Annotated in this window: 58 protein-coding genes and 1 pseudogene (2 of these 59 cut by a window edge); 43 read left to right on the forward strand and 16 right to left on the reverse strand. The window is 70.3% G+C overall.

The annotated features are described in order from the left end of the window. Positions 1-1,074, reverse strand: partial view of a hypothetical protein gene (locus BLT23_RS04760; protein ID WP_090046052.1) — the 5' portion only. It extends 33 nt beyond the left edge of the window; only the first 1,074 of its 1,107 coding nucleotides appear in the window; its start codon is at positions 1,072-1,074; its stop codon lies off the left edge, out of view. A 250-nt stretch (positions 1,075-1,324) separates the two neighbouring features. Here BLT23_RS04760 and BLT23_RS04765 point away from each other — a divergent pair, with 250 nt between their 5' ends. Continuing rightward, the gene (locus BLT23_RS04765) at positions 1,325-1,735 is read left to right on the forward strand and encodes a DUF3151 domain-containing protein (RefSeq protein ID WP_090046054.1); all 411 of its coding nucleotides are present in this window, start codon (positions 1,325-1,327) and stop codon (positions 1,733-1,735) included. Between the two features lie 5 nt (positions 1,736-1,740). After that, the gene (locus BLT23_RS04770) at positions 1,741-2,901 is read left to right on the forward strand and encodes an FUSC family protein (RefSeq protein ID WP_090046056.1); all 1,161 of its coding nucleotides are present in this window, start codon (positions 1,741-1,743) and stop codon (positions 2,899-2,901) included. Here the strand turns inward: BLT23_RS04770 and BLT23_RS04775 are convergent. The 3 genes from BLT23_RS04775 to BLT23_RS04785 all read right to left on the reverse strand — a co-directional run bounded on the left by BLT23_RS04775 (position 2,810) and on the right by BLT23_RS04785 (position 4,403). Continuing rightward, positions 2,810-3,061 carry a hypothetical protein gene (locus BLT23_RS04775; RefSeq protein ID WP_090046831.1) on the reverse strand — a complete coding sequence of 84 codons (252 nt, stop codon included), beginning with the start codon at positions 3,059-3,061 and terminating at the stop codon, positions 2,810-2,812. The two genes, BLT23_RS04770 and BLT23_RS04775, sit on opposite strands and share 92 nt — an antisense overlap. Next, positions 3,061-3,690: an HNH endonuclease family protein gene (locus BLT23_RS04780; protein ID WP_090046057.1), complete on the reverse strand. Its 630-nt coding sequence runs from the start codon at positions 3,688-3,690 to the stop codon at positions 3,061-3,063. The genes BLT23_RS04775 and BLT23_RS04780 overlap by 1 nt, the downstream gene beginning before the upstream one ends. Positions 3,691-3,794: 104 nt before the next feature. After that, on the reverse strand, positions 3,795-4,403 hold the full coding sequence (locus tag BLT23_RS04785) for a hypothetical protein (protein WP_090046059.1): 609 nt from the start codon (positions 4,401-4,403) through the stop codon (positions 3,795-3,797). A 110-nt stretch (positions 4,404-4,513) separates the two neighbouring features. Between BLT23_RS04785 and BLT23_RS04790 the strand changes: the two genes are divergently transcribed. The 5 genes from BLT23_RS04790 to BLT23_RS04810 all read left to right on the forward strand — a co-directional run bounded on the left by BLT23_RS04790 (position 4,514) and on the right by BLT23_RS04810 (position 9,413). Then, on the forward strand, positions 4,514-5,803 hold the full coding sequence (locus BLT23_RS04790; RefSeq protein ID WP_090046061.1) for an adenylosuccinate synthase: 1,290 nt from the start codon (positions 4,514-4,516) through the stop codon (positions 5,801-5,803). Between the two features lie 83 nt (positions 5,804-5,886). Beyond that, positions 5,887-6,654: an ABC transporter permease gene (locus BLT23_RS04795; protein WP_245743628.1), complete on the forward strand. Its 768-nt coding sequence runs from the start codon at positions 5,887-5,889 to the stop codon at positions 6,652-6,654. Continuing rightward, the gene (locus BLT23_RS04800; protein ID WP_090046062.1) at positions 6,639-7,340 is read left to right on the forward strand and encodes an ABC transporter ATP-binding protein; all 702 of its coding nucleotides are present in this window, start codon (positions 6,639-6,641) and stop codon (positions 7,338-7,340) included. Before BLT23_RS04795 ends, BLT23_RS04800 begins: the two co-directional genes overlap by 16 nt. Further along, entirely contained in the window at positions 7,324-8,292 is a 969-nt protein-coding gene (locus BLT23_RS04805) for an ABC transporter substrate-binding protein (RefSeq protein WP_425434344.1), read from the forward strand. Before BLT23_RS04800 ends, BLT23_RS04805 begins: the two co-directional genes overlap by 17 nt. Beyond that, on the forward strand, positions 8,289-9,413 hold the full coding sequence (locus BLT23_RS04810) for an LLM class flavin-dependent oxidoreductase (RefSeq protein ID WP_090046064.1): 1,125 nt from the start codon (positions 8,289-8,291) through the stop codon (positions 9,411-9,413). The genes BLT23_RS04805 and BLT23_RS04810 overlap by 4 nt, the downstream gene beginning before the upstream one ends. A 6-nt stretch (positions 9,414-9,419) precedes the next feature. Here BLT23_RS04810 and BLT23_RS04815 read toward each other — a convergent pair whose 3' ends face one another. Next, positions 9,420-10,502 carry a glycerophosphodiester phosphodiesterase gene (locus BLT23_RS04815; RefSeq protein ID WP_090046065.1) on the reverse strand — a complete coding sequence of 361 codons (1,083 nt, stop codon included), beginning with the start codon at positions 10,500-10,502 and terminating at the stop codon, positions 9,420-9,422. 264 nt (positions 10,503-10,766) lie between these two features. Between BLT23_RS04815 and BLT23_RS04820 the strand changes: the two genes are divergently transcribed. The 4 genes from BLT23_RS04820 to BLT23_RS04835 are packed head-to-tail and all read left to right on the forward strand — an operon-like array spanning position 10,767 to position 15,804. Further along, entirely contained in the window at positions 10,767-12,662 is a 1,896-nt protein-coding gene (locus tag BLT23_RS04820) for a TRAP transporter permease (RefSeq protein ID WP_090046839.1), read from the forward strand. Then, complete coding sequence (locus BLT23_RS04825; RefSeq protein WP_090046838.1) at positions 12,646-13,626, forward strand: TAXI family TRAP transporter solute-binding subunit; 981 nt, start codon at positions 12,646-12,648, stop codon at positions 13,624-13,626. Before BLT23_RS04820 ends, BLT23_RS04825 begins: the two co-directional genes overlap by 17 nt. 16 nt (positions 13,627-13,642) lie before the next feature. Continuing rightward, the gene (purD, locus tag BLT23_RS04830) at positions 13,643-14,899 is read left to right on the forward strand and encodes a phosphoribosylamine--glycine ligase (RefSeq protein ID WP_090046067.1); all 1,257 of its coding nucleotides are present in this window, start codon (positions 13,643-13,645) and stop codon (positions 14,897-14,899) included. Next, on the forward strand, positions 14,896-15,804 hold the full coding sequence (locus BLT23_RS04835; RefSeq protein WP_090046069.1) for an ADP-ribosylglycohydrolase family protein: 909 nt from the start codon (positions 14,896-14,898) through the stop codon (positions 15,802-15,804). The genes purD and BLT23_RS04835 overlap by 4 nt, the downstream gene beginning before the upstream one ends. Here the strand turns inward: BLT23_RS04835 and BLT23_RS04840 are convergent, their stop codons facing one another. Beyond that, positions 15,805-16,653 (reverse strand): AraC family transcriptional regulator, encoded by an 849-nt coding sequence (locus tag BLT23_RS04840; RefSeq protein ID WP_218133653.1) that lies wholly within the window; start codon positions 16,651-16,653, stop codon positions 15,805-15,807. Between the two features lie 178 nt (positions 16,654-16,831). Between BLT23_RS04840 and BLT23_RS04845 the strand changes: the two genes are divergently transcribed. From BLT23_RS04845 to BLT23_RS40555, 8 genes are all read left to right on the forward strand, one after another. Continuing rightward, positions 16,832-17,281 carry a hypothetical protein gene (locus BLT23_RS04845; RefSeq protein ID WP_090046073.1) on the forward strand — a complete coding sequence of 150 codons (450 nt, stop codon included), beginning with the start codon at positions 16,832-16,834 and terminating at the stop codon, positions 17,279-17,281. 2 nt (positions 17,282-17,283) lie between these two features. After that, positions 17,284-17,871: a DUF3558 domain-containing protein gene (locus BLT23_RS04850; RefSeq protein WP_143035820.1), complete on the forward strand. Its 588-nt coding sequence runs from the start codon at positions 17,284-17,286 to the stop codon at positions 17,869-17,871. 135 nt (positions 17,872-18,006) lie between these two features. After that, a complete protein-coding gene (locus BLT23_RS04855) occupies positions 18,007-19,167 on the forward strand; it encodes a hypothetical protein (protein ID WP_143035821.1) in 1,161 nt (386 codons plus the stop codon). A 39-nt stretch (positions 19,168-19,206) separates the two neighbouring features. After that, entirely contained in the window at positions 19,207-19,929 is a 723-nt protein-coding gene (locus tag BLT23_RS04860) for an ESX secretion-associated protein EspG (protein ID WP_245743629.1), read from the forward strand. 138 nt (positions 19,930-20,067) lie between these two features. Continuing rightward, entirely contained in the window at positions 20,068-20,373 is a 306-nt protein-coding gene (locus BLT23_RS39855) for a hypothetical protein (protein WP_143035822.1), read from the forward strand. A 1-nt stretch (position 20,374) separates the two neighbouring features. Beyond that, positions 20,375-21,538, forward strand: coding sequence for a transglycosylase SLT domain-containing protein (locus BLT23_RS04865; RefSeq protein ID WP_425434345.1), 1,164 nt, complete (start codon positions 20,375-20,377; stop codon positions 21,536-21,538). 309 nt (positions 21,539-21,847) lie between these two features. Further along, a complete protein-coding gene (locus BLT23_RS04870; protein WP_090046080.1) occupies positions 21,848-22,978 on the forward strand; it encodes a pyridoxal phosphate-dependent aminotransferase in 1,131 nt (376 codons plus the stop codon). A 55-nt stretch (positions 22,979-23,033) separates the two neighbouring features. After that, positions 23,034-23,183 (forward strand): hypothetical protein, encoded by a 150-nt coding sequence (locus BLT23_RS40555; protein WP_176946608.1) that lies wholly within the window; start codon positions 23,034-23,036, stop codon positions 23,181-23,183. Positions 23,184-23,434: 251 nt separating this feature from the next. Here the strand turns inward: BLT23_RS40555 and BLT23_RS04875 are convergent, their stop codons facing one another. Together BLT23_RS04875 and BLT23_RS04880 are read right to left on the reverse strand one after the other, a co-directional pair. Beyond that, positions 23,435-24,028 (reverse strand): HAD-IA family hydrolase, encoded by a 594-nt coding sequence (locus BLT23_RS04875; RefSeq protein WP_090046081.1) that lies wholly within the window; start codon positions 24,026-24,028, stop codon positions 23,435-23,437. Between the two features lies 1 nt (position 24,029). Beyond that, entirely contained in the window at positions 24,030-24,971 is a 942-nt protein-coding gene (locus BLT23_RS04880) for a threonine aldolase family protein (RefSeq protein ID WP_425434353.1), read from the reverse strand. 183 nt (positions 24,972-25,154) lie between these two features. Between BLT23_RS04880 and BLT23_RS04885 the strand changes: the two genes are divergently transcribed. From BLT23_RS04885 to BLT23_RS04915, 7 genes are read left to right on the forward strand one after another with little or no spacing between them, the layout of a single operon-like run. Beyond that, positions 25,155-25,673, forward strand: coding sequence for a SigE family RNA polymerase sigma factor (locus BLT23_RS04885; RefSeq protein WP_090046084.1), 519 nt, complete (start codon positions 25,155-25,157; stop codon positions 25,671-25,673). A 35-nt stretch (positions 25,674-25,708) separates the two neighbouring features. Next, positions 25,709-26,389, forward strand: a complete 681-nt coding sequence (locus BLT23_RS04890) for a hypothetical protein (protein ID WP_090046085.1) — start codon at positions 25,709-25,711, stop codon at positions 26,387-26,389. Between the two features lie 27 nt (positions 26,390-26,416). Further along, on the forward strand, positions 26,417-27,004 hold the full coding sequence (locus BLT23_RS04895) for a TetR/AcrR family transcriptional regulator (protein WP_090046087.1): 588 nt from the start codon (positions 26,417-26,419) through the stop codon (positions 27,002-27,004). A 57-nt stretch (positions 27,005-27,061) separates the two neighbouring features. After that, positions 27,062-27,595, forward strand: coding sequence for a SigE family RNA polymerase sigma factor (locus BLT23_RS04900; protein WP_090046088.1), 534 nt, complete (start codon positions 27,062-27,064; stop codon positions 27,593-27,595). Beyond that, the gene (locus BLT23_RS04905; RefSeq protein WP_090046090.1) at positions 27,592-28,341 is read left to right on the forward strand and encodes a hypothetical protein; all 750 of its coding nucleotides are present in this window, start codon (positions 27,592-27,594) and stop codon (positions 28,339-28,341) included. Before BLT23_RS04900 ends, BLT23_RS04905 begins: the two co-directional genes overlap by 4 nt. A gap of 25 nt (positions 28,342-28,366) precedes the next feature. Then, complete coding sequence (gene purB, locus BLT23_RS04910; protein ID WP_090046092.1) at positions 28,367-29,785, forward strand: adenylosuccinate lyase; 1,419 nt, start codon at positions 28,367-28,369, stop codon at positions 29,783-29,785. Positions 29,786-29,787: 2 nt separating this feature from the next. Beyond that, a complete protein-coding gene (locus tag BLT23_RS04915) occupies positions 29,788-30,579 on the forward strand; it encodes an MOSC domain-containing protein (RefSeq protein WP_090046845.1) in 792 nt (263 codons plus the stop codon). 6 nt (positions 30,580-30,585) lie between these two features. Here BLT23_RS04915 and BLT23_RS04920 read toward each other — a convergent pair whose 3' ends face one another. Continuing rightward, positions 30,586-31,029: a hypothetical protein gene (locus BLT23_RS04920; protein WP_090046093.1), complete on the reverse strand. Its 444-nt coding sequence runs from the start codon at positions 31,027-31,029 to the stop codon at positions 30,586-30,588. 88 nt (positions 31,030-31,117) lie between these two features. On the opposite strand from BLT23_RS04920, the gene BLT23_RS04925 reads away from it, so the two are divergent. Next, a complete protein-coding gene (locus BLT23_RS04925; RefSeq protein WP_090046095.1) occupies positions 31,118-31,993 on the forward strand; it encodes a phosphoribosylaminoimidazolesuccinocarboxamide synthase in 876 nt (291 codons plus the stop codon). A gap of 13 nt (positions 31,994-32,006) precedes the next feature. Here the strand turns inward: BLT23_RS04925 and BLT23_RS04930 are convergent, their stop codons facing one another. Beyond that, entirely contained in the window at positions 32,007-32,630 is a 624-nt protein-coding gene (locus tag BLT23_RS04930; RefSeq protein ID WP_090046096.1) for an MBL fold metallo-hydrolase, read from the reverse strand. 127 nt (positions 32,631-32,757) lie between these two features. After that, positions 32,758-33,732, reverse strand: coding sequence for an NAD-dependent epimerase/dehydratase family protein (locus BLT23_RS04935; RefSeq protein ID WP_090046098.1), 975 nt, complete (start codon positions 33,730-33,732; stop codon positions 32,758-32,760). On the opposite strand from BLT23_RS04935, the gene BLT23_RS04940 reads away from it, so the two are divergent. The 4 genes from BLT23_RS04940 (at position 33,731) to purL (ending at position 37,787) form a co-directional block, all read left to right on the forward strand. Beyond that, positions 33,731-34,390, forward strand: a complete 660-nt coding sequence (locus BLT23_RS04940; RefSeq protein ID WP_245743630.1) for a hypothetical protein — start codon at positions 33,731-33,733, stop codon at positions 34,388-34,390. The two genes, BLT23_RS04935 and BLT23_RS04940, sit on opposite strands and share 2 nt — an antisense overlap. Before the next feature lie 228 nt (positions 34,391-34,618). Next, complete coding sequence (gene purS, locus BLT23_RS04945) at positions 34,619-34,858, forward strand: phosphoribosylformylglycinamidine synthase subunit PurS (protein WP_030465889.1); 240 nt, start codon at positions 34,619-34,621, stop codon at positions 34,856-34,858. Continuing rightward, positions 34,855-35,526, forward strand: a complete 672-nt coding sequence (purQ, locus tag BLT23_RS04950; protein ID WP_176946609.1) for a phosphoribosylformylglycinamidine synthase subunit PurQ — start codon at positions 34,855-34,857, stop codon at positions 35,524-35,526. The genes purS and purQ overlap by 4 nt, the downstream gene beginning before the upstream one ends. Beyond that, positions 35,523-37,787: a phosphoribosylformylglycinamidine synthase subunit PurL gene (purL, locus tag BLT23_RS04955; RefSeq protein WP_090046101.1), complete on the forward strand. Its 2,265-nt coding sequence runs from the start codon at positions 35,523-35,525 to the stop codon at positions 37,785-37,787. The genes purQ and purL overlap by 4 nt, the downstream gene beginning before the upstream one ends. A gap of 81 nt (positions 37,788-37,868) precedes the next feature. Here purL and BLT23_RS04960 read toward each other — a convergent pair whose 3' ends face one another. Beyond that, positions 37,869-38,660, reverse strand: a complete 792-nt coding sequence (locus BLT23_RS04960) for a lysozyme (RefSeq protein WP_090046103.1) — start codon at positions 38,658-38,660, stop codon at positions 37,869-37,871. A 42-nt stretch (positions 38,661-38,702) separates the two neighbouring features. Then, complete coding sequence (locus tag BLT23_RS04965) at positions 38,703-39,542, reverse strand: aldo/keto reductase (RefSeq protein ID WP_090046848.1); 840 nt, start codon at positions 39,540-39,542, stop codon at positions 38,703-38,705. Between the two features lie 78 nt (positions 39,543-39,620). Between BLT23_RS04965 and BLT23_RS04970 the strand changes: the two genes are divergently transcribed. Beyond that, positions 39,621-40,514: a LysR family transcriptional regulator gene (locus BLT23_RS04970; RefSeq protein ID WP_090046105.1), complete on the forward strand. Its 894-nt coding sequence runs from the start codon at positions 39,621-39,623 to the stop codon at positions 40,512-40,514. Between the two features lie 150 nt (positions 40,515-40,664). Here the strand turns inward: BLT23_RS04970 and BLT23_RS42230 are convergent. Both BLT23_RS42230 and BLT23_RS04980 read right to left on the reverse strand, forming a co-directional pair. Beyond that, positions 40,665-41,300 (reverse strand): annotated as a pseudogene (locus BLT23_RS42230) (pentapeptide repeat-containing protein); the annotation flags it as partial. Positions 41,301-41,367: 67 nt separating this feature from the next. Then, positions 41,368-42,246 (reverse strand): hypothetical protein, encoded by an 879-nt coding sequence (locus BLT23_RS04980; protein ID WP_090046107.1) that lies wholly within the window; start codon positions 42,244-42,246, stop codon positions 41,368-41,370. Between the two features lie 72 nt (positions 42,247-42,318). Between BLT23_RS04980 and BLT23_RS04985 the strand changes: the two genes are divergently transcribed. From BLT23_RS04985 to BLT23_RS05035, 11 genes are all read left to right on the forward strand, one after another. Beyond that, a complete protein-coding gene (locus tag BLT23_RS04985; protein WP_090046108.1) occupies positions 42,319-43,140 on the forward strand; it encodes an SAM-dependent methyltransferase in 822 nt (273 codons plus the stop codon). A 54-nt stretch (positions 43,141-43,194) separates the two neighbouring features. After that, a complete protein-coding gene (locus BLT23_RS04990; protein ID WP_176946610.1) occupies positions 43,195-45,360 on the forward strand; it encodes a putative bifunctional diguanylate cyclase/phosphodiesterase in 2,166 nt (721 codons plus the stop codon). 20 nt (positions 45,361-45,380) lie between these two features. Continuing rightward, a complete protein-coding gene (locus tag BLT23_RS04995; protein ID WP_090046110.1) occupies positions 45,381-47,183 on the forward strand; it encodes a glycoside hydrolase family 15 protein in 1,803 nt (600 codons plus the stop codon). Between the two features lie 78 nt (positions 47,184-47,261). After that, positions 47,262-47,855 carry a DUF3558 domain-containing protein gene (locus BLT23_RS05000; RefSeq protein ID WP_090046111.1) on the forward strand — a complete coding sequence of 198 codons (594 nt, stop codon included), beginning with the start codon at positions 47,262-47,264 and terminating at the stop codon, positions 47,853-47,855. A 122-nt stretch (positions 47,856-47,977) separates the two neighbouring features. Next, complete coding sequence (locus tag BLT23_RS05005) at positions 47,978-48,349, forward strand: hypothetical protein (protein WP_090046113.1); 372 nt, start codon at positions 47,978-47,980, stop codon at positions 48,347-48,349. 17 nt (positions 48,350-48,366) lie between these two features. Further along, the gene (locus tag BLT23_RS42005; RefSeq protein WP_090046115.1) at positions 48,367-49,698 is read left to right on the forward strand and encodes a PPE domain-containing protein; all 1,332 of its coding nucleotides are present in this window, start codon (positions 48,367-48,369) and stop codon (positions 49,696-49,698) included. Between the two features lie 8 nt (positions 49,699-49,706). Beyond that, the gene (locus BLT23_RS05015) at positions 49,707-50,513 is read left to right on the forward strand and encodes an ESX secretion-associated protein EspG (protein ID WP_090046116.1); all 807 of its coding nucleotides are present in this window, start codon (positions 49,707-49,709) and stop codon (positions 50,511-50,513) included. 337 nt (positions 50,514-50,850) lie between these two features. Further along, on the forward strand, positions 50,851-51,468 hold the full coding sequence (locus BLT23_RS05020) for a M15 family metallopeptidase (protein ID WP_090046118.1): 618 nt from the start codon (positions 50,851-50,853) through the stop codon (positions 51,466-51,468). Further along, on the forward strand, positions 51,453-52,559 hold the full coding sequence (gene alr, locus BLT23_RS05025) for an alanine racemase (protein ID WP_245743632.1): 1,107 nt from the start codon (positions 51,453-51,455) through the stop codon (positions 52,557-52,559). Before BLT23_RS05020 ends, alr begins: the two co-directional genes overlap by 16 nt. Further along, positions 52,556-53,509, forward strand: coding sequence for a D-alanine--D-alanine ligase family protein (locus tag BLT23_RS05030; RefSeq protein ID WP_090046119.1), 954 nt, complete (start codon positions 52,556-52,558; stop codon positions 53,507-53,509). The genes alr and BLT23_RS05030 overlap by 4 nt, the downstream gene beginning before the upstream one ends. Then, positions 53,506-54,507 carry an acyltransferase family protein gene (locus BLT23_RS05035; RefSeq protein WP_143035824.1) on the forward strand — a complete coding sequence of 334 codons (1,002 nt, stop codon included), beginning with the start codon at positions 53,506-53,508 and terminating at the stop codon, positions 54,505-54,507. The genes BLT23_RS05030 and BLT23_RS05035 overlap by 4 nt, the downstream gene beginning before the upstream one ends. A 16-nt stretch (positions 54,508-54,523) precedes the next feature. Here the strand turns inward: BLT23_RS05035 and BLT23_RS05040 are convergent, their stop codons facing one another. Beyond that, positions 54,524-56,247, reverse strand: partial view of an FtsK/SpoIIIE domain-containing protein gene (locus tag BLT23_RS05040; RefSeq protein ID WP_090046121.1) — the 3' portion only. 454 nt of this gene lie beyond the right edge of the window; only the last 1,724 of its 2,178 coding nucleotides appear in the window; its start codon lies beyond the right edge, outside the window; its stop codon occupies positions 54,524-54,526.

A 56,247-nucleotide genomic window follows, 5' to 3' on the forward strand; every position in this document is an offset into this window, starting at 1 on the left:
CCGGTGCACGGCCGCGTCCCCGGCCGTCCACAGCAGCGCCAGCAGCACGGCCGTGACCGCCGCCGAGGAGAACGAGATCGGCGGGCCCCACAGGTACTCCTGCTGGAACCGGATGCCCGCGTAGCCGGCCGTCGTCACGGCGACGGCTCCGAGCGCGGCCGTGGCCGGCGTGGGCAGGTCCACCGCGTGCACCGCGTCGATCGCGAGGCCCACGAGCACGAGGAACAGCGGCACGGCGGACTTCGGGAAGTCGATGCCCGCGAGCAGCGGCCAGATCAGGCAGCGGTACGCGACGTAGGCGCCGACGACGGCGGTCGCCGTCCAGCGCCGTCCGATCATGCGCCGGGCGATCACCAGCACGAGCGCCGCCGCGACGAGGCCCCACACCGGGTAGACCCAGTCCGCGATCGGCAGCGCGAAGTGCACGACCGCCTCACGGCCCACCGGCAGGCCGAGCTGGTCGGCGGCGAACTGCAGCAGGATCGGCTCGGCTTCGGCCTGGCCGTCGTCGTACGCCTGCAACGCGCGCACGCCGTACTCCTGGTGCTGGTTGGGGAACCAGACGTTCTCCAGGAAGAAGAACCACAGCGCGACGAGTCCGAACGTCCGCCCGTTGCCCTCGGGGAAGTACCCGGCCCACCCGCGGATCGCACCGGCCAGCATGACCGCGGTGCCCAGGTAGAGCAGGGCGTGCGAGCCGCTCCACGACGTGATGTCGAGGCCGTTGACGCGGTGGTTGATGACGTCGATCGGCAGGGCGACCAGGAAGATCCCGCACCCGGTCTGCATCAGCCGCAACGCGAGCCGGTCGGCGCCGTAGCCGGTGAACGTGTGGAACAGCGTCAGCGCGACCACGATCACGGTGCCGACCGTGTTGATCAGGTGCGGGGGCGCCAGGTCGTCGCGCAGCCACTTGAAGTGCCATGAGACGTCCCAGGACGACCCGATCAGCTTGAGGAGCAGGCCGGCGAGCCACCACCGGTACAGCTGCCGTGCGAGCTCCGGCGGTGTCTCTCTGCCCGCGGCACCTCGCTCCCAGTACCGGTCCCGGAACCCCATTACCCCCTGAATCATTCGGACATCATGAGCCCGCACCTCCGGTTCAGGTAGGTGAAACGACCCTGGCTTTACCCTGATGTTTCCAATCCGCGTCCTCCGGCGGGTGAAGCGTGTTGATCTGAACGGCGCAGCCGGGGAACATGCACGGCCATGGGGAAGAAGTTCGTCGCGGCCGTGCTCGTCGTCGCCTTGTCGCTCGCCGTTGTGGCCACGGTCATGGGGGTCGTCCTCTCCTGAGTCCGCCGTCGTGCGGCACGATGGCCGCATGGTTGAGAACCTCCTCGGGCCCGAGCCGACCCGCCTGCCCGACCGTCCCGAGGCGCAGGCCGCCGCGGACGGCGGCACCGACCCCGGCAAGATCGTGCGGGCCTACCCCGACTTCTCCGAGGCGTGGGCTCTCCTGGCCGAACGGGCGCTGCACGCGGGCGACCCCGTCGCCGCCTACGCCTACGCGCGCACCGGCTACCACCGCGGCCTCGACCAGCTGCGCCGCTCCGGCTGGAAGGGCTTCGGCCCGGTGCCGTGGGACCACCGGCCGAACCAGGGCTTCCTGCGCGCGCTGGCGGCTCTTGCCCGTGCCGCGCGGGAGATCGGTGAGGACGAGGAGTGGGAGCGCTGCAGCACCTTCCTCGCCGACTCCGACCCGAAGGCGCCCGCCGCTCTCGGCCTGGTCTGACCCGCGTGGGTGCTGTCCGGGACGCCGTCGGGCGCGGACTGGCGCGGTGGCGCGGTGCCGCGCTGCCGATCGTCCACTGTGCACTGTCGGCGGGCCTCGCGTGGCTCGTGGCGAGCGTCGTCATCGGACACCAGCGCCCGTTCTTCGCACCGATCGCCGCCGTCGTCTGCCTCGGCGTCTCGCTGGGGCAGCGGCTGCGGCGCGTCGGTGAGCTCGTCGTCGGCGTGTCGGTCGGCGTCGGCGTGGGTGACGCGCTGATCGGCTGGATCGGCAGCGGCCCGTGGCAGATCGCGCTCGTCGTCGCGCTCGCGATGTCGGCGGCGGTGCTGCTCGACGGCGGCTCGGTCATCGCGTTGCAGGCGGGCAGCAGCGCCGTTCTCGTCGCCACCCTGCTGCCGCCCAGCGAGGGCGGCGGGTTCGACCGCATGATCGACGCGCTGACCGGCGGCCTGGTCGGGCTGGCGGTGGCGGCGCTGCTCCCGGCGAACCCGATCACGGTGGCCCAGCGGCAGCTCAAGGTGCTGACGAACACGCTCAGCTCGACGCTGCGCAACCTGGCGGAGGCGCTCGACGAGCGCGACGGCGTCAAGGCCGCCGGCGTGCTGGCCGAGCTGCGCACCAGCCAGACGACGATCGACGACTACCGGTCGGCGTTGCAGACCGGCACCGAGATCGCGCGGATCGCGCCGATCAGGTGGCGTTCCAAGGACCGGCTCGGCCGGTACCACACCGCGGCGGTGCCGGTGGACTACGCGATCCGCAACACGCGCGTGCTGGCCCGCCGGATCATGGCGGCGCTCAAGGCGGACGAGCGCATCCCGGACGGTGTGCCGGAGGTGCTGCGGAACTACGCGGACGCCGTGGACCGGTTGCGCGCCGAGCTGGAGAAGGGCAAGGACCCCGCGGGGACGCGGGAGGCCGTGCGGGACGCCGCGCGGCAGCTCACCGCACGGCGTCTCGCGGGGGACGGGCTCTCGTCGCAGGTCGTGCTGGGGCAGATCCGCAGCGTCGCCGTGGACCTGCTGCAGGCGACCGGGGTGAGCAGGAGCGAGGCCATGGAGGCGTTGCCGCCGCTCAGCCGTCCGGCCGGTGCAGAATCCCCAGCAGCAGGGAGTGCACCTGCTCGTGGTCCCGAGGATCAGCCAGGACGCACGAACCGCCCGTGACGGCGTACCACTCCTCCGCACCCTCGTAGCGGACCGCCGCGCTCAGCTTCCCGTCGTCGGACAGCTCGGTGCACAGCTCGAGGTCACCGGTGACGACGCCGACCTCGTCGGTCATCACGCCACCGGGGCCCGCCACGAAGAGCGAGGAGAGGGACGCCATCAGCACCTTCCGAGCATGCCCGCCAGTTCGGTCTTCTCCGCCGAGTTCACGCTGAGGCTCCAGCGGTACTTGGTGTGTACCCACATCTTGGCGTAGGTGCACCAGTAGGACGTCAGCGGCGGCTTCCACGTCGCCGGTGTCTGGTCGCCCTTCGACTGGTTCACGTTGTCGGTGACCGCGATCAGCTGGGGCCCGGACATGTCGTTGGCGAACGACTGGCGCTGCGCCGTGCTCCAGGACGACGCTCCGGACCTCCAGGCGGCCGCCAGAGGCACGATGTGGTCGATGTCCACGTCGGAGGCCGCGGTCCACGTCGCGCCGTCGTACGGGGAGAACCAGCGGCCCGAGGTGGCGGCGCACGACGAGTTGGTCACCACGTTGGTGCCGTCGCGCTTGAGAACGGCCTCCCGGGTGTTGCAGGTCCCCGACTGGGTGATCCAGTGGGGGAACTTGTCGCGCGAGTAGCCCGACATGGAGCCGTCGGCGCGCACGGTGAGCGCCGCCAGCTCCGACTTGGCGGTGGCGGCGCTGGGGATGTTCGGCGGTGTCGCGAGTGCAGGGGTGACGAGACCGAGGGTGAGGGCCGCCGCGGCGGCCAGGGCACCCACGGCTCGGGTAACTGTCGACATCGTCCCGACCTTCCTGGTTGGAAAGTGATCGGGACCACCCTTGGTCACGTTCTGGAATTAAGCAATGCCTTCGAGTGACACTCGATCGAACTACGAATGCATTCCTAGATCCCTCGAACGAGGCGCAGGTCCTCGGTGTGCCGGTACCAGGTCCACTTGTCCACCGGACGGGGGTGCTTGTGGCCGTCCAGCACCGCCGTGGTCGGCAGGCAGCCGAGCTGGAACGCGCGCGGGCGGCTCTCCTCGACCTTGGTCCCGAAGAGGCGCTTGTGCACGATCCGGATGACCAGCCCGAGCCCGCCCTCGGTGTCGGGCGTGCACTCGACGCGGGACGCCTGGCCGCGCAGCACGTTGTCCGCGTCGCTGTACCCGACCCCTCGAACGGGGGAAAGCACGCCGAGTCCCATGAGGACTCCGCCGACGTCGTCGCGCACGAGCGGAACGGGATCCACGTCACCGTTCAGGGCGACGTCCAACGCCCGTTCCGGCTTCGCCGGGAGCCCCCACAGGGCTGCCACCGCGGACTCGCCGGAAGGCACGTAGCCGAGCGTGACCGAACCGAGCTTCTCCTTGCGCAGCAAGCGAACCACGACCGCCGCCAGGTCCGCGTCCGTGCCCGCGACGACGAGGCGTTCCGCGTCCAGGTGGGGGTCGACGTGGTCCTTGCCGGGGCGGGACGGGACGACGTGGACGTCGTCACGTTGAGTGATCATTGGCGACTGCGTGTTTCCGCAGGCCAACACGATTCCGTGCACGGTCATCTCCTGGTCTACCCTCGCTTACCGGCGTTCGCTCGAACCAGTCCAAGCGCTTGGAGTTTCACATGCCGGCCGTCGTGCTGATCGGTGCCCAGTGGGGCGATGAGGGCAAGGGCAAGGCCACCGACATCCTCGGTGAGCGTGTCCAGTGGATCGTCCGCTACCAGGGCGGCAACAACGCGGGTCACACCGTGGTCCTCCCGGACGGCCAGAAGTTCGCCCTCCACCTCATCCCGTCCGGCATCCTCACACCCGGTGTGAAGAACGTCATCGGCAACGGTGTCGTGGTCGACCCCGGCGTGCTGCTCGAGGAGCTCGCGGGTCTCGAGGAGAAGAACGTCGACACCAGCAGCCTGCTGATCTCGTCCGACGCGCACTTGATCATGCCGTACCACGTGGCCATCGACAAGGTGACCGAGCGCTACCTGGGCAAGTCGAAGATCGGCACGACCGGCCGCGGCATCGGCCCGTGCTACCAGGACAAGCTCGCCCGCGTCGGCGTCCGCGCGCAGGACCTGCTGGACGAGAAGATCCTGCGGCAGAAGGTCGAGGCCGCTCTCGACCTGAAGAACCAGATGCTGGTCAAGATCTACAACCGCAAGGCGCTCGACCCCGACCAGGTCGTGGACCAGGTCCTGGAGCGCGGCCAGCACTTCGTGCACCGCATCGCGGACACCCGGCTGCTGCTCAACCAGGCGCTCGACCGCGGCGAGACGGTGCTGCTGGAGGGCTCGCAGGGCACCCTGCTCGACGTCGACCACGGCACCTACCCGTTCGTCACGTCGTCGAACCCGACGTCCGGTGGCGCGGCCGTGGGCTCCGGTGTCGGTCCGACGCGGATCACCACGGTGATCGGCATCCTGAAGGCGTACACGACCCGCGTGGGCTCCGGTCCGTTCCCGACGGAGCTGCACGACGACATGGGCGAGTTCCTGCGCAAGCAGGGCGGCGAGTTCGGTGTCACCACGGGCCGTTCGCGCCGCACCGGCTGGTTCGACGCCGTGATCGCCCGTTACGCCTCGCGCGTCAACGGCATCACCGACTACTTCCTCACCAAGCTGGACGTGCTGTCGGGCCTGGAGAAGGTGCCGGTCTGCGTCGGGTACGAAGTGGACGGTCGCCGGGTCGACGAGATGCCGATGACGCAGACCGACGTGCACCACGCCGTGCCGGTGTACGAGGAGCTGCCGGGCTGGTTCGAGGACATCTCGCACTGCCGCTCGTTCGAGGAGCTGCCCGCGAACGCCCGCTCCTACGTCGAGCACCTGGAGAGCATCAGCGGCGCGCGGATCTCCGCGATCGGCGTCGGCCCCGGCCGCGACCAGACGATCGTCCGCCACGACGTTCTCGGCTGACCCCGATTATCTCGAAGTACGACGCGTTTTCACGATTTGGGCGTCGTTGACGAAGGGCCACGGCTCGCCTGTAATTCAGCGCCGTGGCCCTTTCTCTTGCACGAAAACCCGTGCTGCAGGCGCGCTGGATCAGTCCGGTCGCGTTACTGCTGCTGTGGCAACTGGCCAGCTCAACGGGTGTTCTCCCGCCGGAGAAACTGGCCTCGCCGCTCACCGTGGCACAGTCCGCCGGTGAGCTGATCGCGGACGGCCAATTGGTCGACGCATTCCTCGTCTCGCTCGGTCGCGTCTTTTTCGGATTTCTCATCGGCGGCGTCGTCGGCGTCGCCTTCGGACTCGTTTCCGGGCTTTCCCGGTGGGGCGAGACGCTGCTCGACCCGCCGGTGCAGATGCTGCGGACGCTGCCGCACCTCGGCCTCATCCCGCTGTTCATCCTGTGGTTCGGCATCGGCGAGGAACCGAAGCTCGCCCTGGTCGCGGCCGGTGTCGCGTTCCCGCTCTACCTGAACCTGCACGCGGGCATCCGGCAGACCGACCCCGGTCTCGTCGAGGCCGCCCGCGCCCTCGGCTACAGCCGGTTCGAACGCGTCGTGCACGTCGTGCTGCCCTCCGCCGTGCCGCAGACCCTGGTCGGCCTGCGGATCGCGCTCGGCACCGCGTGGCTGTCGCTGATCGTCGGCGAGCAGATCAACGCCGACTCCGGCCTGGGCTACCTGATCAACAACGCCAGGGAGTTCCTCCGCACCGACGTCGTGGTCGTCGGCCTGGTGGTCTACGCGCTGCTCGGGCTCTCGACCGACGCCCTGGTGCGCCTTCTGGAGAGGAGAGTGCTGCGATGGCGGGCCCGGTGAGCGTGCGCGGACTGCGCAAGGCGTTCGGCGCGCGGACGGTGCTGGACGAGATCGACCTGGAGATCGCGCCGGGCGAGTTCGTCGCCCTGCTCGGCCGCAGCGGCTGCGGGAAGTCGACGCTGCTGCGCATCCTCGCGGGCCTGGACCGCGACGTCACCGGTGAGGCGGTGGTGTCCGGAACGGTGTCGATCGCGTTCCAGCAGCCGCGGCTGCTGCCGTGGCGCAAGGTCTGGCACAACATCGCGCTGGGCCTGCACCGCCCGGACGGCCGCGAGGTCGCGCTGAAGGCGCTGGAGGAGGTGCGGCTCGCCGGCCACGCCGACGCGTGGCCGCTGACGCTGTCCGGCGGTGAGGCGCAACGCGTCTCGCTCGCACGGGCGCTGGTGCGCGAACCGGACGTGCTGCTGCTCGACGAGCCGTTCGGCGCGCTCGACGCGTTGACCAGGCTCGCCATGCACCACCTGGTGGAAGACCTGTGGGCCAGGCACCGGCCCGCCGTGCTGCTCGTGACGCACGACGTCGACGAGGCGTTGCTGCTGGCCGACCGCATCCTCGTGCTCGACGGGGGCCGGATCGTCGCCACCCACCACGTCGACCTGCCCCGCCCGCGCCGCCGGGCCTCCGTTGTGGAGCAACGCACCCGCGTGCTCGCCGATCTGGGAGTGGACGTTGAAACGGCTGCATGACCGGAAGCTGCTCGCCCTGCTCGCCGCGATCCTGTTCACCACCGGATGTTCGGCCGCCGCGCAGGACACGCCCGCCGACCAGGTCGTGCTGAAGGTCGGCGACCAGAAGGGCGGTGCGAAGGCGCTGCTCACGGCCGCGGGTCTGCTGAACGACTTCCCGTACGAGATCGAGTGGTCGACGTTCACGTCCGGTCCGCCGCTGCTCGAAGCCGCCTCCGCCGGGGCGATCGACCTCGGCGGCGTCGGCAACACGCCGCCGATCTTCGCCGCCGCCGCGAACGCCAAGATCGCCGCCGTCGGTGCGTCCAAGGGCGAGGTCGAGGCAGACGCGATCCTCGTTCCGGAGAACTCGCCGCTCCAGAACGTCACGGACCTCAAGGGCAAGAACATCGCCGTCGCCAAGGGCAGCTCGGCGCATGGGCAGGTGCTGCTCACGTTGCGCGCCAACGGGTTGACGACCAAGGACGTGACGCTGAACTTCCTCCAGCCCTCCGACGCCTACGGGGCGTTCGCCCAGGGCAAGGTCGACGCGTGGGCGGTCTGGGACCCCTACACCGCGCAGGCGCAGCAGGAGGCCAAGGCGCGCGTGCTGACCGACGGCCGCGGCAAGGCCAACGGCTACGGGTTCCAGGTCGCGGGCCGCAAGGCGTTGGACGACAACGGGAAAGTCGCGGCGATCAAGGAATACCTGGTCCGCTACTACAAGGCGCAGAAGTGGGCCGACACGCACCGCGAGGAGTGGGCGAAGGCGTGGGCGGCGGAGACCGGGCTGAAGTACGAGGTCGCGCTGACCGCCGTGAACCGCAACGGCGACCTGCCGGTGAAGATCGACGACGAGCTCATCAAGTCCGAGCAGGAGCTGGCGGACGCGTTCACCGAGGACAAGACGCTGCCGGGCAAGGTCGACTTCGCGAAGTTCGTCGACACGAGGTTCCAGGGAGATCTGGCATGAGCATCACGCTGCACTGGTTCCTGCCGACCTCCGGCGACGGCCGCACGGTCGTGGAGCACTTCCACGCCAACCGCGCACCGGCCGCCGGGGCCCGGCGTGACCCGGACATCGACTACCTGGCGCAGATCGCGCGCACGGCAGAGCAGGTCGGGTTCACCGGCGTGCTCACCCCGACCGGCACGTGGTGCGAGGACGCGTGGCTGACCACGGCCGCGCTGATCGCGCAGACCAGGACGCTGAAGTTCCTCGTGGCGTTCCGGCCGGGCGTGCTGTCGCCGACCCTCGCGGCCCAGATGGCCTCCACGTACCAGCGGATCTCGCGTGGCCGGCTGCTGCTCAACGTCGTGACCGGCGGCGACAACGTGGAGCAGCGGCGGTTCGGCGACTGGCTCGACCACGACCAGCGCTACACGCGCACCGACGAGTTCCTCCAGGTCGTGCGCGGCATCTGGACCGGCGAGCCGTACACGTTCAACGGCAAGCACTATCAGGTGCGGGACGCGACGCTGCTGGCCCCGCCGGACCCGGTGCCGCCGATCTACTTCGGCGGCTCGTCCGACGCGGCGCTGCCGGTGGCGGCTGCCCGCGCGGACGTCTACCTGACCTGGGGAGAGCCGCCCGCCGACGTGGCGGAGAAGATCGCGCGGGTGCGGGCGCTGACGGACCGGCCGATCCGGTTCGGCGTCCGGCTGCACACGATCAGCCGGGACACCTCGGCGGAGGCGTGGGCCGTGGCGGCGAAGCTGCTCGACGCGCTCGACCAGGAGTCGGTGGCGAAGGCGCAGGCCCAGCTGGGCGCGTCGCAGTCCGTGGGACAGCAACGGATGGTGGCGCTGCACGGCGGTGACCTGAGCCGCGGCGTGCGCGGGCTGGAGATCCACCCGAACCTGTGGGCGGGCGTCGGGCTCGTCCGCGGCGGCGCGGGAACGGCGCTGGTCGGCTCGCACTCCGAGGTCGCGGACCTGGTCGAGGAGTACCACTCGGTGGGCATCGACGAGTTCGTGCTCTCCGGCTACCCGCACCTGGAGGAGGCGTACTGGTTCGGCGAGGGCGTGCGGCCCCTGCTGAAGCAGCGCGGGCTGCTCGACGGGGACCGCACGCTGTCGCTGGCGAACGCCTGACCTTGGCTAACGGTTGTTCTTGGCTTCCACCGCGGTGTCGGGGTTGTCCGCGAACACGCCGTCGATGCCCTGTGCGAAGAACAGGTCGTACTCCTCGAAGGCCCGGCCGTACGCGGCCGGGTCGTCCGAGGACCGGAAGTCCGCGGGCAGGAACGAGTTCTCGTTGCGGAACGTCCAGGCGTGCACGGTCAGGCCGACCCGGTGCGCGTCCTTGACGACGGTAGTCGGCGCTTGCAGGAAACCGTTGGCGTCACGGGGGATGATCACGTCCTTGGTGAGCCCGACGCCGTCCGCGTAGCTCCGGATCTCCCGCAGCCCGGCGGGCGTGATCATGTCCGCGTAGGTGCGCTTGTCGCCCGCCTTCACGAAGTCGTACGGCGCACCGGAACCGTTGACCAGCTGCACGATCGGCACGCGCAGCGACCGGTCGAGCTGCTTGAGGTTCGCGACCTCGAACGACTGCACGTACACCTTCGCGCCCGGCCGGTTGAGGCCGTTGCGGTTCAGCGCGTCGACGAGCTTCGGCTCCAGCGCCAGCCCGATCGACTGGAAGTACGTCGGGTGCTTGGTCTCCGGGTAGATGCCGATCTCGCGGCGCAGCTCGCGGGACAGCCGCTTCGACAGGTCGATGACCTCCTGGAAGGTCGGCACCTCGAAGCGGCCGTCGTAGAGGGTGTTGCGCGGCCGGATCGCCGGGATGCGTTCCTTGGCGCGCAACGTCTTCAGCTCGGCGAGCGTGAAGTCCTCGGTGAACCAGCCGGTGACAGGGGCGCCGTCGATCGTCTTCGTCTTCCTGCGGTCCGCGAACTCCGGCTTCGCGCCGACGTCGGTGGTGCCGCCGATCTCGTTCTCGTGCCGGGCGACGAGCTTGCCGTCCTTGGTCGGCACGAGGTCCGGCTCGATGAAGTCGGCGCCCATGCGCGCCGCGAGCTCGTAGGCCGCGAGCGTGTGCTCCGGCCGGTATGCCGACGCGCCGCGGTGCCCGATCACGACCGGGCCCTTCTCGTCGTGTGCCGACGCGGAGGGCAGGGATGCCACCACCGCGCCCGCGAACACGAGGACCACGGCGGCGAGACCACTCCGTTTCATCGTTCGACCTCCCGTTTCGGTTGGAAGCGCACCCAAGCATCGCAACACGAAATGCAGTTGAACGGTTGCTCAACGAACAGGGCGGTCTCGGAGCCGTCCGAGCCCCGATTCGGTGTCATGTGGACACATCCGGGCCCTGACCTCGGGGAAGAGTCTTTGCAGTCCCTTTGGATTGATCCGCTAGGGCTGTGATCGCCCCCACAGTACGGTGCGAACGTGGCCAACCCGGACCTCGCCCGCATCGTCGCGGAGCACGACGAGGAGATGCCGTCGCGCTCGCTCTCACCCCGGTGGGAGCGGGCGCTGTGGATCGCCGGTCTGCTGATCGGGCTCCTCGTGCTGAAGCAGGTGTTCTTCCCGTTCGCCAAGGGAAGCCAGTACTACCTGATCATCTTCCTGGCGGTGACCCTGCCGCTGGTGTTCCTCGCCTACGGCAAGGGACACGAGCCGCCCTGGTGGGACTGGCTGCTGGCGGCCGCCGCGTTCGCCGTCGGCTCCTACCCGCTGTTCGGCGGCTTCGACGAGTTCCTGAACCGGCAGGGCCAGCTCACGCCACTCGACGTCACGGCGGGCACGGTGCTGCTCGTGCTGATCCTGGAGGCATGCCGGCGCACGACGGGCTGGGTGCTCCCGATCGTCTGCGTGGCGTTCATCGGCTTCGCCTACTACGGCGGGTTCCTGCCGCAGACGTGGTCGATCGCGCACTCCGGCGTCGACTTCTCGCAGATCATCAACGGTTTCTTCAACGACGCCAGCGGGTTCTACGGCACGCCGCTCGACGTCGCCGCCACCTACATCGTGCTGTTCACGATCTACGGCGCGGTGCTGAACGCCTCCGGCGCGGGCAAGTTCTTCGTCGACGTCAGCTTCGCGGCGTTCCGCAAGTCGCGGACCGCGCCCGGACGCACGGCGGCGACCGCGGGCTTCCTGCTCGGCACCGTCTCCGGCTCCGGCACGGCGACGACCGTGTCGCTGGGCGCCGTGACGTGGCCGATGCTGCAGAAGGCCGGGTACCCCAAGGAGAACGCGGGCGGCCTGCTCGCCGCGTCCGGCATCGGCGCGATCCTCTCGCCGCCCACCCTGGGCGCGGCGGCGTTCATCATCGCCGAGTACCTCCAGGTCTCCTACCTCGAAGTGCTGATCTGGGCGGTCGTCCCGACGCTGCTCTACTACCTCGGCATCGCGCTCGCCGTCGAGGCCGACGCCCGCCGGTTCGGCGCCAAGCCCGTCGACATCGACGTGCCGCGGTTCTGGGACGTGTTCAAGCTCGGCTGGTACCACTTCCTGTCGCTCGGGATCATCATCGTGTTCCTGGCGCTGGACATCCCCGTCTACAAGGCCGTCGTCTACGCGACCGGTGTCGCCGCGCTGTTCGCGCTGCTCAACCACCGCCGCGACTGGCCGAAGATGATCGCCGACGCCCTGTCCACCGGCGTGCGCTCGGCGTTCCCGGTGATCGCGGTGTGCGCCGCCGCCGGTGTCGTGACCTCGACGATCACCAAGACCGGCCTGGGGCAAGCGCTTGCGGGCTCGCTGGTGGACCTGGCGTCCGCGCTCGCGCCGACCGAGACCGCGGTGTTGCTGCTGACGGCGGTGTTCGCGGCCGTCGCGGTGTCCGTGCTCGGCCTGGCCGTGCCGGTGACGGCGTCGTTCATCATCTCGTGGGTCGTGATCGGCCCCGCGCTGATCACGCTGGGCGTCGAGCCCGCCGAGACCGCGATGTTCATCTTCTACTACGCGGTGCTGTCCGAGGTGACGCCGCCGACGGCGCTCGCCGCCGTGGCCGCCGCCGCCCTGACCGGCGGCGACGTGATGAAGACCATGTGGCAGACGTGGAAGTACACGCTGCCCGCGTTCCTCGTGCCGCTGGCGTTCGTCCTCACGGACGCCGGGTCCGCGCTGCTGTTGCGCGGGTCGTTGCTCGACTCGGCGTGGGCGTTCGGAGCGTCCGCGCTGGGAGTCGCCGCCCTCGCCGTGCTGACGGGCGGCTGGTTGTTCGGCCCCGCGCGCTGGCCGGAGCGCCTGCTCTGCGTGCCGGCCGCGGTGTTCCTGCTCTACCTGCAGCCGTTGACGATCGCCATCGGGGCCGCGTTCCTCGTGGTGGCCGTGGCGGTCCACCTGGTCACCCGTGGGAGGGTTCGTGATGCAGCAGCTGCGTAAGTACGCGATCGGTGCGGTCGCACTGGCGCTCGTCGTGTCGGGATGTGGCGGCAAACGCACGCCCACCACGCCCGACGCGTCCGGCGGCACCGAGTCGTGCGAGGCGTCCGACGGCCGGATCACGATCGCCACCGGCAACTCCGGCGGCGTCTACTTCGTCGTCGGCGGCGGCCTGGCCAAGCTGATCAGCGACAACTCGAAGCTCAAGGCGTCGTCGGCGGAGACCGGCGCGTCCGTGCAGAACATCCAGCAGCTCGTCAGCGGCACCTACGACATCGCGTTCTCCCTGGCCGACACCGCCGCGGACGCGGTCAACGGCACCGGCGCGTTCGACAAGAAGGAGAAGGTCGCCGCGCTCGCCCGCATCTACCCGAACTACACGCAGGTGCTGGTCAGGGCCGACTCCGGGATCAACTCCGTCGCCGACATGAAGGGCAAGCGGATCTCCACCGGCTCGCCGAAGTCGGGCACCGAGGTCATCGCGGGCAGGCTCCTCAAGTCCGCCGGCCTCGACATCGACAGCGACGTCCAGGCGCAGCGCCTCGACCTCACCAAGACCGCCGACGGCATGAAGGACGGCAGCATCGACGGCCTCATCTGGTCCGGCGGCCTGCCCACCCCGCAGATCACCGACATCACCACGTCCATGAAGGACAGGGTGAAGCTCATCGACATCACCCCGCTGCTGCCGGAGATGAAGAAGATCAGCCCCGTCTACGACACGGCGCCGATCCCCGCCTCCACCTACGGCGTCGCCGAGGTGTCCACCATCGTGGTGCCCAACCTGCTGCTCGTGCGCGAGGACTTCGCGGCCAACAACGCCTGCGCCGTCACCAAGCTGATCTTCGACAAGAAGACCGACCTGGAGAAGGTGCACCCGGCCGTGAAGGACATCGCGAAGGACAAGGCCACCGCCACCGAGCCGGTTCCGCTGCACCCAGGGGCGAAGCAGGCGCTCGGCTGAACTACGCTGGGTCATCGTGCGCGTCCTGGTCATCGGGTCTGGAGCCCGTGAGCATGCCCTTGTCCTCGCGTTGTCACGCGACCCGCAGCTGACTGCCTTGGCGTGCGCGCCGGGCAACGCCGGGATCGCGGGACACGCCGAGATCTACGGTGTAGACGTCGCAGATGCCTCGGCGGTCGCCACCCTCGCGAAGGAGTGGAAGGCCGACCTCGTCGTCATCGGCCCCGAACAACCGCTGGTCGTCGGGGCCGCCGACGCCGTCCGCGCCCTCGGCATCCCGTGCTTCGGGCCGTCCAAGGCCGCGGCCTGCATCGAGGGGTCCAAGGCGTTCGCCAAGGACGTCATGAACGCGGCGGGGGTGCCCACGGCCCACAGCGAGGTCGTCGACAACCCGGCCCGCCTGGACGCCGCCCTCGCGCGGTTCGGCCCGACCTGGGTCGTGAAGGACGACGGTCTCGCGGCCGGCAAGGGCGTCGTCGTGACGTCCGACCTGGCCGCGGCCCGTGCCCACGCGATGACGCTGCTCGACGGCGGCCACCCCGTGCTGCTGGAGTCCTTCCTGGACGGACCGGAGGTGTCGCTGTTCTGCGTCACCGACGGCACGTCCGTCGTCCCGCTCATCCCGGCGCAGGACTTCAAGCGGGTGGCCGACGGCGACGCCGGCCCCAACACCGGCGGCATGGGCGCCTACGCGCCACTGCCGTGGGCCCCCGAGGGCCTCGTCGAGGAGATCGTGACGCGGTGCGTGCAGCCGGTGGTCGACGAGCTGCGCGCCCGTGAGACCCCGTTCGTCGGCCTGCTGTACGCGGGTCTGGCGCTCACGTCCACCGGCGTGCAGGTCATCGAGTTCAACTGCCGCTTCGGCGACCCGGAGACCCAGTCCGTGCTGGCGCTGCTGAAGTCGCCGATCTCCGCGCTGTTCCAGGCCGCGGCGACCGGGACGCTGTCCTCGCTGCCCGCGCTGGAGTGGGAGAAGGGCTACGCCGTGACCGTCGTCGTCGCGGCCGAGGGCTACCCGAACCGCCCGCGCACCGGTGACGTCATCACCGGCGCCGACGCCGAAGGCGTCCTGCACGCCGGCACGCGCCGCCGTGAGGACGGAGCCGTCGTGTCGGCCGGCGGGCGCGTGCTGTCCGTCGTGGGCACCGGCAAGTCGCTGGCCAAGGCTCGTGAGCGTGCCTACAAGCGGGTGGCCGACATCCACCTGACCGGCTCGCACCACCGTTCCGACATCGCCCTCAAGGCGGTCGACGGCAAGATCACGATCCCGTGAGCCTCCTCGGGAGCGTGCTGGGCGGCGCCGTCGGTGACGCCTTCGGCGCACCGGTCGAGTTCTCGACGATCGCCGACATCCGCCGCCTGCACGGCCCCGAGGGTGTCGTCGACCTCCCCGTGCTGGAGATCACCGACGACACCCAGATGGTCCTCTTCACCCTGGAGGGCCTCCTCCTGGCGCGGGAACGCGGCCTCGACCCGCTCGTGACCGTGCGGGCCGCCTACGCGCGCTGGCTGCACACGCAAGGCGGCCCGCCGGTCGAGGACGACGGCTGGCTCATGTCGGACCGGCGCCTGCACTCACGGCGCGCGCCGGGCCACACGTGCCTGACCGCGTTGAAGCACAACGAGAAGAACAACTCGAAGGGCTGCGGCGGCGTCATGCGCGCCGCCCCCGTCGCGGTGTGGTCGACCGACCTCCGCGAGGTCTTCGAGCTGGCCGTCGGCACGGCGAAGATGACGCACCACCACCCCAGCGGCTACCTGTCCGCGGGCGTACTGGCGGCGATCGTGCGAGCCCTCCTCGACGGAGCCGACCTCCCGTCCGCCGTGGCCGTCGCCAGGGCGGAGCTCGTCCGCTGGGACGGCCACGAGGAGCAGACCACCCTGCTGGACAAGGCGACGCGCCTCGGCCCCCTGACCCCCGAACAGGTCGAGTCCGAGCTGGGCGGCGGCTGGGTCGGCGAAGAGGCCCTGGCCATCGGCCTGCACGCCGCCCTGGTGGGCGACAGCTTCCCCGACGCCGTCCGCCGCGCCGTGAACCACTCCGGCGACAGCGACTCCACGGGGTCGATCTGCGGCAACATCCTCGGCGCCCGCGACGGCGTCGCCGTCATCCCCGAGTCGTGGCTGTCCGTCCTCGAACTGCGCGACCTGACCGAACGCCTCGCGCTGTCCTGGTGATCAGCTGGTCACCGGGATCCAGAGCTCGGCCCTGGCGTTGTCCCCGTCGATCTCCGTCCGCAACATCGACGGCCCCTCGACGCTCTGGTAGCTGTTCGACGGGAACCACTGCGTGTAGACGTCCCGCCACATGTACTGGATCGTCTCCGGATACGGACCCTCGGTCGTGAACACCGCCCACGTGTTCTTGGGCACCGTCATGACCTCCATGTCCTCCGGCGCGTCCCGGCTCGTCACCACCCCCTGGAAGTAGTCGAGCCGATCACCCTCCTCGACCCCCTCCTGGTTGAACGTGAGCGCCAGCAACCCGGCCGGCTCCCCGTCGCTCAGCTCCTTCATCCGCTCCAGCGTCGGCCTCCCGATCCCCTTCACGAACTCGACGATCGCGGGGTTCTGCCCGACGTGCACCAACGGCACCCGAGTCCCCCGCCCGACGACCCGGAGCTCGTCCTTCTCCACAATCCGGTACTCCATGCCCGCACTCCCTTCGACAACCAGCTTGAACGTGAGAACCTGCTGCGACCGCAACGGCTTCCGGCCGGCCCGGGCCTCCTGCGGCCCGACCCCGTGCATCGCCTTGAACGCCCTGGCGAACGCCTCGTTCGACCCGTAACCCCACCGCACAGCGATGTCCAGCAACGAGTCCTGTCCACTGAGGACCTCGGCGCCCGCCTTGGTGAGCCGCCGGCGCCGCACGTACTCACTCAGCGGAACCCCGGCCAACGCACTGAACAACCGGCGCAAGTGGTACTCACTGGTCCCCGCGATCCGCGCGAGCACCTTGACGTCGACCTCACCGTCGAGGTCCTCCTCGATGCGGGCCATTGCCTCGTTGAGTCGCTCCAGCACGACCCCAACGCTATGGGCCCACCAGCCCCCGCACCCGACATCCCGTGCCCGGTCCGGTCGCCTCCGCCGGGAACCACTAGCACGTGGAGTTCGTCCAACCACAGGTGTGCACCACGCGGGCGTTGGTAACCTGCGAAGTGGGACCGAACCGTTACCGACCGTACGGGGGTAGGACGTCGTGACACAGGAGAACGCGGGGGCGGATGCCGTTCTCGGTGCCGCCGCGGGACTGGCTGGCGGCGCGGTGGCAGGCGCGGTCAACGCCTTCGCGGCCGCCTCGGCGGTGATGGACAAGATCGCTGCCGCTTCGTCGACCCAGAAGTTCCACGTCGAGAAGGACACGGTCCTGCAGGCGGGCAAGGTCATCCACGACCAGTGGCTCATGCTCGACGAGCTCTACCTCGACCGGGTGGAGAAACTTCGCATCAAGTTCGTCGGTGACAAGGTGACGGGGGATGTAGTCGAGGCGTGGAACGACAGGCTCGTCTTCCACTCCGATTCGTATGCCAATCGGATCAAGGCGTACGTCGACAGCCTGAAGAGCCTTTCCGACCAGTTGAGGACTTCTGCGGAGCAGTACGGTTTCACCGACGAAGAGATCCAGACGACGTTCAGGCCGAAAGAGTGAAGATGCGCTTCTCAAAGCTGGCAACCGCGATGATCATCGCGGTTGCTGTGTCGGCCTGTACGACCACTGGAGAAACCGGGAAGCCGACACCGGCTCCGTCGGCGGATTCCACAGCGACGGATCCGACCGGAGGTCTGCCTGCGCGACCGGCCAGCCTGAAGGTCGACGCGGCAGACGCCTGCAAGTTGCTGACGGCTGATCAGATGAGCCAGATAGATCTGCGCGTCGCCGAGCCCAAGAAGATGGACCTGGTCGAAGGACAGGAATCTTCCGGGTGCCAGTACCGCGGCAACGGTGGATTCGGTTACACGGTCGGTGCTGTCACGCACAAGGGCGTTTCCTACTGGCTCGAAGGCGACGGAAACGTCGAGACGAAGGTTGTCAAGGTCGCTGACTACGGTGCTGTCGAGATCCAGCTCAAAGGTGGGTCCGGGTTCGACTGCTCCGTGGCCGTCGACGTGGCTGAGGGTCAGCAGCTCATGGTCAGCTACATCCCGACCACCACCACGGAAAAAGATCAGGCCACCTTGTGCGGAAAGGCCGAGAAGGCCGCCGGATTCGCGCTCGCGACGCTCAAGACATTGAAGTGAGGGGGAGCCATGTCGTCGTATCGGCAGCTCACTGACTGGAACTTCGACGGTTGGTCCAACCAGCAGCTCGCGAATGAGGTCCAGAAGCTCTCGAGCAGCACGATCGCATCCAGGTTCGGCGAAGCGTCCGCAGCGTTGCGTGAACTCGCCAGCGCGCTGGAGCACGTCGACTCCACGATCCGGACCCAGCTCAAGGACCTCAAGATCGACTGGGGCGGCGCCGCGGGCGAGAAGAGCCAGGAGAAGACGGAAGTGGTCGCTGTCGGCATCGACGACGGCAGCCAGGCGTCGGAACAGAACTCCCAGGCGATGACGCAGCAGGGCGAGAGCACGAGCACCGCCCGCTACAGCACCCCTCCTGCCCAGGACCTGCGCGGCGACACCGAACGCAACTTCGGCGACAAGGTCGCCGGCCTGATCGGCATCGAGACGGACCACGCCGCCGAGGTCCAGCAGACCAACCAGGCCCGCCAGCAGGCCATCGACAGCCTCAACGGCTACGTCTCCAACAGCCAGGGCTCTCTCGACGGCTTCCGCGCCCCCGACAAGGCCCCCGACATCATCGTCACCAGCGGCGCCGTCGCGCCGTCCGTCGGCACGCCGGTCGGGCAGCCCCAGGTCGGCACGCCCGGCTTCCCCGGCAGCGGACCGGCGTTCACCGGCACGCCCGGCAGCCCCGGCACGCCCGGCGGTGTCCCGCTCGCTCCGGCTCCCGGCCTCCCCGGCAACACCACCGGCATCCTCCCCGGCACCGGCACGCCCGGTCCGATCGCGACCGGTCCCGGCCTGCCCAAGCCGTTCGTCGGCCCGTCGATCGTCGGCACGGCCGCGACCGCCGCGGCGACCGGTCTCGCCGGTGCGACGACCGGTGCTCGCGGGCCGCAGGTCGTCGGTGGTGGACGTGGTCCCAGCCAGGCGCCCAAGACCCCCATCGCGCCCACCGGGCCGAAGGGTGCGCCCAGCACGATCGGCGGCAAGGCCGGCGGTGGCGCGGGCGGCGCAGGTGCCGGTGGCGCGGGTGCCTCCGGCCGCGTGCCCGGTGCCGCGGTGACGCCCGGTGGTGCGAGTGGCGTCGGGCCCGACGCCAACCGTTCCGGTGCGGCGGCCGGTGCCAAGGGCGGCCCGGCCGGTCGTGGTGGTGGCTCGCTCATGTCCCCCGCGGCCAGCGCGGCGAAGGGCGGAGGCGACGAGGACAGCGAGCACGTGCGCAAGTACGGTGTCGACTCCGACGAGATGTTCGGCGACGATCGCATGGTGGTCCAGTCCGTCATCGGCGAAGACCCGAAGGACAAGTAGAAACCGTTGAGCGCACCGAGTTCTGTGGTTCTGTCCACAGTGGAGTTCGCCGTGGTCTGGGAGGCGCAACGCCTCCCGGCCGCGCACGTCGCGCTGGACACGCGGATCCCGTCCATCACCCACACCGAGAAGGCCGAGGTGGTGAAGCGGGCCTGGGAGTCGCTCGAGTCGCGCGGCCTGGCCCGCAACGGCCGGGTCGTCCCCGAGCTCGCCGACGGGTTCGCGCTGCTCGGGAACCACCAGGTGGCGGTCGACCTGTGGATCTGGGCCGACCGGCAGATCAGCGGCCTTGCCGCCGCGATCGGCGACGAGGCGATCCTCGCCGTGCAGGACCGCGACGAGATGTGGCTGATCGAAGCCCGCGGCACGGCTCTCGCGGAGGCCGCGGTGTCGGTCGCTGGCGAGATGCCCGCCGGGTTCGGCCGCTCGATCAGCCTGCCCTACGACGACCTGGTGGCCGCGGCCAAGGACGTCGGGCTCGACGCCCAGCGCATGATCACCACGTTGGAACGTCAGGGAATGCGCCTCGGTGACGCTCAGGAGCTCGCCGGGATGCTCGACGGCATCTCCACCCGCGGCCAGTTCGGCGCGCAGCGGAACGGACGGCGCGCCGGCCGCGTGGTCTCGTTCCACGACACGCACAACGGCCGCTACCTGCGTCAGCTCAAGCCCAGCAGCGACGGCCGCAAGTGGTGCACCATCACCCCGGTCGACAACCACCGCCTCGCTTCCTCGATCTGGGAGCTGCTGCAAGAAGTCTGATCGCGGAACCCCCGGCCGTGCCCGCCCGTCGAATGTCGGCAGGCGGGCACAGTCGTCCCGATGGGGCGAATCGGCATCCCGCCCGCGGCGATTCGTTCTATGGTCGTCGGGAGAGGTTTCAAAAGGGGGTAGGCGCGCGTGGCGGGGGCCAAGTTCAACACCGAGGCAATGGAACAGTGCCGCACCACCGTGAGCAGTCAAGCCGGACAATTCGGCGCGATCGGTGACGGTTTTTCTACCCAATGCGGAAATCCGGACATATTCGGAAAACTGGGATCCTCCGGTGCGCTCTCCGGCGCGGTCGCCGCGATGGACCAGGCGGGCGCTCAGGAGTTCGACGCGGCCGAAAAGGTGCTGCGCAAGGTCGAGAGCGCACTGGACAAGATCCAGTCCAACGTCGACGACGTCGAGGAAGCCGCCAAGAACTCCTTCAGGACGGTGTGACGTGAGCGCGATGGACGAGGTCTCGGCACTCCCCGGCGGCGCGGAACTGGCCGCCCTCGCCGACAAGGTCGAGACCGCCCAACCCCAAGCCGTGCGCGACATCGCCGCCCGCTGGAAGCAGGCAGCCGGCAAGTGCGGCGACCAGACGGCGGTGGTCCAACGGTCCGCGGCCCAGCTCGACGACGCCTGGGAAGGCAGGTCCGCGGACGGCTTCGCCGCCTACATGGGCGACCTGACCAAGTGCGGCACCTCCATGTCCGACGCGCTCAACGCCGCCGCGACCGATCTCGAAACAGCCGCCACCGCCCTGGAGACGGCGAAGTCCTCGATGAGCCGCATCTGCGAGACCCTCCTGAGCCGCGCCCGCGAGGCCCGCCGACAACTCCACAACCAGCCACCGGAAGACGTCGACAGCGTCATCCGCGGCTACGTCGCCGAAGCCGTCGCCGACGCGACCCCCGTGATCTCCCAAGCGGAGTCGGCCCTGAACGCCGCCGCCGGCACCCTGAAGGCCCGCCCCGGCGCGCTGACGCCGAAGTTCTCGGCGCTGGAAGACCCGAACATCCAGCCCTTCACCCCCGCACCGGGCAAGCCGATCGACTGGGCCCCGACCCCACCCCCGGACGACTCGACCCACCAGTCCGCCGCGGAGACCCAGCCCAAGCCCGCTCCCGCCACCCCGGCCGACCACGGCTCCGGCTCCGGTGGTGGCGGTGGCGGTGGCGCTTCCGGCGGCGGTGGCGGAGGCGGTGGCGGCATGGGTGGCCTGGGTTCCAGCGGCGGCCCGCCGTCGGGCAGCCCGCCGCCCGGCAACGTCGAGGAGTGGATCCGCGAGGCCATCAAGATCCTCCAGGCCAACGGCATCCCGGTCACCGAGGAGAACATCGACGAGATCTGGAAGATCATCGAAAAGGAGTCGAGCGGCAACCCGCACGCCATCAACCTCTGGGACTCGAACGCCCAGAAGGGCACGCCGTCCAAGGGCCTGATGCAGTGCATCGACTCGACCTTCGACGCCCACAAGCTGCCGGGCCACGACGACATCTGGAACCCGGTCGACAACATCATCGCCGGCGTCCGCTACACCTTCTCGCGCTACGGAGGCTTCGAAGGCCACCCAGGCCTGAAGGCAATGGCCCAAGGCGGCGGTTACCAAGGGTATTGATCGCCGCACGATCGGGTGAGTCTTGTCCGGATCCCGGCCCTCGTTCGTCAGGTATGTCATGACGGAAATGGGCCGGGTTTCGGTTATCCACACCCGCACGGGTATGGAATGTCCTGAAACACTGTTGCAGTTTCTCTCGCATATGCGGAAGCGCGGGGGGTGCGGCCGAAGGCGAAGGGCGAATCGGAGCGGAGGGCCGGATGAAGCAGGCCCCGCCGACGTGAGTCCGCCAGCCCCACCACCCCCGGCCTGCCACTGTGGCCGTGCGAACAGCCCGGCACCCGTCACCAGCGGGTTAGCCTGGGCGGCATGCTCACCGTGGCTGCCCGCGCCGACGTCCCACCCTTCCACGTCATGGACGTGCTGTCCGCCGCCGCCCGACGGCAGCGGACCCACGGCGACGTGATCTCCCTGGCCGCCGGTCAGCCGTCGAGCCCCGCCCCCAAGCCGGTCAGGGACGCGGCGGTCAAGGCGGTCACGGACCAGCCGCTGGGCTACACCGAGCAGCTGGGCATTCCGGAGCTGCGGGAAGCCATCGCCGGCCACTACGACCGCCAGTACGGCCTCGAGGTCACCCCCGACGACGTGGTGGTCACCACGGGTTCGTCGGGGGCGTTCACGCTCGCGTTCCTGGCGGCGTTCGACCCCGGCGACAAGGTCGCGTTGGCGCGGCCCGGGTATCCGGCTTACCGGAACATCCTGAAGGCGTTGGGGTGTGAGGTGGTCGAGCTGCCGTGCGGGCCGGAGACGCGGTTCCAGCCGACGGTGGAGATGCTCGATCCCGGGCTCAAGGGTGTGATCGTCGCCAGCCCCGCCAACCCGACCGGGACGGTCGCGGCGGTCGAGCCGATCGCGCGGTGGTGTGAGGACAACGGGGTTCAGCTGGTCAGTGACGAGATCTACCACGGGATCAGTTACGGCGAGCCGTTGCGGTGTGCGTGGGAGACGTCGCGGGACGCGATCGTGGTGAACTCGTTCTCGAAGGCGTTCGCCATGACCGGATGGCGGTTGGGATGGATGTTGTTGCCCGAGCGGTTGCGGCGGGCGGTGGACTGTCTCACCGGCAACTTCACGTTGTGTCCGCCCGCGTTGGCGCAGTACGCGGCGGTGGAGGCGTTTCACGAGGACGCTTATGCCGAGACGGCCGGGCATCTGGAGCGGTATCGGGTGAACCGGGATCTGCTGGTCCAGGGGTTGACCAGCCTTGGCATCGACAAGCTCGCGCCTGCGGACGGGGCGTTCTACGTGTACGCGGACGTTCGGCATCTCACGGACGATTCGATGGCGTTCTGCAAGAAGCTGCTGGACGACACCGGCGTGGCGATCGTGCCCGGTATCGACTTCGATCCCGTGGACGGGCATCACTTCGTGCGGATGTCGTTCGCCGGATCCACCCAGGACATCGAGGAAGCCCTGCGGCGGCTGAAGGCGTGGCTGTAGGAAGCGCAACAAAACCGGCGCCTGGAGCGTTCACGGACGGGAGAGGGAGGTTGTCATGTGGGCGATCATCGGGTGGCTGGTGGCGATCTGGGTCGTGCTGGCCGTGGTCGGGGCTGTGGTCAAGGGGCTGTTCTGGCTCGCCGTGATCGGGGTGGTGCTCCTCGCGGTCACCGCGGCGTACGGCGCGATCAAAGCCAAGCGCTGAACAAGACCTGAAGGCGGGACCTGGGAACTGACCAGGTCCGCCAGCCGGGCGAAGCCTAAGCACTCCGCCAGACACTCGCCCGCGTGTCACCCAGCCAGCGGTCCCCGCCTGCTCTGCGTGACGTGCCTTGGGAACGCGGGGGCCCTACGTTTCCGTACATGGGACGTAGGGCCCCCGCGTACTACGCAGGAAACACGAAAGAGAGTTGCGAGCGGGACGGGGCGTTACGGACAGCAGTTCTGGAAGCGTGCTTAGAAGTCGAACGAGGTGAGCAGTTCGGCGCGGGCGGTGCGGGCGGAGGTCCACAGGCGGGCGTCCCAGCCCGCTGCGAGTGCTCCGTCCACGTTGGACTGACGGTCGTCGTAGAAGACGAGGTCGGCGGCGGGGGCTTCGAGCACGGACTCGACGTGTTTCCAGATCGCCGCGTCGGGTTTGGCGCAGCCGAGGTCGCCGGAGAACACCAGGTGCCGGAAGTGGCGTGCCCACGACACCTTCTCGGCCAGCCTGGCGAACGTCGACGGTGCGTTGGAGAGCAGGGCCAGTGGCACGCCGGCCGCGTCCAGGTCTTCGATCAGCGCCACGGTTTCCAGCACCGGGTCGTCGAGCCAGCCCGCGTTGTCCATCGCGGTCAGTTCGCGGACGAGGGCGTCGGGGACGTCCACGTCCAGCGACGCACCGATGGCCGTCCAGTACTCGGTGTCGGTGCAGCCGCGGTCGTAGGCGTCGCGGTCCCAGTAGACGGCGTCGAACTCCTGCAGCGTCACGCCGAGCTTCGCCGCCATCGCGGGCCTCGCCGGGTTCCGCTGGCTGATCACCTCGCCGAAGTCGAACACGATCCAGCGCATCTCAGACGTCCTCTCGTAGGCGGCGCAGCACCTCGGCGACGTCGGACGAGTCCACGTCGCCGTGCGTCACGAACCGCACCTTGCCGGACATCGGACTGGCGGCAACCCCGATTTCGCGCAAGGACAACAGCGTCTTCTCCAGGTCCGGCACGGTGGCCAGCACGATGTTCGTGGCGGGCTCGTCCACCTCCCAGCCCAGTGCCCGCAACCCGGAAGCCAATTGATAGGCGTTCGAATGATCTGCGGCCAGCCGGTCGATCCGGTCGAGCGCCACTAGACCCGCGGCGGCGAGCACGCCGCCCTGGCGCACCCCTCCGCCGAGCATCTTGCGCACGCGCCGGGCCTCGGTGACGAACGACGCGGACCCGGCCACCACGGAACCGACCGGGGCGCCGAGGCCTTTCGACAGGCACACCTGCACGGTGTCGACGCCGGCGGCCAGGGTGGCGGGCGGGACGCCGAGGGCCACCGACGCGTTCCACAGGCGGGCTCCGTCGAGGTGGACGGCCAGGCCGGTGGAGCGGGCGGCGGCGACCAGGGCCGCGTGGTCGTCGGCCGAGGTCACGGTGCCGCCGGAGGAGTTGTGCGTGTTCTCCAGGCACAGCAACGTGGTCCGCAGCCCGTAGTAGGGCGACTCGCCGCCGGCCGCGGCGAGCACGGCGGGAGCCGTCAGGACGGGCAGGGCGTGCGGCATGCCGCCGGCCAGCCACGCGGCGGTGCCGAGCTCGGCGTCCAGGACGTGCGCGCCGAGCGGTGCGAGGAACCGGTCGCCGCGGTCGAGGTGCAGGAACAGCGCGATCAGGTTGCCCATCGACCCGGACGGCACCCACAGGGCGGCTTCGACGCCGAGCAGCCCGGCGACGCGTTCCTCCAGGGCCGCCATCGTCGGGTCGTGGTCCAGGACGTCGTCGCCCACCTCGGCCGAGGCCATGGCGCGGCGCATCTCCTCGTCGGGGCGGGTGACGGTGTCCGAGCGCAGGTCAATGGGGGTCACGGGCCCGATCACATCACATCCGGTGAACGACCGAGGGGGTGATGTAGCTCTCCACGGAGGTTCGTGCAACCGTGGGTGCCTCAGTTTCCGTCCAGGCAGTGCAACTCGAGGAACGAGCGGAGAGCAGTCCGCGTGGATCAGCGCGACGAGCAGGAGTTCGCGGAGTACTTCGTGGCTCGCCGTGAGGCCGTGCGCCGAACGGCATACCTGCTGTGCGGCGACTGGCACCGCGCCGACGACTTCGCGCAGACGGCGTTCGTGGCGGTGCACAGGAGGTGGCGGAAGATCCGGGACAAGCAGGCTCTCGACGCCTATGTGCGGCGCACGGTGGTGCGCGCGGTGATCGACGAGTCACGTCGTCCGTGGCGGCGCGAGAAGTTCACCGACGAGCTGCCGGAGTCACCGACGACGGACAACGAGGTCGGCGACACCGTGGCGACGCGCGAGGCGTTGCTGAAGGGCCTGCGCAGAGTCCCGCCGAGGCAACGGGCGGTGCTCGTGCTGAGGTTCCTGGAGGGCCTCGACGTCACGGCCACGGCCGAGGTGCTGAAGTGCTCGGAAGGAACTGTGAAGAGTCAGACCGCCCGCGGGCTGACCGCGTTGCGAGAAGCTCTGGGCGACGCGATCGACGACCTGCGACCGGCGTCGTGACCGGCCAGAACGGCAGCGAGAGGAGGACGACGTAGATGGACGAGCAGAAGCTCGCGAACCTGTTCCGCGACGCGGCGCACGACGCGCCACCGGCGTCCTTCGACGAGGCCGACATCCGCACGGCGTCACGGCGCGCCACGCTGCGCCGACGCAACTCGATCGCGGCCGGCACCACTTTGGCCGTCGTCCTGGGTTTCGGCGGCGTCCTCGCGGCGAACTCCTGGTACGGCCATGACGCGAACACGTCGAGCAGCGCGGGTGCTGTGCAACAGAGGGACGACACGGCAAAATCGCCGATGACCCTGATGGAGGCCCAGCCTCCTGGCGAGAAGAACTTCCCTGGCGACGCCTCGTCCACGCAGGGGGACGTGGCGCAGCCGGGAAGCACCGGTTTCTCGACCGGTGCACGCGCAGTGCAGGGCTGCGCGGCGGTGGACCGGGAGCTCGCGGACGCCCTCGCCGGCGAGCTTTCGGTCTCACCGGACTTCGCGGCGCCGCCGTCGGTGTCGTGCTCGCCCGCCTCGCGGTCGGCCATGTTCCCCGTTGACGGCCTCACCGTCACCGCGATCGTCACGCCGGACGAGTTCGTGCCGCCGCCGGGCGCCGAGAAGGCCGTGACGGCCACCGGGCAGGACCTCTACGTGTTCACGCAGGGGGACGGCGAGCTGCAGGGCCAGGTCAGGCGGTTGGCCGACGCACTGGCCCCGAGGTTCTGAGCGGACGCCCAGTACGCTGGTTCGACTATGACGGCAGCTACCCCGAAGGGTGAGCGCAGGCGGCAGGCGCTCGTCGAGGCGGCGTCCGAACTGCTCGTGGAGGGCGGGTTCGACGCGGTCAGGCACCGCGCGGTCGCCGAACGCGCAGGTCTGCCGCTCGCGTCGACCACCTACTACTTCGACTCGCTCGACGAGCTCGTCACCGCCGCCGTCGAGCTCCACGGCCGCACCGAGCTGGAGAGCTGCCGCAGACGTCTCGCCGCGACGCCGGCGGGCCGGCTGACCGACGACGACGTGCTGATCGAGTTCGTGCTGGACCTGCTGGTCGGCGAGGCCGTCACGGACACCGAGACGATGCTGCTGCGCTACGAGCGTCTTGTGGCGACGGGCCGCCGCCCGTACCTGCGGCCGTTGATGCGGGTGATGTCGAAGGAGCTGCACGAGCTGATCGCGGAGATCTTCGCCCGCTCCGGCAGGGACGTGCCGCGCGGCCGGATCGAGGAGCTGATCGCGCTCGTGGACGGGTCGGTGGTCAACTCGTTCATCGAGCTGAAGTCCGATCCGAGGGGTGTGGCGGCGAGGATGCTCCGTTCGGCTCTTTCGCGGGACGGGTGATGCAACCCCGCGTTCCCCCGGCGCGTGTTCCTGGGTGAGGACGCGAGAGGGGATCGCATGCGCAAGGCCGATGAGCAGGGCTTTCGCGAGTTCGCGGCAGCCAATGCCGCGTCTTTGCGACGCACCGCCTATCTGTTCTGTGGCGACTGGCACACGGCAGAAGACCTGATGCAGTCGAGCCTCATGAAGATGTACATGGCCTGGAAGCGCATCAAGGACCTCGACAACCTGATCGCGTACGCCCGCAAGGTGCTGCTGCGCACCTGGCTGGACGAGAAGCGCAGGCCGTGGCGCAGAGCCGAGCAGCGCGACGGCGAGCTGCCGGACGCCGCCGACCTCACCGTGGACCCGGACACCACCAGCGCGAAGCTGTGGGCGCGTGAGCTCGTGCACACCGCGTTGCTCCAGGTGCCTCCACGTCAACGAGCGGTGCTCGTGCTGCGTTATTTCGAGGACCTCTCGGTCGCCGAGGTGGCGGTGGCGATGGGGTGCTCCGAGGGAACGGTCAAAAGCCAGACGGCGCGCGGTCTCGCGACACTGCGCACCATCGTGGAGAAGCTCGACAACAGTTCGGGGAGGGTCGCGTCGTGAGTGAGCAGGAGATCCGCGAGGGGATGCTGCTGGCCGTCTGGGACGAGCCGCCCCTCGACTTCGACCCCGACACCCTGATCAGGCGGGTCGAGCAGAAAAAAAGTCGTCGTCGAGCGCTGGTGGCGGTGGGCGTGGCGACGGCGATGATCGTCGTGGCGTCGTTCGCCCTGCCGGGGCTGCTGCCGCGGGACCGGGAGGACCAGCTGGCCTCCGAGGGGCCGGCTCCGTCGGCCTCGGTCCGGCCGAGCGAGCCGGACGACAAGCGCGCCCAGCGCATCGGCGACCTGTTGTCGGAGCGGCTGATGACGATGAGGCCGGAGCTCGCGGACGTCTACGCCACCACCCGCTCCGGCCACCCCTACTCCGGGCCGACGTCCACCACGAGAGCGCCGGGTGACCCGGACATCTCGGGCCACGTCCTGTTCACCGACCAGATCGGGCCGACGGCGCTGCGGGTCGAGGTGGGCAAGCTCGGGTTTGGCAAGAGCGGGTTCTGCTTCGGCGCGCTGGCCTGCCGGGACCTGCAGCAGAAGGACGGCTCGGTCGTCACCGAGGCCGAGTTCACCGACGGCGGTCCGGACATCGTCAGGGCGGAGTCCGTCCGGGTGTTCCAGGACGGGCTCGTCGTGCGCATGGGCTCCTTCAGCTACAACCCGGCGACGGGTGCCGGGCTGCGGCAGACGGTGCCGTTGCGGGTAAGCGTGCTCACAACGCTCGTGACCGACAACGCCATCCCCTGGCGGTGAGGTCCGCGTGCACTAGCCTGGCGCCGTGAGCAAGCCGCGCATCGCCAACGTCCTCGCAGGTCGCTACGCCTCCACGTCCCTCGCGACGCTCTGGTCGGCCGAGCACAAGATCGTGCTGGAACGCCAGCTGTGGCTCGCCGTGCTGCGTGCCCAGGCCGCGGCCGGCATCGACGTGCCGGAGACCGCGGTCGCCGACTACGAACGCGTGCTGGAGCAGGTCGACCTGGAGTCGATCGCCGCGCGCGAGCGGGTGACGCGCCACGACGTGAAGGCGCGCATCGAGGAGTTCAACGCCCTCGCGGGCCACGAGCAGGTCCACAAGGGCATGACCTCGCGCGACCTGACCGAGAACGTCGAGCAGCTGCAGGTGCTGCGCTCGCTGGAGCTGATCAGGTCGAAGGTCGCCGCCGTGCTGGGCCGTCTCGCGCGGCTCGCCGCCGAGCACTCGGACCTCGTCATGGCCGGCCGTTCGCACAACGTGGCCGCGCAGGCGACGACGCTGGGCAAGCGGTTCGCGACCGGCGCGGACGAGCTGCTGGTGGCGTTCCACCGCCTCGACGAGCTGATCGCCCGCTACCCGCTGCGCGGCGTCAAGGGCCCGGTCGGCACCGCCCAGGACATGCTCGACCTGCTCGGCTCGCAGGAGAAGCTCGCGGAGCTGGAGCGCACGGTCGCGGGTCACCTCGGCTTCGAGCGCGTGCTCACCTCGGTGGGCCAGGTCTACCCGCGCTCGCTGGACTTCGACGTCGTCTCGACGCTCGTGCAGCTCGCCGCCGCGCCGTCGTCGGTCGCCAAGACCATCCGGCTGATGGCGGGCCACGAGCTCGTGACAGAGGGCTTCAAGCCCGGCCAGGTCGGCTCCAGTGCCATGCCGCACAAGATGAACACGCGGTCGTGCGAGCGCGTCAACGGCTTCGCGGTGATCCTGCGCGGCTACCTGTCGATGGTCGGCGAGCTGGCGGGCGACCAGTGGAACGAGGGCGACGTGTCGTGCTCGGTGGTCCGCCGGGTCGCGCTGCCCGACGCGTTCTTCGCGTTCGACGGCCTGCTGGAGACGTTCCTGACGGTGCTGGACGAGTTCGGTGCCTACCCGGCCGTCGTCGCCCGTGAGCTGGACCGCTACCTGCCGTTCCTCGGCACGACGAAGGTCCTGATGGCGGCCGTGCGCGCCGGTGTCGGCCGCGAGACCGCGCACGAGGCCATCAAGGAGAACGCGGTGGCCGTCGCGCTCGCGATGCGCGAGCAGGGCCTCGCGCAGAACGACCTGCTGGACCGCCTGGCCGCCGACGAGCGCCTGCCGCTCGACCGGGCCGCGCTGGACGCGCTGCTGGCCGACCGCCTGTCGTTCACCGGCGTGGCGTCGGCGCAGGTCGCGTCCGTGGTGGAGCAGGTCGCCGCGGTGGTGGACAAGTACCCGGCCTACGAACCGGAGCCGATCCTGTGATCGTGTCGGGCCTGCACGTCTACCCCGTCAAGGGGTGCGCCGGGTACGCCGTCACGTCCTCGCCCGTCGGCCCCACCGGGCTGCGGGGCGACCGGATGATGATGCTCGTCGACGACGAGGGCGTGTTCCTGTCGCAGCGCAAGGTTCCGGAGCTGGCCGCGCTGCGTCCGTCCCTCGTGGACTCCTCGCTGGTGATCGGCGGGGAGTCGTTCCCGGTCGTCGTCGACGGGCCGCGGGTCCCGGTCGTCGTGCACAAGTGGCAGGGCACCGGGATCGACCAGGGCGAGGCCGCCGCCGCGTACTTCTCCGACGCGCTGGGCAGGTCCGTGCGTCTCGTGCGGATGCCTCCCGACGTGCGCCGGGAGTCCGGCGGGCACACGAGCGGCCTGGTCGGGTACGCGGACGCGCACGCGCTGCTGGTGCTCTCCCTGTCCTCTTTGGACGCGTTGAACGAGCGCATCCTGGAACGCGGCGGAGCGCCGGTGCCGATGAACCGCTTCCGCCCCAACGTCGTCGTGTCCGGCTGGCCGGAACCGCACACCGAGGACCGGGTGCGGCGCGCGGTCGTCGGGGACGTGGAACTGGGCTACGCCAAGGACTGCGTGCGGTGCGTGGTGCCGATGGTGGACCAGGAGACCGGCCGGAGGGACGGCCCGGAACCGACGAGGACGCTCGCCACCTACCGGCGCGACCCGGACGGCGGCGTGACGTTCGGGATGAAGGCGGCCGTCGTCAGCCCGGGCACGATCGCCGTGGGCGACAAGATCGACGTGCTGGAGTGGGCTGAGGTCTGAGTGCCGTCAGGGCTTCTGCCAGCGCAGGCGGTCGCCGCGCTGAGGGTCCTTGCGGCACACCAGCTGTTCGTCCCGCAGCCCGATGCCGGTCGCGCCCTCCGGGTTGCAGGACGCGTTCTCGATGACGAGGAGTCCGCGCTGAGGGGGCTCCGTCGTCGTCGGAGGCTGCTGCTCCGGCGGAGCGCTCTGCACGGGCTGGGGGTTGTCCGGCTGCGTCACCCGCGTCGTGGTGGTCGTCGTCGTGGTCGTGGTCGACGTCTTGACCGAGATCTCGGCGAGGTCCGGGGTCGGCACGATGCTCACCGACTGGGTGACGCTCGTGTTCTGCGAGCCCGACGGCGGCGCGGAGGACACCGGGTCGGAGCTGAGGCTCCACCCCACGACGCCCAGCACGACGAGCAACCCCGCGCTGACGAGCATCGGGATCAGTAGCGACTTCCGGGTGAACACGGGTGCACCTTAGGCGTGTTCTCGCGCGATCTGTAGTAGTGCGGGGTGTGCATCGGTCACGGGTGTATCGGCACGTAGGCTGACCAGCGTGCCCACGCTCGCTGACTACCAGCACGTCGCCCGCGGCAAGGTCCGCGATCTGTACGACGTGGACGACGAGCTGCTGCTGTTCGTCGCGTCCGACCGCATCTCGGCCTACGACCACGTCCTGAGCACGGAGATCCCCGACAAGGGGCGTGTGCTGACCGCGATGAGCGTGTTCTGGTTCGAGCGGCTCACCCCGAACCACCTGGTCTCCTGCGACGACCCGCGCATCCCCGCCGAGGTCCGCGGCCGGGCGCTGCTGGTGCGCAAGCTGAACATGGTCGATGTCGAGTGCGTGGCCCGCGGCTACCTCACCGGCTCCGGCATGGCCGACTACAAGGCCACCGGTGCGGTCTGCGGGATCGCGCTGCCCGCGGGCCTGGTCGAAGCGTCCGAACTGGACCCGCCGATCTTCACGCCCGCGTCGAAGGCCGAGATCGGCGCGCACGACGAGAACGTGTCGTTCGACGTCGTGGCCGCGAAGCACGGCCTGGAGCTGGCGTCGAAGCTGCGCGACCGCACGATCGAGCTGTACAGCGAGGCCCGCGCGTACGCGTTGACCCGCGGCCTGATCCTGGCGGACACCAAGTTCGAGTTCGGGCTCTCCCCGGACGGCGAGCTGGTCCTCGCGGACGAGGTCTTCACGCCGGACTCGTCGCGCTACTGGCCGGCCGAGGGCTACGAGCCCGGCCGCGTGCAGCCGTCGTTCGACAAGCAGTACGTGCGCGACTGGCTGACGTCACCCGCGTCGGGCTGGGACCGCAAGAGCGACACCCCGCCGCCCCCGCTGCCCGCGGACGTCGTCGAGGCCACCCGCGCCCGGTACGTCGAGGCGTACGAGAAGCTGACGGGCCGGTCCTTCGCCGACTGGCTCTCCTGAGCCGGCGCCCGCGTCAGACCGCCGTCTCCTCGCCGGGCGTCAGCAGCCGGACGTCCGTGCCCTCCGGCTTGAGCATGTCGAAGAACCGGACGGCCATCTGCGGCGACGAGAGCGTCTTCTCGTGGATCGGCACGGCCACGCGGGGCTTCACGGCACGCATGAAGTCGACGGCCTCCCCGGTGCGCAGCCACGGCGCACCGGCGGGCAGGCCGAGCACGTCGACGTCCTCGTCGGGCACGAACAGCGAGTCGCCGGGGTGGTAGAACGCGCCGTCGCCGATCACGTAGCCGGCGTTCGGGATGCCGGGGATGTCCTCGTGGATGATCGCGTGCTGCCCGCCGACGACCCGCACACCCGTGCCGCCGATCTTGAAGGTGTCACCGGGGCGGGCCACCGCGGCGTTCTCGACGGTGGGCGCCGTGCCCTCGTCGACGATGAACTGGGCCTGCGGGTTGGCCTCGAGCAGCGCGGGCAGCCGTTCGGTGTCCAGGTGGTCGAAGTGCTGGTGCGTGATCAGCACCGCGTCCAGGTCCGTCAGCTCCTCGAACCCCGCGGAGAACGTGCCGGGGTCGATCAGGATTCGCGCGTCGCCCGTGTCGAGGAGCACGCAGGCATGACCGAAATGGACAACTCGCATGGTGAACCCTCCAACGTCCCTGCTACCACCACCACTACACCCGCTCGGGCGTCAAGGTCGCAAACGCGGGCGTCCGGACTGACGAGAAATTCTCAGTCCGTGAGGGCTCGAACCTCATCACCGCGGATCAGCTCACCGCCTTGAGGATCTCCTGCTCCTCCTCGCTGGTCAGCCCGGCCTTGCGGGGCCGGTCCAGCCCGAGGCCGCGTTCGTGTTCCAGCGCGGCGAGCGCGGTCTCGGCGAGCGGCCGGGGCTTGAGCCCGGCGGCGAGCGCCGCGCTGACGTCGCGCCCGACCATGCCCGCCCACTCCGCGGGCAGCCACAACGGCAGCGACCGCGGCCCCGCCCACGGGTTGACCCCCAGCTCCCGCAACACCTCCTCGCTCACGGGGACCAGCTGCGTCCCCGGCGCCGCCGTCGCCCCCGCCATCTCCCCGATGGCCATCTGGAACGGCGTGACCGGCCCGGTCGCGTCGTAGGTGCCGGTGACCCGCTCCTCGGCCGCGAACACGATCCACCGCGCCAGGTCCCGCACGTCGATGTGCTGCACCCCCAGCTCGGGGCTGTCCGGCACGACGACCCGCCCACCCCTGCTGAGCCGGGCGGGCCAGTACCCGAACCGGTCGGTCGGGTCGTCCGGCCCGGTGATCAGCCCGGCCCTGACGACGAGCTCCCGCCCCGCCACCACCTCGCGCACGGCGTTCTCGCTGGCCACCTTGACGCTGCCGTACCGCTCCGCCGTGAACTCCGCGGCCGGGTCGTCCTCCAGCGGCGGCAGCAGCTCGTCCGTCGCGTGGTCCGCGTAGACCGAGATGCTGGAGACGAACGTCCAGTGCGGCGTCGTGCCCCCGAACGCCTCCAACGCGTCCCGCACCCAGTTCACCGAGTACTTCGCCACGTCGACCACGGCGTCGAACCGCTCCCCGGCGAGCTGGTCGAAGGCACCGGGCCTGTTCCGGTCGATCGAGACGAGCCGGGCACCCTCCGGCACCCCGCCGGAGGCACCACGCGCGCCGCACACCACGTCGTGGCCCCGGCGCACTGCTTCCGCCGTGACGGCCTTGCTGAGGAAGACGGTTCCGCCGAGCACCAGGATCTTCATGATCCCCAGCATCCTTCGGCGGGCGGCGCGGTGCCACCCCGGTCTGCTGACGGCGAAACACCTCGTTGTGATGAGTTCGGTGAAGGACCGTTCGGGTCCGGCCGATGAACGTTCCGTGAGTCTGCACGCCTTCGTCGACGAATCGCGACGAAACGACACGTACCTGCTGGCCGCGGCCGTGGTATCGCCCGGACAGCTGACCAAACTGCGCAAGCTGCTCACAGGGTTGCGCATGCCGAACCAGCGTGGGCTGCACTTCAAGAAGGAAACTCCCGCGCGTCGCAGGCAGATTCTGTCCACCCTGCTCCAAGCCGTGGTCCACGTCGACGTCTACCTCGCTTGTTGTCGAACAGGCGAAGAGCGGGCACGCCGGACGTGCGTTGCCAGGCTGACGAGCGACATGGTGAAACTCGGTGTCACGCGCCTGGTGTTCGACAGCCGAGAAGTCCGGGATGATCATGACCTGCTGACCATCCGCACGGCTCTCGGCCCGTTGGCATGGGAACGGGGCTGTTCTACGAGCACGTGCCCAGCCAGAACGATCCGCTGTTGTGGATCGCTGATGTCGTGGCCTGGTGCTACGGCGCGGGTGGTGACTGGCGGCGCCGGGTCCAGCCGCTGGTGGGCGAGATCATCGACACGAGAAAGCCCTAGATAGCGCGAAGCACGGCGGCCGACCGTCCGGACGGGCACCGTGCTCACTTCTCCGGCTTACGGGCCGAAGCTGGCTCGAGGTTAGCAAATCCCGCGACCAGGACAAGTTTGTTCACTCCATGGTGGAGTGCCTGGAGAATGTGCCCCCGCACACCTGTCGAGTTGATGAACACCCAGGTCAGGTAGGCTCTGCGAGTACCGCCAGCCCCCTCAAACCCGGGAGCAGTCTGTCGTGGCCCGAGTCGTCGTCGACGTCATGCCGAAGCCCGAAATTCTCGACCCGCAAGGCCAGGCGGTGGCGAACGCGCTGCCGCGCCTCGGTTTCGACGGCATCACCGCCGTCCGCCAGGGCAAGCACTTCGAGCTGGAGGTCGCCGACGACGTCGACGACGCCACGCTCGCCAAGATCGCTGAGACCTTCCTCGCGAACCCCGTGATCGAGGACTGGACCGTGCGCAGGGTCGAGGCATGAGGGTCGGTGTCATCACCTTCCCCGGCACGCTCGACGACGTGGACGCGCAGCGCGCCGTCCGCTACGCCGACGGGGAGGCCGTGCCGCTGTGGCACGGCGACCACGACCTCAAGGGTGTCGACGCGGTCATCGTGCCCGGTGGCTTCTCGTACGGCGACTACCTGCGGTGCGGCGCCATCGCGCGGTTCGCGCCGGTCATGCAGGAGGTGATCGAGGCCGCGAACAAGGGGATGCCCGTCCTGGGCATCTGCAACGGCTTCCAGATCCTCGCCGAGGCCCACCTGCTGCCCGGTGCGCTCGTGCGCAACCACAAGCTGCACTTCGTGTGCCGCGACCAGTGGCTGAAGGTCGAGAACAACTCGACGGCCTGGACCACGCGGTACGACCAGGGCGCCGAGATCCTCGTGCCGTTGAAGTCCGGCGAGGGCGGTTACCAGGCGAACGAGGACACGCTGAAGGAACTGGAGGACGAGAACAGGATCGTCTTCCGGTACGTCGGTGAGAACCCCAACGGCAGCCGCAACAACATCGCGGGCATCACGAACGCCAGGGGCAACGTCGTCGGTCTCATGCCGCACCCCGAGCACGCGATCGACGCGCTCACCGGCCCGACGGACGACGGGTTGGGCATGTTCCTGTCCCTGCTCGACACGGTGGTGAAGGCATGAGCAACGTCGACACCGTCAAGAACGCCGAGGCGACGCCCGACCAGGAGCAGCCCTACAAGGAGCTGGGCCTGAAGGACGACGAGTACGCGCGCATCAAGGAGATCCTGGGCCGCAGGCCCACGGACGCCGAGCTCGCCATGTACTCGGTCATGTGGAGCGAGCACTGCTCCTACAAGTCGTCCAAGGTGCACCTCAAGTACTTCGGCGAGACCACGACCGACGAGATGCGCTCGAAGATGCTCGCGGGCATCGGCGAGAACGCGGGCGTCGTCGACATCGGTGACGGCTGGGCCGTCACGTTCAAGGTCGAGAGCCACAACCACCCGTCGTACGTCGAGCCCTACCAGGGTGCGGCCACGGGTGTCGGCGGCATCGTGCGCGACATCCTCGCGATGGGTGCGCGGCCGCTGGCCGTCATGGACCCGCTGCGGTTCGGCAAGCCGGACGCCGAGGACACCAAGCGGGTGGTGCTGGGCATCGTCGCGGGCGTCGGCGGCTACGGCAACTGCCTGGGCCTGCCGAACATCGGCGGCGAGGTCGTCTTCGACGAGTCGTACCAGGGCAACCCGCTGGTCAACGCGCTGTGCGTCGGTGCGATGAAGGTCGAGGACCTGCACCTCGCGCACGCGTCGGGCGCCGGCAACAAGGTCATCCTCTACGGCGCGCGCACGGGCCTCGACGGCATCGGTGGCGTCAGCGTGCTGGCGAGCGAGACGTTCGACGACTCCGCGGGCAAGCGCAAGAAGCTGCCGTCGGTGCAGGTCGGCGACCCGTTCACGGAGAAGGTGCTGATCGAGTGCTCCCTGGAGCTCTTCGAGAAGGGCATCGTCGTCGGCATCCAGGACCTCGGCGGCGCTGGCCTGTCCTGCGCGACGAGCGAGCTGGCGTCCGCGGGTGACGGCGGCATGCACGTGTGGCTGGAGCGGGTTCCGCTGCGTGCCACCGGCATGACCCCGGCGGAGATCCTCTCCAGCGAGTCCCAGGAACGCATGTGCGCCGTCGTGGAGCCCCACAACGTCGACGCGTTCATGGAGGTCTGCCGCAAGTGGGACGTCATCGCCACCGAGATCGGTGAGGTGACGGAAGGCGACCGCCTGGTCATCACGTACCACGACGAGGTCGTCGTGGACGTGCCGCCGCGCACCGTCGCCCACGAGGGCCCGGTGTACGACCGGCCGATCCAGCGGCCCGCCGACCAGGACGAGCTGCAGGCGAACACGCCGGACAGCCTGCCCCGGCCCGCGAACGACGAGCTGCTGGAGCTGATCAAGACCCAGGCGGCCAGCCCCAACCTGGCCTCCAAGCGGTGGGTCACCCAGCAGTACGACCGCTACGTCCGCGGCGGCACGGTCCTCGCGCAGCCCAGCGACGGCGGCATGATCCGGATCGGCGAGGAGACGCACCGCGGTGTGGCCCTGTCGACCGACTGCAACGGCCGCTACACCAAGCTCGACCCGTACGAGGGCGCGAAGCTGGCGCTGGCCGAGGCGTACCGGAACGTGAGCACGACCGGTGCCACGCCCGTCGCCGTCACGAACTGCCTCAACTTCGGCTCGCCGGAGGACCCGGCGGTCATGTGGCAGTTCGAGCAGGCCGTGAAGGGCCTCGCGGACGGCTGCGCGGAGCTGGGCATCCCGGTGACCGGCGGCAACGTCAGCTTCTACAACCAGACCGGTTCCACGGCGATCCTGCCGACGCCGGTCGTGGGCGTGCTCGGCGTGATCGACGACGTGCGGCGCCGCATCCCCACCGGGATCGGGGCCGAGGCGGGCGAGACGCTGCTGCTGCTCGGCGAGACCAAGGACGAGTTCGGCGGGTCGGAGTGGGCGCACGTCGTCCACGGCCACCTCGGCGGCCTGCCGCCGAAGGCCGACCTGCAGCGGGAGAAGCTGCTCGGCGAGGTCCTCGTCGCGGGTTCCCGTGACGGCATGGTCTCCGCCGCGCACGACCTCGCCGAGGGCGGTCTGGCCCAGGCGCTGGTCGAGACGTGCCTGGTCGGCGAGACCGGTGCGCGGGTCTTCCTGGAGGGCGACCTGTTCACCGAGCTGTTCAGCGAGTCCGCGGGCCGGGTGCTGGTCGCCGTGCCGCGGACCGAGGAGCAGCGTTTCACCGACATGTGCACCGCGCGCGCCCTGCCGTGGCGCAAGGTCGGCGTCGTCGACCCGGAGTCGAACGCCCTGGAGATCCAGGGCCTCGGCGAGCTGCCGCTAGACGAGCTGCGCGAGGCGTGGGAGGGCACCCTCCCGGCCCTGTTCGACTGACCCTCGATCGGCTGATTCTCAACTCACGCGGGGGCCCTTCGTACTGTCACACAGTACGAAGGGCCCCCGCGTGCGGCGGGGTCAGCTGGCGGCCAGGCGTTGTAGTTGGGGGTGGGCGCCGTTGAAGAGGTTCTGGTCGCCGGGGAAGACGCCCTCGGCCTGCCACTGCCAGATGGTGTGGAAGTCGAACCCGGCGGGCAGCGGGCCGAGCTTCGAGCTGTAGTGCGCGATCCACAGCGGGTGGTCGTCGCCGAACTTCACCGAGCCGCCGACGCACCTGTTCCACCAGGTCGTGGACGTGTAGATCGTCGGGTGGCGGCCGGTGCGCGCGACGACCTCGTCGCTGAACGACTTCACCCACGCCGTCATCGTCTTCTGGTCCATGCCGTAGCAGACCTCGCCGTACGGGTTGTACTCCAGGTCCAGCGCGGGCGGCAGCGTCCTGCCGTCGGGTGACCAGCCGCCGCCGTTGCCGACGAAGAAGCTCGCCTGCTCGGCTCCGCCCGACCGGTCGGGCAGGGCGAAGTGGTAGGCGCCGCGGATCATGCCGATCCGGTAGGAGCCGTCGTACTGCTGGGTGAACCTCGGGTTCCGGTAGTGGGTGCCCTCGGTGGCCTTCACGTAGGCGAACCGCGCCCCGTCCTCCCACGCCTCCCGCCAGTCGACGTCACCCTGGTGGCTGCTGACGTCCATGCCGGGCACCTTGCCGGCTGTGGGCGGTGACTCGCCTGTTCTCGGGGCGTCTGTGCCCTCGTGCTTGAGGATCTGCGAGCCGGCGGTGTGGTCCGCGGAGCCCTCCTGCGAGGGCTCCGCGACGGCCGGGGCCGGCGTCAGGCCGGTGACGATCGCGACGATGCTGATCAAGGTCCGCATGGAGTAGATCGTGCGACCAAACGGATGAATTTTCTACCGGGGTCACCCGTCCAGGCGGGACAGCTCCTCGGCGGTCAACTCCAGGTGGGTGGCGGCGGCGGAGTCGGTGATGCTGGCCGGCCGGGAAGCACCCGGAATGGGGATGACGACCTCGGACTTGGCGAGCATCCACGCGAGGCAGACCTGGTGGGCGCTCACGCCGCGGGCGTCGCCGACCTCCTTGAACGGGCCGCTCAGCGACCCCGCCTTGCTGATGCCGCCGAACGGGCTCCACGGCAGGAACGCGATGCCGAGCTTGTCGCACAGCTCCAGCTCCGGCTCGCTCGACCGGAACGACGGCGAGAACTGGTTCTGCACGGACGAGAGCCGCCCGCCGAGGACCTCGTTGGCCTGGACGATCTCCTCGGGGTTGAAGTTCGAGACGCCCGCGTAGCGGATCTTGCCGCTGTCCAGCAGCTCGCCGAGGACGCCGACCGACTCGGTGATCGGCACGTTCGGGTCCGGCCGGTGGAACTGGTACAGGAAGATCTGCTCGACGCCGAGCCTGCGCAGCGACCCGTCGACGGCCTGGCGCAGGTACTCGGGCCTGCCGTCGCGGGCCCAGCCGCCACCGGCCTCGCGGGTGTGGCCGCCCTTGGTGGCCACGAACACCTCTTCCGAACGGCCCTTCAGCGCCTCGGCGATCAGCTCCTCGTTGTGCCCGAAGTCGCTGTCGTCGAGCGAGTAGGCGTCGGCGGTGTCGATGAACGTCACGCCCGCGTCGAGCGCGGCGTGGATGGTCTCGATCGACCGCGCGCGGTCCGGCCTCCCCTGGATGGACATCGGCATCCCGCCCAGGCCGATGGCGCTGACTTCCGTTTCCCCGATGCGACGCTTCTGCATGACCACCACTCTGGACCCTTTCGATTAAGCTGTCCAACGCAAGGATGTGATCCCATTCAGCAACGTGGGTGATGAATCGTGGAGCTCAGACAGCTGGAGCACTTCCTCGCGGTTGCCGAGGAGTGCCACTTCACCAGGGCTGCCAAACGCTTGCGCATCGCCCAGTCCGGTCTGTCGGCGTCGATCCGCGCGCTGGAGGTGGAGCTGGGCGCTCCGTTGTTCCTGCGCACCACCCGGCAGGTCGAGCTGACCCAGGCCGGGCAGGCGCTGCTGCCGGAGGCGCGCAAGGCGCTGTGCAGCGTCGAGTCGGCGCGCGACGCGGTGGCCGCGGTGCGGGGGCTGCGGCGCGGCACGTTGTCGGTGGGCAGCCTGCAGTGCCTGCACGTCGTGCACCTGCCCGCGGTGCTGGCGCGGTTCCACGAGATCCACCCCGGCGTGGAGCTGCGGATGCGGCAGTCCGGCAACGCCGAGTTGGTGGAGGAGGTCCGCGCGGGCCGGCTCGACCTCGCGTTCGTCACGCGGCAGCCGAAGATCGCCGACGACCTGCGGGTGTCCACTTTGGCCAGTGAGCCCCTGGTGCTCGCGTGCGCGCCGGAGAGCCCGTTCGCCCGGCGGGAGTCCGTCGGCCTGGCCGAGCTGGCCGGTCAGCCTTTCGTCGACTTCAACCCCGACTGGGGCACCCGCGACGAGGCGGACCGGGCTCTGGCCGCCGCCGGTGTCGAACGCCGGGTCGCCGTCGAGGTCAACGACGTGCACTCACTTCTTGACTTCGTGGCCTTCGGGCTGGGGGTCGCCCTCGTCCCGCAGTCCTTCACCGTCAAGACCGACCGCGTGCACTTCGTCGGGCTGAGCGGGGACGTTCCCGTCGCCGAGACCGTCGCCGTCACGGGCGACGACGTCGGCGCGGCCGCCGTCGTCCTGCTCGACCTGGTTTTCCAGGCGCGGGCCGGACGGCTGAGGGCTGCCGGCTAGCGCCCAGCCCTCGTGCAGGGTCCGCATCGCCGTGCCCTCCAGCACCTCCAGCTCACCGCGCTGCTCGGGCGGTGCCGGGTCCGTGAGGGCCAGGAACGTGCCGACCTTCGCGCCGCGGAAGTCGACCCGCTGCTCGAAGGTGACCTCGGTGAACGCGATGCCGCCCTCGAAGTGCGCCTCGGGCAGGGACAGCCTGCCGTGGAAGGTCGCGCCGGAGAACAACGTCGTCCTGCGGACGTGCAGCCTCCGGAACTCGGTGATGCCGTAGAAGTGCGCCCTGCGCGCGATGAACCTGTTGACCCGCCTGCCTTCCAGCCGCAGGTACTCCAGCGCGGCACCGGTCAGGTCGAGGTCGTAGTACTCCTTCTTCTTGTCGCCCCACGACAACAGGTCGCTGATCAGGCGCTGCGCGGTGCGCCGGACCTGTTGCTCCCGCTGGATCTCCGGTGAGACCTCGGTGAACACCGTGTCCGGGTCGGCGGCGTTGCCGTCCCACGACGGGTGGTGGAACGGGCGGCGCAGGTACGCGCACAGGACGTCGAGCACGGTCTGCGTGTAGCGCCGCTCGGAGTTCGCGAGCCACACCAGCGCGTGCATCGCGCCCACCCGCACCTGGTCGGCCTCGTTGCCCAGCATCTCGACCGAACGCGCGAACCGTTCGTCGGCGACCTTCTCGGCCTCCAGGAGGTGCTTGCGGTCGTTGAGCCACAACGCGTACAGCGCCACGACGGCACCGCCCGCGACCCCGGCGGTCTTCACGATCTCCACCGGCGGCGCCTTGACCATCCACAGCGCCACCGCGGTGCCGGCGGTGACCAGGGCCGCGGAGAGGACCGCGAGCAACCACTTCACGTCAGTTCCTCCACGCGTCCGGAAGATCGGGTTCCACGGCGAACGTACAGCCGTCCGCCTTCACGTCGGCCCACCGCGAGCCCGCGAACTTGGTCTCACCGCCGAACTTCGTGTCCGTGAACACCGCCAGCCCGTTCGACGTGAACCGGCTGAACCACGCCTTGCCGCGGATCTCGGTGTGGTGCATGTGGAAACGGCCGTTCGCCGTCGCCTCGGTGACGTAGAAGTGGCCGTGGACCACCATGTGGTGGAAGGAGGTCGAGTCCTCGAACGTGGCGACCCGCAGGTACAGGTCACCGACCTGCCGGTACGACAGGTCCATGAACTCCAGGTGCGCCTTGGTGAGGTTGAGGTCGTAGAGCGGCGGGTTCTTCTCCTCCAGCCGCGGCAGCAGGTCCTCGATCAGCCGCTGCGAGGTGAGCCGGACCTCCAGCTCGATCTCGGTCGCGTCCCGGTCGGTGTCCTCCGCCCGTTTCTTGAACGGCCGCCGCAGGTACGCGCACAGGATGTCGAGCACGGTCTGCGTGTACTCGACCCTGGACTTCGCCAGGCCGGCCAGCGCGTGCATCGCGCCCACCCGCACCTGTGCGGTCTCGTGGCCGAGCAGCTCGACGGCGCGCGCGAACCGTTCGTCGGCCACGCGGGACCTGTCGTGCTCGATGCGCTGGCGCTCCAGGTCCTGGCGCGCTTCCTCGACCTTGCGGCGCCGGTCGTTGAGCCACAACGCGTACAGGGCGACGATCGCGCCGCCGGCGAGACCACCGGTCTTGATCGCCTCGTGCTTCGGCGCGTTCGGGTCCACCAGCAGCAATGCGCCGCCGACCAGCAGAAACGCGCCGATGGAGGCGAGGATCGTGGACAGCAGCAAACTTTTCTTCACGAGGTCCGCATTCTGCCAACGGGCGGGTGCATCATGGGGCGGAACGGATCCGAACGCTAGTGGGGTGAGCGGGTGGAGCGGCCGAACTGGGCGCCGGGGGACATCGACCTGGAACGGCCGAGCGTCGCGCGCGTGTACGACTACTGGCTGGGCGGGGCGCACAACTTCGCCGCGGACAGGGCCACCGCGCAGAGCATGCTCGAGAAGATGCCCGAGATCAGGACCGTGGTGCTCAACCACCGCGCGTTCCTCCGCCGGGCGGTCCGCTTCCTGCTCGCCAGGGGCGTGCGGCAGTTCCTCGACCTCGGCTCCGGCATCCCGACCGTCGGCAACGTGCACGAGATCGCCCAGGCCGCCCACCCGGACGCCGGGGTCGTCTACGTCGACATCGACCCGGTCGCCGTCGCGCACAGCCGGTCGCTGCTCAGCGGCAACGACCGGGTGAGCGTGCTGCAGGCCGACGTGCGCGACGCGCTGGGCGTGCTCTGCTCACCGGAGGTGACCGAGCGGCTCGACTTCACCCGGCCGGTCGGCGTGCTGATGATCGCGCTGCTGCACTTCGTGTCGGACGAGGAAGACCCGTGGGGCATCATCGGCCGCTATCGCGACCACCTGGCGCCCGGCAGCTACCTCGCGCTGTCCCACGCGGGCTACGACGAGACCGACGTGGAGTCGGCGGCCTCCGTCGAGGCGCGCCGGATCTACGACCGCCAGGTCACGCGGTCGACGTTGCGCGACCGGGAGGAGATCACCCGCCTGTTCGACGGGTTCGCGCTGGTGGAGCCCGGTGTGGTGCGGGTACCGGCCTGGCACCCGGAGTCCCCGGCGGACGTCGGGGAGCCGGATCGGCGCTTTCCCGGCTTCGCGGCGGTGGGCCGGGTGGTCCGGAGATGACTGCGGAGGGCAACCGCCCGTATGCTGCGCGTTCGTGGTGTCAGGGCCGAGCAGATGACCGGACGGGTTGACCGGCGGGTGGGTGAGGGCCGCCCGACTCCGGATCCGGCCGTGCTGGCCGGTGCGGAGGCGTTCGCGCGCAGCTGGGCGACGGCGGTCATCGGGTCGAGCTACGTCCCGATGACGCGGGCCGAGGTCGCGCAGCACCTGCAGGACCTCACCGAGCTGCTCGTCGAGGCGCTCTTCGCCACCCCGTTCCGCACCGCGCCCGGCTACGAGATCGGCTCCCGGCTGGTCGACGCGCACTTCACCGGCACCGACACGCTGGGCCGCACCATCCAGCTGCTCGGCGACGGCCTGCTGGTGGAGCTGGGTTTCCCCGACGACGAGAAGCTGCGAAGCCGGCTCGCCGCGTTGCAGGGCTCGCTGTCGGCCGGGTACGCCCGCGCGCTGCGGGAACGCACGCTCGCCGAGCAGGAGGCCATCAGGGCCGCCGTGCTGGACGCCCGCGACCAGGCGGAGGCGATGCTGCGGGCGTCGGAGGCGCGGTTCAGGGCGATGTTCACCGAGGCCGCGATCGGCATCGGCATCGCCGACGTCGACGGCCGGATCCTGGACGCGAACCAGGCGTTGCAGGACATGCTGGGGTTCTCCGTCGAGGAGATGCGGCAGTACAACATGCGCGACCTCATGCACCCCGAGGACGCGGGCAGCGTGTGGCGCCTCTACGACCAGCTCATCACCGGCGAGTGCGACCACTACCGGGCGGAGAAGCGCTTCCACCGGGCCGACGGCGAGCAGGTGTGGACGCACCTCACGCTGTCGCTGGTCCGCGACGACCACGGTGACCCGCAGTACCAGGTGGCGATGATCGAGGACGTCACCGACCGGCACCTGCTGCAGAACCGCCTGCGCTACCAGGCGTTGCACGACCCGCTGACCGGGCTGCCGAACCGGGCGCTGTTCCTCGAACGGCTCGGGCGCGTGTTCAACAACCGCGGCAAGCACCTGCGGGCCGGGCTCTGCTACCTCGACCTGGACGGCTTCAAGGTCATCAACGACTCGCTCGGCCACGACACGGGCGACCAGCTGCTGGTCGAGGTGGGCCGCCGGCTCGACCACTCCGTGTCGGGCGAGGGCAAGCTGGTCGCGCGCATGGGCGGCGACGAGTTCGTGATCCTGGTCGAGGGCTCGTCCGGTGAGCAGGACATCGTCGACGTGGCGGCCAGGGTGCTGACCGAGCTGGAGGCGCCGATCCGCATCGCGGGCCACGAGCTGTCGGTGTCGGCGTCGATCGGCATCGTCGAACGGCAGCTGTCCGGCACCACGTCGGCGGACCTGATGCGCGACGCGGACATCACGCTGTACTGGGCGAAGGCGGACGGCAAGGCGCGCTGGGCGATGTACGACCCGGAGCGCAACGCCAAGGAGGTCGCCCGCTTCACGTTGTCCGCCACCATGCCGCGTGCGTTGGAACGCGGTGAGTTCTACGTCGAGTACCAGCCGCTGGTGCGCTTGCAGGACTCGCGGGTGGCGGGCGTCGAGGCGCTGGTGCGCTGGCAGCACCCGGAGTTCGGGCGGCTGGCACCGGACCGGTTCATCGAGCTCGCCGAGGAGACGGGCCTGATCGTCTCGCTGGGGCGCTGGGTGCTGCGCAAGGCGTGCGAGGAGGCGCGGCGCTGGCTGGAGGAGTTCGGCGACGCGGCGCCGTTCGTGTCGGTGAACCTCGCCGTGCGGCAGTCCCGCGACCCCGAGCTGGTCCGCGACGTCAAGCGCATCCTCGACGAGTGCGCGCTGCCGCCGCACCACCTGCAGCTGGAGCTGACCGAGTCGGCGATCATGGGCACCGCGGACGAGCCGCTGGAGGCGCTGCGGGCGTTGTGCGACATGGGGGTGCGCATCGCGATCGACGACTTCGGCACCGGCTACTCGAACCTCGCCTACCTCAAGCACCTGCCGGTGCACGAGCTGAAGATCGCGGGCTCGTTCATGGAGGGTCTGCGAGCCGAGAACGAGGAGGACCCGGTCGACTCGCAGATCGTCGCGACGCTGGTCCAGCTCGCGCACGCGCTCTCGCTGGGCGTCACGGCCGAGGGCGTCGAGACGCCCGCGCAGGCCGCCCGGCTGCGGCGGCTGGGCTGCGACACGGGCCAGGGCTGGTTCTTCGCCCGGCCGGGGCCGCCGGAGAACATCGACAGCCTGTTGCGTGGTGATCTTTAGAGCGGGGAACACGAAAGGGCATGAAGCCACTGGCCCTGGTCGTGCTCCTGCTCGTCATGTCCGCACCGGTCGCCCGCGCGGCGGCCGAGGTGGTGCCGCTGCCCGCGGACAAACAGGCGTTCGGCACGGCCAGGTCCACCGCCAGCCCCGTCTGGTTCACCCTGGGCCACCAGGGACTTTCGGAGATCTTCCACCCGGACCTGAGCACGCCCGCGACCCGCGAGACGCGGCTGCTGGTCGACGGGAAACCGGGGCAGGCGCACACCGAACCCGCTGACACGAAATCGTTGACGTTCCGGCAACGGCTGCGCGGCGACGGCTGGCACGGCGAGATCACCTACGTCACCGACCCGCAGCGGGCGGCCGTGCTGGCCGAGGTGGAGGTCACCGCCCAGCGGCCCGTCCGGTTGTCGATCGACCACGTGCCGCTGAACGGCGGCACCGGCGAGGTCGTCAGCACGTTGCCGACCGAGCCGGTGCGGCACGCGCACGGCACGTTCGTCGTCGGTTTCGGCGAGGGCGTGGCGAAGGCCGCGCTGCGCAAGGGGTTCGGCGCGGCGGCGCGGGAGTACGCGCAGGGCTGGCGCACCTATCTGGACGGGCTGGAGCGGCCGAAGTCGGCTGACCGCAGGCTTTACGACATGTCGGTGATGGTGCTGGCCGCCACGGAGGACAAGACGCACCCCGGCGCGTCGATCGCCTCGCCGAGCTTCCCGTGGGCGTTCGGCACCGACCGCGAGCTGGCGCCGGAGCTCGGCCCGTACGCGCTGGTCTGGCCGCGCGACCTCTACCACGTGTCCACGGCCATGATCGCCGCGGGCGACCGCGGGTTCGCCGAGCGCTCCCTGGACTTCATGCTGCGCGAACAGCAGCAGCCCGACGGCCACCTGCCGCAGAACACGCGGGTCGACGGCACCCCGGTGTGGACGAAGGTCCAGCTCGACCAGGTCGCCGCACCGCTGCTGCTCGCGTGGCATCTCGACCGCCGCGATGAGTCCACAATGGACGCACTGCGGCTGTCGGCGGACTACCTGCTGAGCTACCCGAACGCCCCGTTCAGCGAGCAGGAGCGGTGGGAGAACCAGGACGGCTACTCGCCCGCCACCATCGCCTCGGCCGTCGCCGGGCTGGTCTGCTTCGCGGACCTGGTGCGGCGCAACGGGGAGAACGGCGACCGGTACCTGGCCGTGGCCGACGACTGGCAGCGGAAGGTCGACGGGTGGACGGCGACGCGGACCGGCCCGTACGAGCCCAAGCCGTACTACCTGCGCGTCACCAAGGACGGAAACCCCGACGCCCCCACGAAGTACAACCTCGGCGACAACAACCCCGCCGACATCGACCAGCGCGCCGTCGTCGACCCCAGCTTCCTCGAACTGGTCAGGCTGGGGCTCAAGCGGGCGGACGACCCGGTCGTCACCAACACCGTGAAGGTCGTGGACCGGCAGCTGAAGGAGCAGGGCTACTGGCACCGGTTCACCCAGGACGGCTTCGGCGAGACCGCGGACGGCGGTCCGTGGGGCATCAACTTCCCGGTTCCGACGCGCACGTACGGGCGGCTGTGGCCGTTGCTGAGCGGCGAACGCGGCGAGTACGAGCTGCTCGCCGGCGACAAGGCGACCGCCGCCCAGCGCCTGCGGCAGATCGCGGCCGTCGCGAACAGCGGCCTCATGCTGCCCGAGCAGGTGTGGAACGGCAGGGGGACGACGTCGGCCACCCCGCTCGCCTGGACGCACGCGCAGTACGTGCGGCTGGCGTGGTCGCTCGACGCGGGCCGTCCCGTGGAACGGCCCGACGTCGTCGTGAACCGCTACGGGAGCTGACCGCACGGGGACGGTGAAGTGGCGCAGGCCACACCGTCCCCGGCCACGGCCGCGGGTCCATTCGGTACGTTGACCCGCATGCGTCGTCTCGCCGTCCCATTTCTGCTGGCAGCGGTCCTGACCGGGTGCACGTCGACGGAACCGGGGACGCCCGAGTCGGGTGGCCCCACGCCGACGGCCGGACCGTCGACCGGGACCTCGACCGGTTCCCGCGCCATGAACAGGCCCAAGTCGGTCGACCTCACGGCGCTCGACCCGTGCTCGCTCTACACCGACGAGGTGAAGACCGCGCTCGGTGTCCGTCTGGTGACGCCGCGCGACCCTCTGCCCGACTACGGCGAGGGAAGCAAGACGTGCAGCAACAACTACGAAGATCCCGCGTACTCTTCGTCGATCTACACACTGCTCAACGGCGGTGTCGACCGGCTCAAGCAGACGATCGGTGAGGCGGAGCTCGCCGCGGTGCGGGTCGCGGGCTACCCGGCGTACGTCGACAAGCGCGACACCGCCGCCGGTCCGGCCTGCGATGTTTACGTCGATGCCAATGACGGGCAGTTGTTGCTGGTGAACGCTGTCGGAGGGTTCGGAGAGGACGGAGCCACTGTGGACGGGGCCTGCGAACGGGCGACCGGGCTCGCGAACGCGGTCGGGCCCGTCCTCGCGACTCGCTGACGGATGAGCAGAACTACTCGCTTGTACCGGGAACCGGTCACTCGCGTCATGCATCAGAGCTAAAGTCGTTCCAAAAGCACACGCGGCCCAAAACTGGGGGGCCGTACCGAGGAGGGTGTGCCGTGCATCTCGCGGACGGAGGAGGCGGCCGTTCGGCGCCGCCGGAGTTCGGGCAGCGCAAGCTGAAGGTCGAGCCACACGCCATCCCGCAGGCGCGGGCCGCGTTCCAGCGTGCCCTCGACGAGTTCGACGCCAAGATCAAGCCGGCTGTCCACGACCTGCCGACGCGCCCCTGGGCGGCCGACCCGATCAGCGGTGAGACGGCGAAGGCGTTCAACGAGCAGACCTCGGACAAGGCGCTGACCGCGCTCAAGACCTACCGCGCCCAGCTCGTCGGCGTGATCGAGCAGCTGACGATGATCGAGGAGCAGTACCGCCTGATCGAGGGCGACAACGCGGCCATGTGGGGCAAGCACCTGCGGGACCAGGACTGAGAGAGGGGGCCTGACCGATGACCGAGCACCGCTTCCAGGGGTACGGACACCCCGAGCTGTACAAGATGATCAACTCCGGTCCCGGCGTCTCCGCCTCGATCCCGGTGGAGCAGGGCTGGAAGCAGATCGCCGCGACGCTCGCGCAGATCGACGGCGACCTGCACGAGGGCCTCGCCAAGATGGGCGCGGACTGGGAGTCCGACGCCTCCGACACGGCGCAGACCGCGCTGTCGCCGCTGGCCGAGTGGGCCGGGTTCGCCGAGACCGGCGCGACCACGATGGAGAGCTCCGCGCGCCTGCAGGGCGAGTTCATCGCCGACGCGCGCAAGAAGATGCCCGAGGTCGTGCCCGTCACGACCGAGAAGCCCGGCCTGCTCGACATCGCGGCGGGCGCGCTGACCGGCCCGGTCGGCATGGCGCACGTCGTGAGCCAGCAGCTCGACCACGAGCGGCAGGAGGCGGCGGCGGACAACGCGGCGGCCCAGGCCGTCAAGGTCATGGAGGACTACCAGGCCGACAGCCGCTGGAACTCCTCGACGCTCGGTGAGATCCCGAACCCGCCGCAGGTCGTGATCGACACGCCGCCGCCGGGCGACTCCGGCAACGGCAGCACGCGGGTGGGCTTCACCTCCCCGACCGGCTACACGCCGAACGGCACGACGACCACCCCGTCGTGGACGTCGTCGCCGACGCCGAGCACCGGCAACCCCGTCTCGCCGACGTGGACGCCGCCGACCTCGACGCCGACCAACACCACGCACGTCTCCTGGACGCAGCCGCCGGTCTCGCCGCCGGTGAGCACGCCTCCCCCGGTGACGGGTCTGCCGACGCCTGCCCCGACCCCGACTCCCACCCCGGTTCCGCCCGGTGGTCCCGTGTACACGCGGCCTCCCACGACCGGCGTTCCCGGCACCAAGCCGGGTGGGCCGAACCCCGGCCAGAACACCGGCCAGCCCGGTGGCGGCAAGGGCACGAGCGGTGGCCTGCGCGGTGGTCTTCCCGGCGCCGGTGGCGGCAAGGCGTTCAGCCCGATGTCCGGGTCGCTCGGCTCGTCCGCGCAGCAGGGCGTGATGAAGCCCGGCGGCATGGGTGCGGGCATGGGCTCCGGCCCCGGCGGCACGGCCGGCGGTCCCGCGGGTGCGGGCGGCGCGGCGGGTCGTGGTGGCGCGGCCGGTGCCGCCGGTCGTGGTGGCGCCGCGGGCGTCGGCGCGGGTGGTGCCCACGGTCGCGGTGGCCAGGGCGAGGAGGACATCGAGCACAAGGCGGCCGACTACCTGGTCGAGACCACCGACGTGTTCGGCGACGACCGTCTGGTGGCACCGCCGGTCATCGGCGGCTTCTCCGAGTGAGCACGTGAATGAGCCTGTTCGGCGGTCCGGCGGAGAGAGAGCCGATCACCCTCTCCGCCGAGGAGTTCGACGTGGTGTGGGAGCGGCTGAACGCCGGTCCCATGCCGCTCGTCCTCAAGGTCCCTTCGCCCGGTAAGACGCGGGACGAGCGCCTCCAGCTCGAGAACCGCGTCTACCGGCAGCTGGACCACCGCGGGCTGGGCAACTCGCGCGGCCTCTCCGGTGAGCTGGAGGGGCTGCTGCGGATGTTCGTGAAACCCGAGCGGGAGGCGGACGGCCGCCTCTGGCTCGGGCACAGCCTGCGCGTCCTCGCCGTGGCGAACGGCGACCGGGTCGCGCTCGCGACGATGCGGGACGACCAGCTGACGTTCCAGCCGTGGGAGGGCTCCGGGCTCGCCTCCGCGGTGCTGTCCGTGCTCCCCGCGCACCCCGCCGGAACCGGACTGTCGGTGACGCTGCCGAGCGCCGACGTCGAGAGGGCGATCTCCCGGACCGACGGCTCGCCGAAGTCGCTGGAGGCCGAGTTCCGCGGCGTCGGCCTGCGTGAGGACGACGCCAAGGCGCTGGTGAAGATGTTCACCGGCATCCAGCACACCGGCAACTTCGGTGCCGCCGCCCGCGACAAGTACGGCAAGCGCTGCCGGCCGGAGCGCGTCGTCGCGTTCTTCGACACCGAAGAGGGCCGGTACCTGCAGCAGCGCCGTGCGTCGAACGGCCAGCCGCCGTGGAGCACGTTCACCCCCACCGACAACCGCCGGATGCTGCACCAGGTGGACGGGCTGATCGACGAGGCTGCCGGTTCCGCGGGCGGCTGATCCGGCAGCCGCCGGAAACCCCTGCGGCGCCAGGAAAAGGCTTCGCCGTCGATTGTGAATTTCAGGAAAACCGTCCAATCAAGACGTCTCAATTGTCCAAACAAGACGCTTTCGGTGTCCAAAAGGGACGATTTGAGTGTCGCCGTCATCTCCGCCGTGACGGTTGCCTCAGGCAGAACCGCAGGTCAGGCGGCTGCTGATCGGGACGCGGTGATGGTCTACCGCCGAGTGGACTAAGCCCATGGGATGATGACCTCCACCGGGAATCGGCCATTAGGCTCGCCCGCATGGCCTCGAGGACGAGTCCGTCGTGGACACATTTCCCTAGGTTGGCCGCATGACTATCCTGCTGGCCGATCCCGTCGTCCACGCCGTACCGGTGCTGGACAACGGAGAACCCCTGGTGCCACTGGACTTCGCGCCGGGCGTGCTGGTCAGGGAGGGGCTTTCGCGACGCCTCGACGTCGCCCGCGCGCTGCTGCCGTCCGGTGTGGACCTCCGGGTGGCGGAAGGACACCGCAGCATCGCCGACCAGAACGCGATCATCGAGCGGTACACCGCCGAGCTGCGCGAGCTCCACCCCGCCGCCGACGCCGCCGAGCTCGGCCGGCTGTCCAGCCGGTTCGTGGCCCCGCTGGCCGTCGCGCCGCACGTCGCGGGCGCCGCCGTCGACCTGACCCTGGTGGGCCCGTCCGGCGAGGACCTGTGGATGGGCACCGAGATCGACGACACCCCCGAGGACAGCGGTGGCAGGTGCTTCTTCGCCGCCGAGGTCGACGAGGAGGCCAGGCGCAACCGCGAGGTGCTGGCCGCCGCGCTGGGGTCCGCCGGGCTGGTGAACTACCCCACGGAGTGGTGGCACTGGTCCTGGGGCGACCGCTACTGGGCGCTGCTGACCGGCGCGGACCACGCCGTCTACGGACCAGTGGAGGTGCCTGCGTGGGCACGCCCGTGAGGAGCCTGCGCCACGCCTCGGCGGCACCCGAGCTTTCGATCGACCTGGCGGCGGTGGGCGCCAACACGCGGAAGTTCGTGTCGCTGGCCCGCGGTGAGGTGATGGCCGTGGTGAAGGCAGACGGCTTCGGGCACGGTCTCGGCGACGTCGCCCGCACGGCCGTCGCGAACGGCGCCACCTGGATCGGCGTCACCTCGCTCGCCGAGGGCGTGCTGGTGCGCGAGTCCGGTGTGGACGTTCCGGTGCTCAGCTGGCTCAACCCCGTGGACGTGGACGTGCACACCGCCGTCCGGTACGGCATCGACCTGAGCGTGCCGAGCCTCGAACACCTCGCGGCCGTCGAGCACGGCCCGGTGCGGGTGCACCTGCAGCTCGACACCGGGCTCGCGCGTGACGGCGCCGCGCCGGAGACCTGGCTGGCGCTGATGTCGGCCGCCCGCAAGGCGGAGATCGCCGGGAAGGTCTCGGTCGTCGGCGTGATGGGACATCTCCCGTGCGCCGACACACCGGGGGCGAACGCACCCGGCAGGCGGGCCCTGCTGCGCGGCGCCGAGATGGCGCGCCAGGCCGGGCTGCGGCCGTCGGTGCGGCACCTCGCGGCCACGAGCGCCGCGCTGACCGACCCGAGCGCCCACCTGGACGTCGTCCGGATCGGCGCGGGACTGGTCGGCATCGACCCGTCCGGCACCACCCGGCTGCACTCCGCGCTGCGGTACACGGCGCCGGTGGTGCAGGTGCGGCGGGTCGCCGCCGGGACCGGGGTCGGGTACGGCCACACGTACGTGGCGGACCGCGCGACGACGCTCGCGCTGCTGCCGGTCGGCTACGCGGACGGTCTGCCGCGCGCCGCGTCGGGGCGGGCGGAGGTGTGGCTCGCCGGTCGCCGCAGGAAGGTCGCCGGTCTGGTCTCGATGGACCAGGTGGTGGTCGACGTCGGGGACGACGCGGTGGCGCAGGGGGACGAGGCGGTCGTGTTCGGGCCCGGCGACGAGGGCGAGCCGACCGTGCGGGACTGGGCGGAATGGGCGGGGACGATCCCGCACGAGATCGTGACGGGCATCGGCCCGAGGGTGCGGAGGAACGTTCGATGAGCAGCATCCGCGTCGCCGTGATCGGCGGCGGGCAGAACTGCGAGCACGACGTCTCGGTGGCGTCGGCCGCGTCGGTGCGGCAGGCGCTCGACCCGGCGAGGTACGAGGCCGTGAAGCTCACCATCGGCCGTGACGGCCGGTGGTCAGGTCCGGACGGGCAGGCGTTCGGCACGTCCGCGTCGAGCAGTCTCGCCGGTGCGCTCGGCGTGCTCGCGACCTGCGACGTCGCGTTGCCGCTGGTGCACGGGCCGCTGGGCGAGGACGGCGCGCTGGCGGCGCTGTGCGAGCTGGCCGGGGTGGCGTACGTCGGCTCCCCGCCGCGGGCGGGAGCGCTCGCGATGGACAAGTGGGCGACCAAGCTCGTCGCCGAGGCGGTCGGGGTTCCCACCGCGAAGGCCGCGCTGGTCACCGCGAAGTCCACTGTGGACTACACCGGTCCCGTCGTGGTGAAGCCGGTGGCGGCGGGGTCCAGCTTCGGCGTGGCGCTCGTGGAACGCGAGGAGGACCTCGAACCCGCCGTGCGCAGGGCGCTGGAGCTCGACGACCGCGTGCTGGTCGAGGAGGTCCTGCGGGGCAGGGAGATCGACATCGCCGTGCTCGACGACCCCGACGAGGGCCGCAGGACGGGGCCACCGCTGGAGATCCGGGTCGCCGGGCTCTTCGACACCGAGGTCAAGTACGACGGCAGCGCCGAGTTCGTGATCCCGGCACCGCTCGCGGACACCGAGGTCAAGGCGCTCGAACACGCGGCGCTCGAGGTCTACGAGGCGCTCGGCTGCCGCGGTCTCGCGCGCGTCGACTTCTTCCTCACCGAGGACGGGTTCGTGCTCAACGAGGTCAACACCATGCCGGGGATGACGGCGCAGTCGCAGGTGCCCAAGATGTTCGCGGCCACCGGGCTGTCGTACGCGGACCTGCTGGACAAGCTCGTGCGGGGAGCGACGCGGTGAAGCGGATCGCCGGACTGGACGTCCTGCGCGGCATCGCGATCCTGCTCGTGATGCTGCGCCACGCCTTCCCCGACGTGTTCCCCGGAGCGGGTGTCGTCGGCGTTGTCGTGTTCTTCACCCTGAGCGGCTACCTCATCACCGGTGTCCTGCAACGGGAGTTGCAGACCAAGGGGCGCGTCGACTTCAAGCGGTTCTACACGCGCCGGGCGCGCAGGCTGCTGCCGGCGCTGGTCGCGCTCGTGGCGGTGTTCGCGGTCGTCACGCTGGTGTTCGACCCGTTGGGAGAGCGCGACAAGCTGCTCAGGACGGTGGTCGTGCTGCTCACATTCACCGGCAACCTGCCGATCGGCGGCGTCAGCCCGGCGGCGTTCCACGGCTGGACGCTCGCCACCGAGGAGCAGTTCTACCTGCTGTGGCCCGCTTTGCTCGCGTTCGCGTGGGTGCGGGGCCGCACCGGCGCCGTCCTGGTGCTCACGGCGCTCGCCGCGCTGGGCGCCTGCACGGCGACGCTCATCTGGCTGTGGCCGCACGCCGACAACGCCTACGCGCTGCCCACGTCGTGGTTCGTGTGCTTCGTGATCGGTGCCGCGACCAGGCTCAAGCTGACCTCCGCCCCGCGCTGGGCGGTGCCCGTCGCGCTGGTCGTGCTCACCGCGCTGTCGGTCATCCCGCTGCGCGGCCACCCGCTCACGTACCTCGTCGCGGGTCCCGCGATCGCGTGCTGCACGGCCGTGCTGCTGCTGGTCTGGTCGCGGTGGGAGCAGGTGGCGACGCCGGTCAAGCCGCTGGTCGTGCTGGGCACCCTGTCCTACGGCGCCTACCTGTGGAACTACCCGCTCACGCTGTGGCTGCGGCCGGAGCTGGGCTGGGCCGCCGGTCCGGTCGGGGCCGTGCTCACCGTCGCGGCGGCGTGGCTGAGCTGGCGGTTCGTCGAGGAGCCCGTGATGCGCTGGGGCACCCGGCCGCGCAGGGAACCGGTGGCCGGCGTCGCCGGGTGACGGCACGGCGACCACCTCAGGAGGTCGCGATCCGCACCTGCCGTCCCACCCGCGCGCACAGGCCCGTGCCCGGCCGGTCGGGGAGGTTCGCCTGCCGGCGTTCGTCCACGATCGACCAGGCCGGGTCCGCGAGCTTCAGCTCGACGCCCCACGCGAGGTCGTCGGTGATGAACCCCGGCACCTCCGCCCACGTCGAGGCGGTCACGACCACGTGCCGCGCGTCGGGACGGCCGTGGAGCGGGCCGTCGGCCAGGTGGAAACCGGCGGTGGAGCCGAACGTCCTGGTGATCGACTCGGTCAGCGTCCGCAGCGCGGTCGTGCGGCCGGACCCCGGTTTGCCGACGATCGCGCCGTGCCCGCCCCGCCCGAAGCCCGCGTGGAACACCTCGACGGTGTGCTCGAACGGGTTGTCGAGCAGGCCGAGCGGGACGGAGCCGTGCTCGGCCGAGGTGGAGCCCAGCTCGTCGAGCGTGAGCCGGGACCACTCGTGCAGCGGCGGCGGCAGGAGCGGGTCGTGCAGCGGCTCGACCTTCTGCATGGCGTGCGGGAGCGACCTCGTCCGTTCGCCGAGGTCCGGTGGCAGTGCGACGTTCTCGACGGACCTGCTGATCCGCCGGGTCCAGCCCGAACCGGTGTGCTCGAAGCGGAAGCGCAGGAAGCCGCCGAGCGCGTCGGCCGGTTCCGGGCCGGACAGCAGGAGGTGCTCGCCGCACGTGCGCCCCAGCTCCCCGAACGTCGTCAGCACGCCGAGCAGATCGGGGTGGGCCCGCAGCAGGTCCCGCGGGCTGTCGACGCAGACGAGCAGCTCCGGCAGCGGGTCGAGCGGGGCGCCGTTGTCGCGGGCGAAGCGGTAGTCCCAGGTCGTCCGGTACCCGGACGCCGCGAGGACGCCGGTGCGCCGCTGGTGCTCGCCCTTCAGCGCCTCGACGAGCCGGTCCGCGATCACGGGAGGGATGCCGCGGTAGTGCCCGTGCACGTGCGGCGCCCGGTCGAGCCCGGCGAACACGCCCGAGCCGTGGAAGTCGAGCAGGACGACCTGGAGGTCGTCCGGGGAGTGCCGCAGCAGCTGACCGAGCAGCACCGCGCGCAGCATCTCGGCACGGGCGCCGGTGGGTCCGGTGATCTCGCCGTGCGGCCCCATCCCGTCCTGCAGGCTGGCGGACTTGAGGTCCAGCTCGACCGGCCGGCTGTGCTCGTCCACGCCGACGACCGCCCGGAACTGCTCGCGGACCGGCCGTTTGCGCCACGTCCGCTGCCGGTCGAAGCCGCCGGGGACGCCGTGCAGCGCGAAGAAGCCGGGCACCGGTTCCGGCTCGTGCATCAAGCGCGGCAACGACTTCGCCAGCTCGTCGAGGTCGTCCGGCACGATGCAGGCCGGCACCTCGTGCGGCGCCGACTCGTGCGGGCCGTCGAGCAGCAGCTGCACGCCGGACTTGCCGGTGTCCCGCGCGACGGCTTCGAGGGTGGCGCCGAAGTCCGGGTGCGCCGCGAGGATGTCCCGCAGACCGCTGACGCACACCAGCAGCTGCGGCAGCACCTGGTCGAGGCCGCGGTGGGCGAAGACCGTCCAGGTGTTGCCGACGACCTCCAGGCGGCGTTCCGACTCCGCCAGCAACGCCTCGGTCACCTGCGCGGGATCCGTTGCCACGTCGAGGAAGTGGCTGTGGGCGTGCGGTGCCCGCTCCAGTCCGTCGAACGCGTCGGTGTCGTGCGCGTCGACGAACATCACCTGGAACAGCT

Source organism: Lentzea fradiae (genome assembly GCF_900100955.1).
Taxonomy (GTDB): domain Bacteria; phylum Actinomycetota; class Actinomycetes; order Mycobacteriales; family Pseudonocardiaceae; genus Lentzea; species Lentzea fradiae.

Excerpts from the sequence above, each read along its gene's own strand:
- BLT23_RS04765 (WP_090046054.1), top strand. The coding sequence starts at position 1,325 with ATGGTTGAGAACCTCCTCGGGCCCGAGCCGACCCGCCTGCCCGACCGT.
- BLT23_RS04775 (WP_090046831.1), bottom strand. The coding sequence starts at position 3,061 with ATGGCGTCCCTCTCCTCGCTCTTCGTGGCGGGCCCCGGTGGCGTGATG.
- BLT23_RS04780 (WP_090046057.1), bottom strand. The coding sequence starts at position 3,690 with ATGTCGACAGTTACCCGAGCCGTGGGTGCCCTGGCCGCCGCGGCGGCC.
- BLT23_RS04785 (WP_090046059.1), bottom strand. The coding sequence starts at position 4,403 with ATGATCACTCAACGTGACGACGTCCACGTCGTCCCGTCCCGCCCCGGC.
- BLT23_RS04790 (WP_090046061.1), top strand. The coding sequence starts at position 4,514 with ATGCCGGCCGTCGTGCTGATCGGTGCCCAGTGGGGCGATGAGGGCAAG.
- BLT23_RS04800 (WP_090046062.1), top strand. The coding sequence starts at position 6,639 with ATGGCGGGCCCGGTGAGCGTGCGCGGACTGCGCAAGGCGTTCGGCGCG.
- BLT23_RS04810 (WP_090046064.1), top strand. The coding sequence starts at position 8,289 with ATGAGCATCACGCTGCACTGGTTCCTGCCGACCTCCGGCGACGGCCGC.
- BLT23_RS04815 (WP_090046065.1), bottom strand. The coding sequence starts at position 10,502 with ATGAAACGGAGTGGTCTCGCCGCCGTGGTCCTCGTGTTCGCGGGCGCG.
- BLT23_RS04820 (WP_090046839.1), top strand. The coding sequence starts at position 10,767 with ATGCCGTCGCGCTCGCTCTCACCCCGGTGGGAGCGGGCGCTGTGGATC.
- BLT23_RS04825 (WP_090046838.1), top strand. The coding sequence starts at position 12,646 with ATGCAGCAGCTGCGTAAGTACGCGATCGGTGCGGTCGCACTGGCGCTC.
- BLT23_RS04850 (WP_143035820.1), top strand. The coding sequence starts at position 17,284 with ATGCGCTTCTCAAAGCTGGCAACCGCGATGATCATCGCGGTTGCTGTG.
- BLT23_RS04870 (WP_090046080.1), top strand. The coding sequence starts at position 21,848 with ATGCTCACCGTGGCTGCCCGCGCCGACGTCCCACCCTTCCACGTCATG.
- BLT23_RS40555 (WP_176946608.1), top strand. The coding sequence starts at position 23,034 with ATGTGGGCGATCATCGGGTGGCTGGTGGCGATCTGGGTCGTGCTGGCC.
- BLT23_RS04875 (WP_090046081.1), bottom strand. The coding sequence starts at position 24,028 with ATGCGCTGGATCGTGTTCGACTTCGGCGAGGTGATCAGCCAGCGGAAC.
- BLT23_RS04880 (WP_425434353.1), bottom strand. The coding sequence starts at position 24,971 with ATGCGCCGCGCCATGGCCTCGGCCGAGGTGGGCGACGACGTCCTGGAC.
- BLT23_RS04890 (WP_090046085.1), top strand. The coding sequence starts at position 25,709 with ATGGACGAGCAGAAGCTCGCGAACCTGTTCCGCGACGCGGCGCACGAC.
- BLT23_RS04895 (WP_090046087.1), top strand. The coding sequence starts at position 26,417 with ATGACGGCAGCTACCCCGAAGGGTGAGCGCAGGCGGCAGGCGCTCGTC.
- BLT23_RS04900 (WP_090046088.1), top strand. The coding sequence starts at position 27,062 with ATGCGCAAGGCCGATGAGCAGGGCTTTCGCGAGTTCGCGGCAGCCAAT.
- BLT23_RS04930 (WP_090046096.1), bottom strand. The coding sequence starts at position 32,630 with ATGCGAGTTGTCCATTTCGGTCATGCCTGCGTGCTCCTCGACACGGGC.
- BLT23_RS04940 (WP_245743630.1), top strand. The coding sequence starts at position 33,731 with ATGATCCCCAGCATCCTTCGGCGGGCGGCGCGGTGCCACCCCGGTCTG.
- BLT23_RS04935 (WP_090046098.1), bottom strand. The coding sequence starts at position 33,732 with ATGAAGATCCTGGTGCTCGGCGGAACCGTCTTCCTCAGCAAGGCCGTC.
- purQ (WP_176946609.1), top strand. The coding sequence starts at position 34,855 with ATGAGGGTCGGTGTCATCACCTTCCCCGGCACGCTCGACGACGTGGAC.
- purL (WP_090046101.1), top strand. The coding sequence starts at position 35,523 with ATGAGCAACGTCGACACCGTCAAGAACGCCGAGGCGACGCCCGACCAG.
- BLT23_RS04960 (WP_090046103.1), bottom strand. The coding sequence starts at position 38,660 with ATGCGGACCTTGATCAGCATCGTCGCGATCGTCACCGGCCTGACGCCG.
- BLT23_RS04965 (WP_090046848.1), bottom strand. The coding sequence starts at position 39,542 with ATGCAGAAGCGTCGCATCGGGGAAACGGAAGTCAGCGCCATCGGCCTG.
- BLT23_RS04990 (WP_176946610.1), top strand. The coding sequence starts at position 43,195 with ATGACCGGACGGGTTGACCGGCGGGTGGGTGAGGGCCGCCCGACTCCG.
- BLT23_RS04995 (WP_090046110.1), top strand. The coding sequence starts at position 45,381 with ATGAAGCCACTGGCCCTGGTCGTGCTCCTGCTCGTCATGTCCGCACCG.
- BLT23_RS05000 (WP_090046111.1), top strand. The coding sequence starts at position 47,262 with ATGCGTCGTCTCGCCGTCCCATTTCTGCTGGCAGCGGTCCTGACCGGG.
- BLT23_RS42005 (WP_090046115.1), top strand. The coding sequence starts at position 48,367 with ATGACCGAGCACCGCTTCCAGGGGTACGGACACCCCGAGCTGTACAAG.
- BLT23_RS05015 (WP_090046116.1), top strand. The coding sequence starts at position 49,707 with ATGAGCCTGTTCGGCGGTCCGGCGGAGAGAGAGCCGATCACCCTCTCC.
- BLT23_RS05020 (WP_090046118.1), top strand. The coding sequence starts at position 50,851 with ATGACTATCCTGCTGGCCGATCCCGTCGTCCACGCCGTACCGGTGCTG.
- BLT23_RS05030 (WP_090046119.1), top strand. The coding sequence starts at position 52,556 with ATGAGCAGCATCCGCGTCGCCGTGATCGGCGGCGGGCAGAACTGCGAG.